The sequence below is a fragment of the Leptospira limi genome (genome assembly GCF_026151395.1).
In the GTDB taxonomy this organism is placed as follows: Bacteria; Spirochaetota; Leptospiria; order Leptospirales; family Leptospiraceae; genus Leptospira_A; species Leptospira_A limi.
Genome location: NZ_JAMQPV010000003.1, coordinates 57672 through 115342, shown reverse-complemented (window position 1 = coordinate 115342; position 57671 = coordinate 57672). Strand labels below are relative to the sequence as shown.

The 57671-nt window shown below is 38.0% G+C and carries 54 protein-coding genes (2 of these 54 cut by a window edge); 33 read left to right on the top strand and 21 right to left on the bottom strand.

Annotated elements, in window-relative coordinates:
* Positions 1-677, top strand: the final stretch of a protein-coding gene (locus tag ND812_RS15705; protein ID WP_265376314.1) for an HDOD domain-containing protein. It extends 844 nt beyond the left edge of the window; 677 of the gene's 1521 nt are visible here — the last part of the coding sequence; the start codon falls outside the window, past its left edge; the stop codon is at positions 675-677.
* 60 nt (positions 678-737) lie between these two features.
* On the opposite strand, the gene msrA is transcribed toward ND812_RS15705, so the two are convergent.
* The 4 genes from msrA to ND812_RS15685 form a co-directional block, all read right to left on the bottom strand.
* Positions 738-1430 (bottom strand): peptide-methionine (S)-S-oxide reductase MsrA, encoded by a 693-nt coding sequence (msrA, locus tag ND812_RS15700; protein WP_265376313.1) that lies wholly within the window; start codon positions 1428-1430, stop codon positions 738-740.
* Between the two features lie 65 nt (positions 1431-1495).
* Positions 1496-2098 carry a hypothetical protein gene (locus tag ND812_RS15695; RefSeq protein ID WP_322113704.1) on the bottom strand — a complete coding sequence of 201 codons (603 nt, stop codon included), beginning with the start codon at positions 2096-2098 and terminating at the stop codon, positions 1496-1498.
* Entirely contained in the window at positions 2067-2432 is a 366-nt protein-coding gene (locus ND812_RS15690; RefSeq protein ID WP_265376312.1) for a TSUP family transporter, read from the bottom strand. The genes ND812_RS15695 and ND812_RS15690 overlap by 32 nt, the downstream gene beginning before the upstream one ends.
* Positions 2429-3175: an MBL fold metallo-hydrolase gene (locus ND812_RS15685; RefSeq protein ID WP_265376311.1), complete on the bottom strand. Its 747-nt coding sequence runs from the start codon at positions 3173-3175 to the stop codon at positions 2429-2431. Before ND812_RS15685 ends, ND812_RS15690 begins: the two co-directional genes overlap by 4 nt.
* Positions 3176-3291: 116 nt before the next feature.
* Here ND812_RS15685 and ND812_RS15680 point away from each other — a divergent pair, with 116 nt between their 5' ends.
* Entirely contained in the window at positions 3292-3645 is a 354-nt protein-coding gene (locus ND812_RS15680; RefSeq protein WP_265357193.1) for a rhodanese-like domain-containing protein, read from the top strand.
* Positions 3646-3650: 5 nt separating this feature from the next.
* Here ND812_RS15680 and ND812_RS15675 read toward each other — a convergent pair whose 3' ends face one another.
* The 4 genes from ND812_RS15675 to ND812_RS15660 all read right to left on the bottom strand — a co-directional run bounded on the left by ND812_RS15675 (position 3651) and on the right by ND812_RS15660 (position 8285).
* Positions 3651-4853 (bottom strand): diguanylate cyclase, encoded by a 1203-nt coding sequence (locus tag ND812_RS15675; protein ID WP_265376310.1) that lies wholly within the window; start codon positions 4851-4853, stop codon positions 3651-3653.
* A gap of 112 nt (positions 4854-4965) precedes the next feature.
* Positions 4966-6546: a methyl-accepting chemotaxis protein gene (locus tag ND812_RS15670; RefSeq protein ID WP_265376309.1), complete on the bottom strand. Its 1581-nt coding sequence runs from the start codon at positions 6544-6546 to the stop codon at positions 4966-4968.
* Between the two features lie 242 nt (positions 6547-6788).
* Positions 6789-7628: an SGNH/GDSL hydrolase family protein gene (locus ND812_RS15665; RefSeq protein WP_265376308.1), complete on the bottom strand. Its 840-nt coding sequence runs from the start codon at positions 7626-7628 to the stop codon at positions 6789-6791.
* Positions 7629-7685: 57 nt separating this feature from the next.
* Entirely contained in the window at positions 7686-8285 is a 600-nt protein-coding gene (locus tag ND812_RS15660; RefSeq protein WP_265376307.1) for a TetR/AcrR family transcriptional regulator, read from the bottom strand.
* Between the two features lie 98 nt (positions 8286-8383).
* Here ND812_RS15660 and ND812_RS15655 point away from each other — a divergent pair, with 98 nt between their 5' ends.
* On the top strand, positions 8384-8854 hold the full coding sequence (locus ND812_RS15655) for a nuclear transport factor 2 family protein (RefSeq protein WP_265376306.1): 471 nt from the start codon (positions 8384-8386) through the stop codon (positions 8852-8854).
* Positions 8855-9069: 215 nt separating this feature from the next.
* Positions 9070-9507, top strand: coding sequence for a DUF2141 domain-containing protein (locus ND812_RS15650; RefSeq protein WP_265376305.1), 438 nt, complete (start codon positions 9070-9072; stop codon positions 9505-9507).
* A gap of 169 nt (positions 9508-9676) precedes the next feature.
* On the opposite strand, the gene ND812_RS18405 is transcribed toward ND812_RS15650, so the two are convergent.
* The 4 genes from ND812_RS18405 to ND812_RS15620 form a co-directional block, all read right to left on the bottom strand.
* Entirely contained in the window at positions 9677-12706 is a 3030-nt protein-coding gene (locus tag ND812_RS18405; protein WP_322113703.1) for a PAS domain-containing protein, read from the bottom strand.
* 120 nt (positions 12707-12826) lie between these two features.
* Positions 12827-14602: a glycoside hydrolase family 15 protein gene (locus tag ND812_RS15630; protein WP_265376304.1), complete on the bottom strand. Its 1776-nt coding sequence runs from the start codon at positions 14600-14602 to the stop codon at positions 12827-12829.
* Positions 14592-16778, bottom strand: coding sequence for a bifunctional alpha,alpha-trehalose-phosphate synthase (UDP-forming)/trehalose-phosphatase (locus tag ND812_RS15625; RefSeq protein ID WP_265376303.1), 2187 nt, complete (start codon positions 16776-16778; stop codon positions 14592-14594). Before ND812_RS15625 ends, ND812_RS15630 begins: the two co-directional genes overlap by 11 nt.
* A gap of 173 nt (positions 16779-16951) precedes the next feature.
* Entirely contained in the window at positions 16952-17680 is a 729-nt protein-coding gene (locus ND812_RS15620; protein WP_265376302.1) for a class I SAM-dependent methyltransferase, read from the bottom strand.
* 105 nt (positions 17681-17785) lie between these two features.
* Here ND812_RS15620 and ND812_RS15615 point away from each other — a divergent pair, with 105 nt between their 5' ends.
* From ND812_RS15615 to ND812_RS15540, 16 genes are all read left to right on the top strand, one after another.
* Complete coding sequence (locus ND812_RS15615; protein WP_265376301.1) at positions 17786-18655, top strand: DUF6544 family protein; 870 nt, start codon at positions 17786-17788, stop codon at positions 18653-18655.
* A 249-nt stretch (positions 18656-18904) separates the two neighbouring features.
* Positions 18905-19138 (top strand): hypothetical protein, encoded by a 234-nt coding sequence (locus tag ND812_RS15610; protein WP_100726990.1) that lies wholly within the window; start codon positions 18905-18907, stop codon positions 19136-19138.
* 2 nt (positions 19139-19140) lie between these two features.
* Entirely contained in the window at positions 19141-20040 is a 900-nt protein-coding gene (gene rpsB, locus ND812_RS15605; protein WP_265376300.1) for a 30S ribosomal protein S2, read from the top strand.
* Positions 20040-20636: a translation elongation factor Ts gene (gene tsf / locus ND812_RS15600; protein ID WP_100717690.1), complete on the top strand. Its 597-nt coding sequence runs from the start codon at positions 20040-20042 to the stop codon at positions 20634-20636. The genes rpsB and tsf overlap by 1 nt, the downstream gene beginning before the upstream one ends.
* Entirely contained in the window at positions 20626-21372 is a 747-nt protein-coding gene (pyrH, locus tag ND812_RS15595; RefSeq protein ID WP_265357207.1) for a UMP kinase, read from the top strand. The genes tsf and pyrH overlap by 11 nt, the downstream gene beginning before the upstream one ends.
* Positions 21362-21913 (top strand): ribosome recycling factor, encoded by a 552-nt coding sequence (frr, locus tag ND812_RS15590; protein WP_012389553.1) that lies wholly within the window; start codon positions 21362-21364, stop codon positions 21911-21913. The genes pyrH and frr overlap by 11 nt, the downstream gene beginning before the upstream one ends.
* A 6-nt stretch (positions 21914-21919) precedes the next feature.
* Entirely contained in the window at positions 21920-22633 is a 714-nt protein-coding gene (locus ND812_RS15585; protein ID WP_265376299.1) for an isoprenyl transferase, read from the top strand.
* Positions 22630-23541, top strand: coding sequence for a phosphatidate cytidylyltransferase (locus ND812_RS15580; RefSeq protein ID WP_265376298.1), 912 nt, complete (start codon positions 22630-22632; stop codon positions 23539-23541). Before ND812_RS15585 ends, ND812_RS15580 begins: the two co-directional genes overlap by 4 nt.
* 31 nt (positions 23542-23572) lie before the next feature.
* Complete coding sequence (gene dxr / locus ND812_RS15575; RefSeq protein ID WP_265376297.1) at positions 23573-24733, top strand: 1-deoxy-D-xylulose-5-phosphate reductoisomerase; 1161 nt, start codon at positions 23573-23575, stop codon at positions 24731-24733.
* On the top strand, positions 24730-26436 hold the full coding sequence (locus ND812_RS15570; protein ID WP_265376296.1) for a site-2 protease family protein: 1707 nt from the start codon (positions 24730-24732) through the stop codon (positions 26434-26436). The genes dxr and ND812_RS15570 overlap by 4 nt, the downstream gene beginning before the upstream one ends.
* 48 nt (positions 26437-26484) lie before the next feature.
* Complete coding sequence (locus ND812_RS15565) at positions 26485-28245, top strand: proline--tRNA ligase (protein WP_265376295.1); 1761 nt, start codon at positions 26485-26487, stop codon at positions 28243-28245.
* A 196-nt stretch (positions 28246-28441) separates the two neighbouring features.
* A complete protein-coding gene (gene trpB / locus ND812_RS15560) occupies positions 28442-29632 on the top strand; it encodes a tryptophan synthase subunit beta (protein ID WP_265376294.1) in 1191 nt (396 codons plus the stop codon).
* Positions 29629-30429, top strand: coding sequence for a tryptophan synthase subunit alpha (gene trpA / locus ND812_RS15555; protein ID WP_265376293.1), 801 nt, complete (start codon positions 29629-29631; stop codon positions 30427-30429). The genes trpB and trpA overlap by 4 nt, the downstream gene beginning before the upstream one ends.
* Before the next feature lie 90 nt (positions 30430-30519).
* Complete coding sequence (locus ND812_RS15550; protein ID WP_265376292.1) at positions 30520-32847, top strand: adenylate/guanylate cyclase domain-containing protein; 2328 nt, start codon at positions 30520-30522, stop codon at positions 32845-32847.
* A 7-nt stretch (positions 32848-32854) separates the two neighbouring features.
* On the top strand, positions 32855-34744 hold the full coding sequence (dxs, locus tag ND812_RS15545) for a 1-deoxy-D-xylulose-5-phosphate synthase (RefSeq protein WP_265376291.1): 1890 nt from the start codon (positions 32855-32857) through the stop codon (positions 34742-34744).
* A 64-nt stretch (positions 34745-34808) separates the two neighbouring features.
* Positions 34809-35294 carry a tetratricopeptide repeat protein gene (locus tag ND812_RS15540; RefSeq protein WP_100717701.1) on the top strand — a complete coding sequence of 162 codons (486 nt, stop codon included), beginning with the start codon at positions 34809-34811 and terminating at the stop codon, positions 35292-35294.
* On the opposite strand, the gene ND812_RS15535 is transcribed toward ND812_RS15540, so the two are convergent.
* Entirely contained in the window at positions 35291-35806 is a 516-nt protein-coding gene (locus ND812_RS15535) for a hypothetical protein (RefSeq protein ID WP_265376290.1), read from the bottom strand. The two genes, ND812_RS15540 and ND812_RS15535, sit on opposite strands and share 4 nt — an antisense overlap.
* Positions 35787-36191: a hypothetical protein gene (locus ND812_RS15530; RefSeq protein ID WP_265376289.1), complete on the bottom strand. Its 405-nt coding sequence runs from the start codon at positions 36189-36191 to the stop codon at positions 35787-35789. Before ND812_RS15530 ends, ND812_RS15535 begins: the two co-directional genes overlap by 20 nt.
* Before the next feature lie 83 nt (positions 36192-36274).
* On the opposite strand from ND812_RS15530, the gene ND812_RS15525 reads away from it, so the two are divergent.
* Entirely contained in the window at positions 36275-36961 is a 687-nt protein-coding gene (locus tag ND812_RS15525) for a hypothetical protein (RefSeq protein ID WP_135635932.1), read from the top strand.
* Here ND812_RS15525 and ND812_RS15520 read toward each other — a convergent pair whose 3' ends face one another.
* Positions 36962-37864 carry an NAD(P)/FAD-dependent oxidoreductase gene (locus ND812_RS15520; RefSeq protein WP_265376288.1) on the bottom strand — a complete coding sequence of 301 codons (903 nt, stop codon included), beginning with the start codon at positions 37862-37864 and terminating at the stop codon, positions 36962-36964. It lies immediately after the preceding gene.
* A gap of 38 nt (positions 37865-37902) precedes the next feature.
* On the bottom strand, positions 37903-40440 hold the full coding sequence (locus ND812_RS15515) for a cyclic nucleotide-binding domain-containing protein (RefSeq protein ID WP_265376287.1): 2538 nt from the start codon (positions 40438-40440) through the stop codon (positions 37903-37905).
* 87 nt (positions 40441-40527) lie between these two features.
* Between ND812_RS15515 and aroA the strand changes: the two genes are divergently transcribed.
* Positions 40528-41814: a 3-phosphoshikimate 1-carboxyvinyltransferase gene (gene aroA / locus ND812_RS15510; protein WP_265376286.1), complete on the top strand. Its 1287-nt coding sequence runs from the start codon at positions 40528-40530 to the stop codon at positions 41812-41814.
* Between the two features lie 59 nt (positions 41815-41873).
* Here aroA and ND812_RS15505 read toward each other — a convergent pair whose 3' ends face one another.
* Positions 41874-42518 (bottom strand): DUF6272 family protein, encoded by a 645-nt coding sequence (locus ND812_RS15505; protein ID WP_265376285.1) that lies wholly within the window; start codon positions 42516-42518, stop codon positions 41874-41876.
* Positions 42519-42776: 258 nt separating this feature from the next.
* On the opposite strand from ND812_RS15505, the gene ND812_RS15500 reads away from it, so the two are divergent.
* From ND812_RS15500 to ND812_RS15490, 3 genes are all read left to right on the top strand, one after another.
* The gene (locus ND812_RS15500; protein ID WP_265376284.1) at positions 42777-43910 is read left to right on the top strand and encodes a helix-turn-helix domain-containing protein; all 1134 of its coding nucleotides are present in this window, start codon (positions 42777-42779) and stop codon (positions 43908-43910) included.
* Between the two features lie 43 nt (positions 43911-43953).
* Positions 43954-44475, top strand: coding sequence for a hypothetical protein (locus ND812_RS15495; protein WP_265376283.1), 522 nt, complete (start codon positions 43954-43956; stop codon positions 44473-44475).
* A gap of 106 nt (positions 44476-44581) precedes the next feature.
* Positions 44582-46150 (top strand): hypothetical protein, encoded by a 1569-nt coding sequence (locus ND812_RS15490; RefSeq protein ID WP_265376282.1) that lies wholly within the window; start codon positions 44582-44584, stop codon positions 46148-46150.
* Here the strand turns inward: ND812_RS15490 and ND812_RS15485 are convergent.
* Positions 46142-47677: a histidine kinase dimerization/phosphoacceptor domain -containing protein gene (locus tag ND812_RS15485; protein ID WP_265376281.1), complete on the bottom strand. Its 1536-nt coding sequence runs from the start codon at positions 47675-47677 to the stop codon at positions 46142-46144. The two genes, ND812_RS15490 and ND812_RS15485, sit on opposite strands and share 9 nt — an antisense overlap.
* Positions 47678-47821: 144 nt before the next feature.
* On the opposite strand from ND812_RS15485, the gene cmk reads away from it, so the two are divergent.
* The 8 genes from cmk to ND812_RS15445 all read left to right on the top strand — a co-directional run bounded on the left by cmk (position 47822) and on the right by ND812_RS15445 (position 54373).
* Positions 47822-48574, top strand: coding sequence for a (d)CMP kinase (gene cmk, locus ND812_RS15480; protein ID WP_265376280.1), 753 nt, complete (start codon positions 47822-47824; stop codon positions 48572-48574).
* A gap of 20 nt (positions 48575-48594) precedes the next feature.
* On the top strand, positions 48595-50298 hold the full coding sequence (locus ND812_RS15475) for a 30S ribosomal protein S1 (RefSeq protein WP_265376279.1): 1704 nt from the start codon (positions 48595-48597) through the stop codon (positions 50296-50298).
* Positions 50299-50302: 4 nt separating this feature from the next.
* Positions 50303-51049 carry a tetratricopeptide repeat protein gene (locus ND812_RS15470; RefSeq protein WP_100726977.1) on the top strand — a complete coding sequence of 249 codons (747 nt, stop codon included), beginning with the start codon at positions 50303-50305 and terminating at the stop codon, positions 51047-51049.
* A 3-nt stretch (positions 51050-51052) separates the two neighbouring features.
* The gene (gene hisG / locus ND812_RS15465) at positions 51053-51667 is read left to right on the top strand and encodes an ATP phosphoribosyltransferase (RefSeq protein ID WP_100721702.1); all 615 of its coding nucleotides are present in this window, start codon (positions 51053-51055) and stop codon (positions 51665-51667) included.
* Between the two features lie 67 nt (positions 51668-51734).
* The gene (rpmF, locus tag ND812_RS15460) at positions 51735-51935 is read left to right on the top strand and encodes a 50S ribosomal protein L32 (RefSeq protein ID WP_015679024.1); all 201 of its coding nucleotides are present in this window, start codon (positions 51735-51737) and stop codon (positions 51933-51935) included.
* A gap of 5 nt (positions 51936-51940) precedes the next feature.
* The gene (gene plsX, locus ND812_RS15455; RefSeq protein ID WP_265376278.1) at positions 51941-52963 is read left to right on the top strand and encodes a phosphate acyltransferase PlsX; all 1023 of its coding nucleotides are present in this window, start codon (positions 51941-51943) and stop codon (positions 52961-52963) included.
* A 166-nt stretch (positions 52964-53129) separates the two neighbouring features.
* Positions 53130-53891: a 3-oxoacyl-ACP reductase FabG gene (gene fabG / locus ND812_RS15450; RefSeq protein WP_100727124.1), complete on the top strand. Its 762-nt coding sequence runs from the start codon at positions 53130-53132 to the stop codon at positions 53889-53891.
* 110 nt (positions 53892-54001) lie between these two features.
* Positions 54002-54373: a hypothetical protein gene (locus tag ND812_RS15445; RefSeq protein WP_265376277.1), complete on the top strand. Its 372-nt coding sequence runs from the start codon at positions 54002-54004 to the stop codon at positions 54371-54373.
* A 38-nt stretch (positions 54374-54411) separates the two neighbouring features.
* Here the strand turns inward: ND812_RS15445 and ND812_RS15440 are convergent, their stop codons facing one another.
* The 3 genes from ND812_RS15440 to ND812_RS15430 all read right to left on the bottom strand — a co-directional run.
* Entirely contained in the window at positions 54412-55530 is a 1119-nt protein-coding gene (locus ND812_RS15440) for a hypothetical protein (protein ID WP_265376276.1), read from the bottom strand.
* Positions 55531-55534: 4 nt separating this feature from the next.
* Positions 55535-57439: a DUF1538 domain-containing protein gene (locus ND812_RS15435; RefSeq protein ID WP_265376275.1), complete on the bottom strand. Its 1905-nt coding sequence runs from the start codon at positions 57437-57439 to the stop codon at positions 55535-55537.
* Positions 57440-57544: 105 nt separating this feature from the next.
* Positions 57545-57671, bottom strand: the end of a protein-coding gene (locus tag ND812_RS15430; RefSeq protein ID WP_265376274.1) for a sulfurtransferase. The gene runs 1457 nt beyond the window's last position; only the last 127 of its 1584 coding nucleotides appear in the window; its start codon lies off the right edge, out of view; its stop codon occupies positions 57545-57547.

Below are 57671 nucleotides of genomic sequence, written 5' to 3'. Positions count from 1 at the left end.
TATCAGCAAATATCTTAAAACTCTCCAATTCAGCTGCATTTAGAAGAGGAGGCAGGGTAGAAAGTTTAGATCGTGCCATTCAGTTAATTGGTTTAAAAGAATTGCAGACACTTTTGTATAGTTTGGCAACCAAGCAAATGTTAGAAGATAAGTTTCCGGCGTTTACAGCAATTTGGGAAAAATCAAATGAATCGGCATTTTATTGTAAGTCAATTGGCCAAAGGATGGAGTTAAACAAGTCAGACCTTAGTAATTTAATTGCGGCATCACTCCTACATGACATTGGTGAAATATTGTTATTATCATTTGACAAACACCACATGAACAAAATCAAAACGTTTTCAACTACGCGTGAAATTGCCTCAACAATTAGTATGGAAGAGTCGGCGATAGGGATCACTCACTCTAAATTAGGAGCAATGGTAGGTGAAAAATGGGGTTTCCCTATTCTTTATACAAAAGCCATGGAATTCCACCACCGACCACTTCTCGTAGATGATGTGTATATTGATATTATTTATCCAATTTACCTAAGTGATATGATGATTGCCATCAATGCAAAGGAAGCTAAGTCCTCTGAAATTCCTGCGGAGATTCTCAAGGTATGTAAGTTCCAATCAAAAGCAGAGTTTGATTCTTTTCGTACGAAAATTAAAGAACAATACTCAGCTGACTAAGTAGTAAAATTCTATAACTTAAACCACTTTCATTTTAAAAGAATTGTTCCTTACCGATTCCTATGGTAATGGATTGACTTTCGTGGTTTTTTGATAGGATTGGTATCTTTTTTCAAATTCATTATACCTCGGAATGGATACTGCCAAAACATACGATTGATTGGGATTGTTTTGAATAAAATCTTGGTGATAACCTTCAGCTCGATAGAAATGTTTTAACTTTTGAAATTCGGTAACAAAAATTCCTTTCCAAATGTTCTTTGCTTGGATTTCTTTTTGGATTTCCTTTGCTGTTTTGAATTCTTCATCATTGGAATAAAAGAGTATAGAACGGTATGAAGATCCAACATCAGGACCTTGTCTGTCTTTCGTTGTTGGATCATGTGAAAGAAAAAATACCCTACATAATTCCGCATAACTCACTTTAGTGGAATCATAAACGACAAGTACGGATTCAGCATGACCTGTTGTTTCTGTATTCACCGATTCGTATGTTGGGTTATCAGTGTGTCCACCTGCATAACCAGAAGTTACGTTGATGACTCCAGGAATGGATTCAAAAATATGTTCGGAACACCAGAAACAACCTTCCGCAAATACTGCAATTTTTTGGCCTGGTTTGGGCACCAGTGGCACTGACTCTACCTTCGAAGTTTCAGTGACTGGACCACAAAACAAATAAAATACAACGATAGCTAATATTGGAAAATAAGAGAGAGAATTTATGGATCGATTGGGAACTAGGAATGCCATATTCGTTAGATGGTTCCCAACGGAATTTGGTCGGAAAATCTTTTCAAATGAGGATTACTTGAGTCCTAGGGCGGTGTGACATCCTTTTCAGAAGGGAAATTGTCTTCGGAATTCGGATTTACCATGCCACTGCGGTAAATGAAAATTCGATTGTTCCCAGAAAACTGTGCCAAGGGTCTGTGAAATTTTTGTTTCAGATAATAACCTAAAAGTATAAGGCTTAAACAGAGGAAAAGAATCTTTTGGTCTTTGTCTATGGAATGGAGAAAATAAAAGGAACCAGCCAAAACGAATGATTGGCTTAGAAGCCAAATCGATGTTCGGTTTTTTAAAAAAGAAATCCAACCAATTTCTGCTACTTGGTTTCGTATACCCTGAACGAGGATTCCCAAAATCGGTATTCGAAGTAACACTCCCAAAAAGCCAATCACCACAATCAGAATTACGATGAGCCAAAGAGAAGTGAAAACCAAATTCCACCAAAAAAGAAACGTGATGGGCGGGATGAAAACTTCTGGAAAACTAATTCCATAAAAAAGAAATCGAATTAAAAACCAAAAAAGTGCAAAATAAAATCCGAACACCATTGAATGAAAAATAGATTCAAATGTTACTGCAACGATATTTTTCTCAATTTTATTTCGGGAAAAATACCATTTTAAGCCCAACGATCACAGTGAAGATTCCAAAAAAGCGAGAAAGGACATTTGTATCGATTTTTGAAGCCGCCCCAGCACCAAAGATACTTCCTAAAATGAATCCAACACTAATGAGAGCCGCTGCAAATAAATTTGTTTCTCCTCTCGTATAATAAATGTAAGCTGCTACGATTCCAATAGGTGGTACCATCGCAGCTAATGTTGTACCTTGTGCTAATTTTTGATTGAAGTCAAAAAAATAGACAAGTGCCGGAACGAGTAAAATACCACCGCCAATGCCAACGAGTCCTCCGAGGACTCCCGCACCAATTCCTAATAGTAAAAATAAGATTCCGACACTCATACTACTTTCCCACATGCACGATTTGCAGGCACTGCTTCGTGTATTTTTTTTGGTTCTGGCAAATTCAAATTGTCCATAATTGATTTAAATTCCTCTAATGATTTTTTTGCGATTCTCGGATTCCAATTTTTTTCCTCACCAATCGTTGTGGAAACAAAGCCTTTATAGTCATGTCCAGGAAATACAACGGTATCATTTGGTAGTTTGAATAATTTATTGGTAATCGAATTGTATAATTCTTCTGTGTTTCCGCCTTGGAAATCTGTTCGGCCACACCCTCTAACAAAGAGAGCATCTCCTGTAAAAACATATTTTCCATTGAGGAGTAAAGAGATCGAACAAGGGGTGTGACCTGGTGTGTGGATTATTTCTAGGTTGAGTTTCCCAATTTGTAACACATCTTTGTCTTTTAAAAAATGAGTCGCACATTCAGCACCAGATAAGTGGGGAGCATATGCTTCACAACCAGTTTTTTCCCGTAACTCACCTGCGGCCGTTATATGGTCTGCATGCATATGTGTATCGATGGTCGCAACCAATTGGTATCCCATCGATACTATATAATCTAAATCCCTGTCTAATTTCTCTAGTACTGGGTCGATGAGGACTGCTTGTTTCGTAGACTCGTCGAGTAATAAATAAGTCCAAGTCCCTGATTCTATATCATAAAGTGGTTTGATTTCGATCTCATTGTTCATGTCAGTAATCACCATCGTTCGATTATCCTCACTCCGATCATTCATTCAACTCCATTTTCCTTTCGGAGTTGGCCTTTGGGGGATAATACCATACCCCCTATGGTATATACTTTTTCTTGACTCAATCCGTGGCAACTAAAAAATGGAAAAAAGAGGTAATTATGAAAACATTTGTAATAGTGGGAGTGATCATTGGATTCCTCTTCGTTTTTGTAAAAAAAATTCAATCAAAAGGAGATAAACAAATGGTTCAAGAATGGATTCAGGAAGGGGCAGTGGTTGTTGATGTAAGGACTAAGTCTGAATTTGCAGAAGGTCATTTCCCAGGAGCCATCAACATACCCGTTGATGTATTGCCTATGGAATTAGGCACATTCAAAAACAAACAATCTAAAATCGTTGTTTATTGTCGATCTGGTGCAAGAAGTGAAAGGGCAAAACAAATATTATCGGCGAGTGGATTTTCCTCAGTCATCAATGCAGGTGGGTTATCGGACATGCCTAACTCCCGTTAACTAGTTTAAGAACCTACACCAATCGGGCTTTTTGCTTTAAATTGGTGTAGTGAATAAAGATCTGCCAATTTGTTTTGTGATTCGTTTGATAAATCGATAAATTCAGCACCTACACTGTAATTTTTTTCATCAATTTTTTGTTTACGAACTACTTTGATTTTTGCACTAATTTCATGTTTGGAATCGGATTCACGTAATAAAACTTGTATCGGTTCGTTTACTAGAAGATCATCTTCTGTCTCAAATGCAATTCCAGTGATTGAAATATTTTTAGAAATTGAACGAATGGTTCTATTTGGTAAAACACAAAACAATTCCAAGTTTGCTTCAAATCGTAGACTGCTTCTTTTTTCATTGGAAAAAACAACGATTTGATTTTTTCCTGAGTCTTTGGCTGTATACAAAGCTCTATCAGCAAAATCATACATATCTTCACATTGTTTTACTTTTTCAGGAAAAGAAACAAGCCCACCGCTTATGGTAACAGGTTTACCGCTGATTTGAATGGTTCTGCATGCTTCTAATAATTTTTCGGAAGCGATGAGTGCTTGTGATTCATTTGATTGAGGGAATATGATTGCGAATTCCTCACCACCAATACGACATGCGGTGTCTTCCATTCTTAAGCTTGTTGCAATTTTATTAGCAACTTGTTTTAGAATCTCATCGCCCATTACATGACCATATGTATCATTGATTTTTTTAAAATCGTCAATATCAATAACGAGTAAGGAAAGATTCTGATTGTATCGTGTGGATTGTTTGAATTCGCGAACCAGTGCTGTTTCAAAATGCCTACGATTGTATAACCTTGTCAGTTCATCCACCAAGATGAGTTTTTCAGTTTCAGCAAATAAACGTAGTTCGATGATTTTTGGATTTTTAATTTTATGGTTCTGATTGATAAAATAATCAAGTAGTGCAACTCGAAATCCAACAGGACGTTTTAAACAGTTTGAGAGTTTGTCTCGGTTTTCTAAAACTTCGTCCCAAATTTCTTTCGAATCCGATTCTGGAATGTCTAGAGAGGTTAACACTTTCAAAACAGCAGAATAAATTTGAGAATGGTCTTTATTTTGAAATTGGTTTTTTTGTAATTTTTGAATGAGTAATTCTTCATTGTATGGATCTTCTTCGAGAAGGTCCATTATCGTATCTTCGATACGTTGGCCATTCCTAGGCCTAAGAGATGTATGGGATTTGATCATTTCCGATTTCACTTCTGCGAGAAATTTATTGCCAATATCCCAAAAATCTAGAAGGATTCGAAGTTGTAAAGACAGGTTTTAGTTACGAACTGAATTCATCTCATCTAAATCCCTAAACGATATTCAATTGTTTTGCCTGTGTGTGGATTTCATTGATTTCTTCGTAGAGGAGTTCAACCGAATCGGCGAGTTTTTGAGTGGTTTCGTCGATGACAGAAATCGCACGGTTGATCTCTTTACTACCTGTCATTTGTTCCTGTGCAATGATTCCAATTTGTTCAGAAAGGACGTGAAGTTCGGAGAAGGTGTTTCTGAGTTCTAGGTTTAGCACTTCTTGTTCTGTCACATGTCCTTCTAGACCTAAAATTTCACTTTCAATTCGTAACAATTCATTATTTTGATTTTCCACTTGTGATTTTACTTCTTTGGAGAATCGAGTTCCTTCGTTAATTTTTAGACCAGCGTCCTTTACGATTTTTGCAATTGTTCCTGCATTGGACTGCGAACGTTCCGCTAATTTTGCCACTTCTTGTGCAACAACTGCGAATCCTCTACCATGTTCACCTGCACGTGCTGCTTCGATTGAAGCGTTTAGCGCCAGTAAGTTGGTTTGATCTGCAATTTCTGACATCATTTGGTTGATTTCTTCGACTTTCGAAAAGGCTTGGTTGAGTTCTGAATAGATGCCGTTTAATTCTTCTGAAGAAATTTTTACTTTTTTGCTATAATCAGCAGAAATACTGACATCCTTTGCAATTTGCATTGTTTTTGTTTTCACACTCTCACTTATATTTTGGAGAGATAAAAAGTTTTGATCCACAATTTTGACACGTGTGACTTGGTCTTCCACTAAGTTTGCAGAACTAATGGCAGATGAAGAAAGTTCTTCAACGGATGCAGAAATTTCTTCGACCGATGCTGCCTGGTTTTGCGATTGGTTGTGGAGTTCGTCAGACATAGATTGTAATTTGTCTACAGATAAGGCGAGAGTGTTTGCTGATTTTTCTAATTGATGTGATTTATTTGTGATGATTGATTGTTTGTATAAACTTTCTTTTAATTTTGCCTTTAGGTCATTTTGCATTTCTCTCATCAATGAAACAACGAATCGTAAACTAAAAATTACTCCAAAATAAAAAATCACTTTCTGAATTTCAGTGGTGACAATGATATGATTTGCTCGTAACATTTCTGGGAATGGTTTAGCGATAAATACTGCACCTAACACATGACTCAAATAAATCCCACCGAGATACAATCCCACAGATAAGATTCCAATGGTCATCACCAATTTTGTATCAAATAGGAAACTGGAGTAAATAGAAATAAAAATGAAAATGATGTAGAATATTCCTGAGCTTAATGTATTACTAGCATCTGCTTTTGTATAATTATTATAAATATCTAAATAAAAAAAACAAAAGATGATCATCAAATCGATAAAAACAACAGATGCCGCCATTCGTTTCGAAATTTCTTTTTCTTTTTTGAGTAAGTACCCTGGAATAATCGCATTGACTAAATAAATTAGGGATCCTATCAAATTGGGTAAAAAACTTTTAGTCGCATAATTGGATGCAACACCTAGAAGGAAGATAATACCTAACCCATATTTAGTAAAAACGATGAGTGAAACACCTTTTCGGAATAACGTTCTTTCAAATTTTTGTATTTCATCCGTTTCTATAGCCATGTTTCATCCTCAATGTAAGAGACGAAAATTATCTTAGAATTCTGAGATTCCTTTGATTGTAAGGGTGGAAAAGAAATTCTGCCTAGAAAGAAAAAATGAGGTGGACTGAAATGCTTCGTAGTTCTCCTGAAATTTGCAGAGAGGGCTTTCGTTTTTTAACAGATCCAAAAATGAATCCAGGGATTTCCGACACAAATCTCCTGGATTATGGGAATGTATGTATTAGTAAAATTTTATATTCCTTATATTCCTTTTGAAAACAAAGTTTCTAAAACCATTGATTCGACAACTTGGCCACCACGTTCATTCAAATGGATTGCATCAGTAAGATAGTAATATCCGTTAGATTCTCCTAAATCATTCCAAGAGTATGTAGTAGAATAATACTTAAAAATTGTCCAATACATGTTCCAAGTATTTTTGGCATAAGGTGTTTTAGAAAGATTCTGATCCGATAACAATCCAGTTGTTAAGGTTTCGTGGAGAGGTTTATAGATTACTTTTTGTTTTGTAGCGACTTCTTTTGTAAGTTCTGCAAAACGTTTGGATCTTAAAAATGGAATAGAATTCGGATCTTCGCCTAAAATTGGAGGAGAAAAAAGAATGATCTTTGCTTTAGTTTCACTTTGAATCCGTCGTACAATGGTAGTTATATTCTGAACAAAACTATCTTCAGTAACTGGTTCTTTTAAATTCCATAAACTTGCATACTGATCATATTCTTCTTTTGATAATGTTGCTTTTAAGTCATTGGTTCCAATCATGATAAAAACATTATCTGGTTGTAGTTTGATTACAGAATCCAATTGCTCAAGGATTTGCACCGTCAAACGACTGTTTATCCCTTCATTAACAACTAATGCATTTGCCAGTTTTGGATTCTTTCGGATTGATTCGACATAGTCATAACTCACTCGACCATGCGTAATGCTATCACCTAAAAATACAATTTTGGGTGATTTAGAAACATCTCCTTCTAATGTTCCTTTTAAATTATTAGAAGGTACCTTGGTTGCCTGGAAAACAACACATGATTGGAAGACAATTAAAGTGAATATTGAGACAAACTGATAACGTTTCATGCAAACGATGATACCTGAAAGATCCAAAATTAAAAAGAACAAAAAAACGTATCGGTGTTATTTCTTGAGTGTTTCTAAAAATAACTCTAACCATGGTTTTAGATCAGAAAAAATAGGTTTTTTGTGTTTTAGTAAGAGACGGAAGTACAAAGTTCCATAAAGAATGTCCATACAAACTTCTATGTCTTCTTCACTTAGTGGTTTGATCTGTTTCGTTTTGATTGCATTCTCAAAAAAAACTTTTGCGGCTAATCTTCTTGGTAATAAATATTCTTTCAGGACGGACTCAGAAAGTTCCTGATCTTGTTGTCCTGCTCCAATCAAAGTTGCGATCACTTTTCCAAATTTTCCATTAAATAAATTTGATAGGGATTCCATTTGATTGATGAGAGCTTTGTTAAATGGTTCATTTGTTGGGAATTCTAAAAAAGGTGAGATTAGATGAGATACAGAACTCATTGCTAATTTTGCTTTATTCGGCCATCTTCTGTATATGGTAGTTTTTGCAATACCTGTAGTGGCGACAATTTCATCCAAAGAAAAACCATAATACCCTTTTTTTGCTAACATTTCATAGGTAACTTTTAATACGATTGGTTCCAAATCTTCCGATCTTGGCCTACCTTGGGTTTTGGATGCATTTTTTTTCTGAACCATAGATAAATCTTTATAAAAAATGGATTGACGTCAATTCTATTTCGATACTATCAGTATTGATATACGATACTGATAGTATCGAAAGTAAAGGAGTCAGTATGAAACCTGTATTGTTGTTGGCAACATTGGTGTTGGGTAGTGTAGGGGTATTCGCTAAAACAAGTCGAAATTCCAGTGATAAGGTATTGGAAACGTTTTTTAACGAATTTGGTAAAGGGAATATGGCAGGAGTTATCGGTTGTTTTCATGAAAACGCTGTCATCACTGCGGTTCGTAGTGAAAGTCGAAACGATGGTCAGTTATATGGATCTTACCAAGGATTAAAAGGTGTGGAAGATTTTCTTTCCAATATGGGAAAAGAATTTGATACAAAACAATTCCAAGTAGAACACATTGTTGGGAAAGGGAATATCGCTTATGCTAGTGGATCTTTCTTTCATATCATCAAAAACACGGGTAAACCATTCCAAAGTGATTGGGCACTCAAGGTTGAATTAAAAGATGGAAAAATTATTTCCTATCACTTTTATGAGGATAGTGCTTCCTATCTTTTGGCTTCTAAAAAATAAGAATCTATGAATGACAATGCCAACCTCATAAATGTGAAGTGAAACCATTTTCGTGGTTGGTATTCTCTTGGCTAAGATGACTCTCTTCGCCCACATCAATGAAAATCCAATCCTTCGGTTTGAAAAAAATATAAAAAAAGTTTGACGGGAATTTGAACATAGCCCAAATGTTGACAATGTAAACAATGTTGTCACCGGCAACAAGGGGCGTTGGAATGGAGTTGGTCATCAAGATATTTGGGATATTTTTCTTTTTCCCTTTTTATTCATTATTCGCAGCTGATCTGGAAGTGGAGATACTCAATCGTAAATCCAATCAGTCAGTCATTCGCTGTGCTTTGTATGAAACAGAAAATGGATTTCTTTCAGATGAAAAACATGCAAGTTTTAAAATTGTAGGAGTGGAAACTAACAATCAGAAAACAATCTGCCATTTTAATGGGATCCCTGATAAACAGTATGCAGTTTCTGTGTTAGAAGATTTAAATCGAAATGGAAAAATGGACACAACCTTCATTGGTTTGCCAAGAGAACCTTGGGGAGTTTCAAAGAATCCACCTATGCATGCATTTGGACCACCTACATTCGATGAGGCAGTAGTGAATGTAAAATCAAAACTTTTGATCCAAATCAAATTGAATCATAAGGATTGAAGATGAATACCTATCAAATATATAATCATTTAGCTTTGGTTACAGGAGCAAGTTGCGGAATCAGAAAAGACTTTGTATATGAATTAGATAAAAATGGATTCTCTCCTATTTCTACCAAGGAATCTTAGTACCTTACGTATGAAACAAATCATAGGAAAAATGGTAAATTTTAGAAAGGGAGAGAAACTTTAAATATTGTTTTTCCAGGTATGGAGTCGACAGAAACCTGTCCATCGTGTTTAAAGAGCACTCGTCTTACAATGTCTAAGCCCAATCCACTTCCTTCACCTAACTCTTTTGTGGTGAAAAATGGTTCGAATATCCTATCTATTATTTCGTCTTTGATACCACAACCTGTATCTTCAATTAATACAGTAACACATTTGTTTCCATCTTTGTTTTCCGAATCCTTTTTTATTGTGATGGTAAGAGTCCCTTTGTATGTCATTGCTTGGATGGCATTGAAGATTAAATTTGTCCAAACTTGGATGAGATCATCCGGAAAACAACGAATCCATACTGGTGAATCGGGGTAGTTGCGAATCACTTCGATACCCGTTTTGATTTGGCTGTTATAAAGGATTAATACGGTTTCAATGTTTGATATTAAGTCAGTTTCAATTTTCTCCCCTTGTTTATCAAAATGTGAAAAGTTTTTTAGTGCATACAGGATTTTTGAAACTCGTTGGATAGATTCGAGAATTGAATTTAGATTTTGTGTTGTATGAATGTAATCCATACCAAAATTAAAAAAATCTAAAAAATCTTCTTCGTGGCATAAATGTTCGATCATGTATAAACATTTTTGAACTCCTAAATCAACAATTTCTTCTGCAACAAAATCAGGATCTTTACAACTTAATGAACCGAGTTTTTCTCGGATCAACTTTTTTTGTCTTCTTGCTTCTGATCCATGTAAATGGTTTCTTTTTAAAAAAGACTCAACCATCCAATTAAAATATATTTCACGTTTTTCTTTTGGCTTTGAAGATAATAATTGAATGATATTTTCTTGGTTGATCATCTGATTTTTAATGTTTTCTAAAATCAGTTGGCTTGATGCCTTTATGGCACCCATTGGATTGTTGATTTCGTGTGCGATTCCAGCTATGAGTTGGCCAAGTGATGCCATTTTTTCATTTAAGATCAATTGCGATTGTGTGATTTTTAGTTCTTCTAATGTTTTTTCTAATTCAAGTTTTTGAGTGATAATCAGATTATTTTTTTCTTGGATTTCCCGAAGTGCTTTTTTAATTGATTCTGCTTCATTAATCAATGTTAGGTCGATAAAAGACAAAATACATTTGCCTTCTTCTATTTCTTTTTTATTCACTTGGATAGGGATTAAGGTTCCGTCCTTTTTGATACCTTCTAATGAAAAACTTTTTTCTTTTTTCCCTAATCCATCCCAAAGAGGATCTGCTATGATATCTCTGATGGAGATTTTTTGGAATGAATCATATCCAAATAACTTTTTAAATGCAAGATTTGCATCTACGATCATGTCACCTTCTGTGATAATAATCGCTTCACTGGCAAAATTATAAAAATTTCGGAATCGTTCTTCTTTACTTTCTAATTTTGATTCAAATTCGAATTTTGCAGATACATTTTCTAAAACACCTACTTGTCTTGTCGATTTTGTAAGATCATTTCCGATGAATGTTCCTCTATCCTCTATTGGGATGTAAGTATTGTCTTTTCTCCTAAGACGATAGAATGCATGGTAAGGACTTTTGGTCCCAATTGAATCAGCTAATAATTCTTTGGTGAACATTCTGTCATCAGGATGGATGAGATTTAGCCAACCATTAATATCCAAATGATTGAATTCTTCGATTTCATATCCAAGTACAGATTTGATAGCTCCATCCCATGTGATTTTATCTTCATTAATATCATAATCATAGATGATAAGTCCTGTTTGGTTAGCAACTTTATGAAATCTTGCTTCATTTTCCAAAAGAGCGATTCTCTTTTTTCTCGTTTCATCAATGTTTTCAATGCTTCCTATGATGATGGGGCCATTTGTTGCTGATAAAATGAATTTTCCTTGTACCTTCACCCAGATATTGGGATTTCCTTTGATTTCTAATTCTAAATCAAAAGGAGAATGTTCGATCCTTGCCTTGGTTAAAGCTTGGTTTAACGTTTCTTGGCTTTCAATTGCAAAAAACTCGATTAATGAATGTATGGTGGGTAAAAAATGGTTTGGATTGACGTTTAGAAGATAGTACAAGTCAGGTGTCCAAAACATTTGATTCGATTCAATTGTCCATTCCCAAACACCAGATTTTGAAATCCTCCGAATCTCTTCGCCTAATTCGTTTTGTTTTTTTAGTTGTAATTCAATCTTTTTGGTTGAAGTGATATCCTGGGCAACACCCAATACTTCCGTAGGAATTCCATCTTTATTAAAAGAAAAATTGGTTTCCCAAACTCGAAACCAATGGATGTTCCCATTGTTGTCGAAAACACGGAAGTCTAACGCATATATATCGGTGTTTTTCTCTTCTAACATTTTTTTTGAATGTGCGTCTATGAGGTGAAGATCGTCAGGGTGTAGAATATTTTGGATTAGGTATTCATAGTTGAGGATAGGTTCGACTTCAAATCCTAAAAAACTTTCTATGCTATTGTTTAGGTATAAAAATTCATCCGTTGTCAGGTTTTGGATGTAAATGATGGCGGGAAGAGTTTTTGTAACTTTGGTGAGTAGTTTTTCTTTTTCTCCTAACTTTTTTTGTAGTTCAATGAGTTGGTCTTTTTTTTGGATGACTCCTCTTGCAATCCGTTTCCCATCTTCTGAAATGTAATTGTAGAGTTTGACTTCGCAATAAACTTCTTCACCGTCGCGATTTAAGTGAACCCAATCAAATTTTACATTTCCTTCTTTGAATCCTTCTTCTATATATGATTCTGCTAATATCGGAGAAGGTTGTCCATTTGGTTGGAACTTGGGGCTAATGTCTATGACAGATAAACTTAATAAATCATTTTTAGTAAAACCCAATATGTCTGTTAACTTAGCATTACAGTCGATGAATAATTGACTCTCCAAATCAAAAACAACAACGGCATCTTCATCTTGGTCAAAAAAAGTTTTATAGGTGGTTTGGTCTTTTTCTTTGAGAAGATTTTCTAAGTATGCAATTTTTTCTTTTGCCTCCTCTAAAGTGATGTCTTCGTTTTTTTTCATTGGGAAGCCGGGAACATTAGTATTAAATGAAATAAAAAAAATTCAACTTAAAAATATGAATTTGAAATTAGGTATGATCGAGTCTGATCAGAAAAATATGTTTTTCATTTTCCGAAAAAATTACCAAAATAAACTTTTAGTCCGTTTTGAAGCAATTTTATGTGCTGCATTCACAAGACCCACATGGCTATAGGTTTGTGGAAAATTTCCCCATTGGTTTCCCGAATTCGATTCAATGTCTTCGCTAAACAAACCAACATGATTGGAATGTTCACATACAAATTCAAATAACTGAATTGCTTCTTCCAGTCGATCCATACAAGCCAATGCTTCGATGTACCAAAACGTGCAGACTAAAAAAGTAGTTTCTGGTTTTCCGAAATCATCTTTATGGAGATAACGGTAGATAAATCCTTCTTTGGTTTTTAATTGTGATTCTATTGCTTTGATATGTGATTTCGCTTTCGCCGAATGTGGATCCAAATAACCTAAAGTGATGAGTTGTAATAAACTGGCATCTAAATCCTTTTTCCCTTGTGCCTGAGTATAACATCCAAGTTCTTCATTAAAACACAATTCGATATTGAATTCAGCCTCTTTCATCAATCGTTCAGCTTTTTCCAACAAGTTTTGTTTTTCTAGTTTGAGGGCGATTTCTTTTGCTGCTTTGGCACCAATCCAGTGAAACAAAAATGTATAACAATGTTTTTGTGAGAAATTTCGAAATTCCCATAGACCTGCATCTGGTTCTTGCATTGTGATATCAATTTGATCTAAAATTTTTTGAATCAAATTTAAATTATGAAATCTATTTTTTTCAGGAATCCTTTCATCTAAATACAAAGGCAGTAGTGATAAGAGGATTTGTCCATAAGCATCATTTTGTTTATGTGTATATGCTGAATTACCAATTCGAACTGGTTTGTTTCCTAAATACCCGTGTAAATCTAAAATTTTCTCTTCTAATAAATGTTCGCCAAATATACTATACAATGGCTGGAATCGGCCATCTTCCGTTGGTGTTAGGTTGCTGATATATTGTGAATACTTTTCTAATTCTTCGAATTGGCCAAGATTAGTTAACGCTAATAAAGTGTAAAAACCGTCTCGTAACCAACAAAATCGATAATCCCAATTTCTTCCTGAATTCGGCGATTCTGGTAAACTCGTAGTTGATGCGGCAATGATGGCACCTGTTTCTTGGAACTGGTGAAGTTTTAAACAGAGAGCTGAACGAATTTGCTGTTTTTGGGCGAAGTTTGGAATGGTACAATGTTTCACCCAGTTTTGCCAATAATGTTTGGTTTTTGTGAATTCTACTTCGACAAATTCGGAAAGGGAACTTTTGATTTCTCCTGATTCTAAAAGAGATACGTAAATAGGTTGATTGAGAATAAATTCTTTTTCTTTCAATATTTGATTTAAGGAAACATTGGATTGAATATAAACCTGGAATTCATTTGTTTCGTATACAATTTGTTCAGCGACTATTTTTGGTTCTATTGTTTGATTTCCGAAATCGTATGTAGGGTTTAATAGAATTTTAATCTTAACATCACCCGTCATTGGAACTATTTTTCGATATAAATTTCGCGGGCATCGGAGGGTTCCATTTTGATAGTATCTTGGTGCAAAATCGATCACTGCAAATGATCCCGATTCCGTATGGATTTCTGTTTTTAGTATATTTGTATTTTCTAAATAAACTTGAGAGTTCCTGGTTACTTTAGTGTTTGGCAGAATTTGAAAATTCCCACATTTTTCATCCATCAAATTTCCAAAAATAGGCGAGCTATCAAAGTAAGGCCAACACATCCAAACAATTTCAGCAGAAGAATTGATATGTGCGATAAAACTACCGTTCCCAATGATACCTGTATTATATTTATGTTGCATTTGATTCTACCGCTTGTAAGTGATTGATTAAACTTCCTATCCAAGAATGGACATCTTCTGTGTTATGAAACCTGTATTTAGCTATTGTTTCTGATTTACCAATTTTGACTGTAATTGCATTTTCTGGTATTTCGCGAAACATATCTTCATCCGTTGTATCATCGCCAAAAACAAAAGTTTCTTGTTCTATGTCAGGAAGAATTTTTCTCGCAGCTTTTCCCTTTCCAGTTCCGTATTCTCTCACTTCGATGATTTTATTGCCTCTTTGTACAAAAAAGCCACTGTTGGATGAGATTTGCGAGAGTTCATCTAACATCTCTCTTGCGGCATTGAGTCCAATGTCAGGATCTGCATTTCTAAAATGCCATACCAAAGAAAATTCTTTTTCTTCGGTAAAAGATCCTGGAACACGTTTGGTAAATTCATCTAAATGTGATTTTATTTCTTTTTTCCAATCCACATTGGAATAAAATAAAGAATTCCACTCGGTTAAATCCGGAGGTTTATGCCATGCTCCATGTTCGGCGATCAGATGTAAGGGCAAATCAGTGAAAATTGATTCTAGGAATTTTCGATCCCTGCCGCTAATAATGGCGATCGAGACGTTTGAAAATTTCGATAGTTGCAATATGGATTCTATAAGTTCTTTTGAAGGTATTGCTAAATGAGGTAAGGATTGGAATGGGACCAAAGTACCATCATAATCAAATAAAATGAATATGGGACGATTCGACTTTGGTAATAAAACATCTGATTTTGGAGAAATAGATTTGGTTTGGAAATTGAGATTTCGTTTGGCAGTCTCTTCCGTCTCGTAATAAATTTTATTCGCCCAATCCATGACCGAATTTTCCTTTAAGCGAGATATCATCACTTCGTTTCTTTTTAAAATTTCTGATTCTTCTATTTCAATGGCTTCTTTAATCGCATTTGCCATACCACTTACATCATTTGGATTGACGAGAATGGCTTCTGGTAATTCTGCCGAAGCACCTGCCATTTCACTTAAAACTAACATCCCATTTTTTTGAGAGACCAAAAACTCTTTCGCAACTAAATTCATGCCATCTCGGAAGGGAGTGACAAGCATCACATGTGTATTTTTATACAAAGGGACCAATTCTTCAAACGGGAAGCCTTTGTATTGGTATAAAATTGGTGTCCAATCTAATGTTCCAAAACTTCCATTAATAGCTCCCACCTTTTCATCGATGGCTCGTTTCATGGATTGGTAAGAGGATACATCGGTACGGGAAGGAACTAAAACCAATACGAGTTTACATCGTTTGATCCAATCTGGATTTTGTTTTAAAAATAATTCAAATGCATTTAATCGTTGTAAGACACCTTTTGTGTAATCAAGACGATCTACAGAAAGGATTTGTTTTAGGTTTTTGTGATTGGTATTGATTTGATTTGCGATTGAATCGCATTCTTTCGAGTTTGCATACTTGGAGAATTGTTCTACATTGATTCCCATCGGGAAGGCAGCTGTTTTTGTTAGATGGTTTTGGAAATAAATGATGCCTCGTTCGTTTTCAATTCCTAAACACCGTAGGAGTGATCTGAGAAAGTATTGTGTATAACTTTGTGTATGGAATCCGATGAGATCGGCTCCAAGTATTCCCTTTAAGATCTTGGTTCGAAATCTTTCTGGTAACAAACGAAATATTTCAAATGTAGGGAAGGGGATATGTAAGAAAAATGACATTAGGATATTCGGAAATTCGTTTCTTAGTATCCCGGGTAATAAAAATAAATGGTAGTCGTGAACCCAAACCCAATCCCCAGGTTGGTAAATTTCGCGAATCTTTTTTGCAAACTCTTCATTTGCTTCTTCATAGGAGTTAAAGGTTGAATCAGAAAATTCACAGTGTGCTGTGAAATAATGAAATAATGGCCAAATGGTTTTATTACAAAAACCATTGTAAAAAGAATCAGCTAACTTTTGTTTCAGAAAAACAGGTATGGTTCCGTGTTCATTATGCATTTGATTTGCATAATGATTTTGTTCTTTTTCGGATATAGATTTGCCAGGCCAGCCAACCCAAAGAACTTCATTGCCTTGCGATTTCCAGTGAGAAAGAAAACTAGAAAGTCCAGTAGCCAGTCCGCCTACATTGGGAGTTCCATCCCACTGGACTGGTAACCTGTTGGATACGAGGATCAGTCTCATGCATTCTATAGGATCAGGATAAAACTTGAAGGCAAGGGTTTTTCTATAAAAAAAAATCGAAAGACAATTATCTGCAACTCGATAAATTATAGTTTATAAGATTATTAGACTATAATAGAACCAATAAGTTCATATGAAAATAGAATTGAATGTGGAATTTAACATAAGCAGTTTTATTTTTTTGCCAAAATGGTGGTCATCCTTTGGTAGATCTCATCCCATACAATTTGGAATCCTATCACTTTTAAGAGAGAAAGGCATTCTTCTGTTGAGAGTTTTGTTTTGTAATAAGAACTGATTTTCATATGCCAAGATCCATTTGATTTTTCATACAGTTGGTCGGTGACTCGAAGTTTTTCTCCTTCATCATCTAAGATACAAGTGAGAATACGGTTATCATCTGCTTTGACTGGGATAAAACGTGAATTGCCTTGTAAGGGATTGGAATAATCGCGAAAGGAGAGGAGTAAATTTCCATTCGGAGCTAAGGTTTCATAACAGAGTTTCAAAAATTCTTGGATTTGGTTTTTGGAAGAAAGATGCGTTAATGTGTCTCCACAACACAAAAGAAAACTAGGATTTTGGTTTTTCCAATGTGTAACACTCATCATATCGGCATTGATTGTTTGGATGGGAAGGTTTTTCTTTTTTCTCGTCTCTTCTAATTCTTGTAATAACTGCAAATTAAAATCGATGGCGATGACTTCATATCCTAACCGAGCCAAGGCGATCGATTGTAATCCATTCCCTGCACCCAAGTCGATGGAAATTTCCTGGTTCTGAGGTGTTAATTTTTTTTGTTTCAAGTATTCTTGGAAGGCAAGGATTTTTGGTTCGAGGTCTCCAAGCATCCATGAATAAAAATTACCTAAATGATTGTCGTAGTGTTCTTTTGGTTCCATCATATCTTATCCATATATTTATTTATGAGAGATTTGGAAATATAAATTGAAATATTAGTTTTGTTATCTGGAAATATGGAATCATCTTATCTGAGGTTATCAATGATGGAAAAAAAATACTCTTCTCAAATTTATATTTGGATGGAACGATTCTTTTTTGGTTCCCTTTTGCTGTGTTTAAATTGTTGCCATCCATTACAAGACCAATTCCAAAAGGATGTGAATCATGAATTCGCAGAACAAAATATGGAAATCAAAGTTCTTACGGAGTTGGATCTTATCACATTGCCAAAGCCAGTTCAACGATACTTACGTTATACGAAAGCATTGGGGAAACCTGTGGCAATAAATTTTCGCCTAGTGTTTGATGAACTGATGTTTAAGACTCAGCAATCAGACCCAATGGTTGCTACATCTGAACAGTATAATTTTTTTGCACGGCCTTCTAGGCATTTTTACATGCGCGCTAGCATGAAAGGAATTCCATTTCGAGTTTACCATTCGTATACAAAAGAAAAAGCAACGATGAATGTGAAAATTTTGTCCCTATTTGGTGTCGTAGATGCAAAAGGGGAAGAATTGACAAAAGCAGAAACGGTTACATTTTTGAATGATCTCTGTTTATTTGCTCCATCAGCACTTATATATAAAAATATTTCTTGGGAAGAAATTGATCTTAAGTCGACTCGAATTTGGTTTCAGAATGGAAACTTTCGGGTCTCAGCAGTTTTGTATTTCAATGAACTTGGTGAACTAACGAACTTTATCTCTGAAGACAGATATGCCTTACAAGATGATGGAAGTTTCAGGAATATAAGGTGGTCCACACCTGTAAAAGAATACAAGGAATTCAATGGTGTGAAGTTGCCAACTTACGGGGAAGCCATCTGGCATTACCCAGAAGGGGACTTTGTGTACGGAAAGTTTTTTTTAAAGGGAATCGCGACAAATCTTAAATCCTCTCCCTTCCAGTGACCAAATCCGGTTCCATGCAAACGAATGACCCGCGGCAGGGATCGAAGTGGAAATCGAAGATTGGAACGAAGAGCCCGATCCTTCCCCCAATGGACTTAAGAGGGGAAACGAGTGGGAGCCGCCCCAGATGGCAAACCCACTTGGGATTTCAATCGTCATCCCCTTTTCGATACCCTGAAATTCCTTTCCCCTTGACAATCTGCCCAAATGCCAAATTCTGACAGGAAAGCTTGATAAAGGTGCTTTTGGATGAACAAAACCCAGATGGGGAACCTACTTTTGGTACTTTTTTTGGGACTGATGGCGGGAGCTGTGGCAGGAGTGGTCCTTGACCGACTGTTTGGCACAAATACTCTCTCTCGGTTTTTGTTCGAATCACCAGTATCGTTTGAGCTTTATATAATTAAAGTCGAGTTCCAGCTAACCCCTGCAAGTATCGTTGGTCTTGTAGCGTCTGGATATCTCGCACTAAAAAAGGGGTAAGTATGTCAGTAATTTCCATGAAAAGTCTGCTAGAAGCAGGCGTACACTTCGGTCACCAAACGCGTCGTTGGAACCCAAAAATGAGTCCTTATGTTTATACGGCTCGTAACGGGATCCACATCATCGACCTCCAAAAGACAGTTCAAAAAACAAAAGAAGCTTATGATGCTTTGAAAAAGTTAACTGGCCAAGGAAAAAAAGTTCTTTTTGTAGGGACTAAAAAACAAGCTCGCGGTGCCATCGAAAGAGCAGCACAAGCGTGCAGTATGTACTATGTATCTAATCGTTGGTTAGGTGGGCTTCTTACAAACTGGAACACAGTAAAGAAGTCAATTGCTCGTTTGAAACGACTTGAGCAAATGGAAGAGAACAACTCTTTCGAACAAGAAGCTCGTACAAAAAAAGAAGCACTTTCACTCAAACGAGAATTAGAAAAACTCCGCCAAACACTCGGTGGGATTAAGGATATGGCAGTTGTGCCAGAGATCCTTTTTGTAATTGATCCTAAAAAAGAAGAAATCGCAGTTAAAGAAGCAAAAAAACTTGGTTTAAAAGTGTTTGCTGTGATTGATACAAACTGTGATCCAGAGCCAATCGATTACCCAATTCCAGGTAACGATGATGCGATCCGTGCGATTTCCTTATTCCTTGATACTATGGCAAATGCTGTTCTTGAAGGAACAGGTGGCGAAGTCATCCAAACTAATTTTGCTGAAGATATGGACGCAGAACAACTTGCTCTTGAATACCAAGGTGAGTATGATGAGTCCGGAAAATTCATTATGGACGATGAACTTCCTCCAGTCGCAAAAGACATCCCTGTGGATGCAGAAGCAGCAAAAAAAGCAGCGGAAGTTGCAGCAACAACTGAAGCAAAACCAGAAGCAGAAGGAAAAGAGTAATGGCAGTTAGCTCCGAACAAATCAAAGACCTCCGCGAACGTACGGGCGCGGGGATGATGGACTGCAAAAAAGCCCTCGAAGAAAAGGGTGGCGATATTGAAAAAGCAGTCACTTATTTAAGAGAAAAAGGTTTAGCGAAAGCGGCAAAACGTGCAGGTCGCGAAACTGGTGAAGGAAAAATCATCGCATATGTTCACGGAACAGGAAAAACAGGAGTTCTCGTCGAACTTAACTGTGAAACTGATTTCGTTGCAAACAACGAAGCGTTTGAAGCTCTTGGAAAAGAGATCGCACTTCAAATCACTGCGATGAATCCTTTGTATGTAAACGAAGAATCCATTCCAAAATCTGAAATTGAGAACGAAATGAACGTCCAAAAAGCTCTTCTAGAAAAAGAAGGGAAAAAAGCGGATCAAATCGAAAAAATCCTTCCTGGTAAAATGAAAAAGTTCTACGAAGAGATTTGTCTCATCCACCAAAAATCAATTCGTGACAACTCCAAAACCATCAATGACCTTCTCCAAGAAGCCATTGCAAAATTTGGAGAGAACATTACTGTTGGTAGGTTCTCGAGGTTCCAAGTAGGTGGGAACTAGTCCGCGTTTCAAACGCATTCTCATTAAAATCTCCGGCGAGGCTCTCGCCGGTGAGGGTGAACTTGGTATTGATACCAACAAAACATTCTCACTCGCTGGACAAATCAAAGAAGTACATGACTTAGGTCTAGAAGTGGCTGTGGTTGTTGGCGGTGGGAATATGATCCGCGGCGAAACCTTAGCAAAGTCTGGAATGGACCGTGCCACTGCCGATTATATGGGTATGCTTGGTACCATCATGAATGGTCTCGCCTTACAAGATGCATGCGAAAAACAAGGGATGTTTACCCGAGTTCTTTCCGCCATCGAAATGAAATCCGTAGCAGAACCTTATATTCGAAGACGTGCCGTTCGCCATTTAGAAAAAAATCGTGTGATTATTTTTGCTGGTGGAACTGGAAACCCTTACTTTACTACAGACACAACTGCATCGTTACGAGCTGTGGAAGTGGGTTGCGAAGTGATTCTTAAGGCAACCAAAGTGGACGGTGTGTACACTGCGGATCCAAAAAAAGATCCAAACGCACAAAGGTATTTACAAGTTTCTTTCATGGAATCCATCAAACACCGGTTAAAGGTAATGGATTCAACAGCACTCAGTCTATGTATGGATAATAATATGCCAATCATAGTGTTTGATATTTTTAAAGCTGGTAATTTAAGAAAATTAATCGATGGGGAACCAATTGGTACATTGATTTCCAATTCAGAGGAAGTGATTCTAGATGGTAGATGAAATTATAAAATCCATGCAGTCCAAAATGGACAAAACAGTTGATGCTTTGAAAAAAGACTTTGGAACCATTCGTACGGGAAAAGCAAATCCGATGATGGTGGAAGATGTTCGAGTGGACTACTATGGTACACTCACTCCACTCAACCAACTCGGAAAAATTGCCTGCCCTGAGCCACGTGTGATTCTCATCACTCCTTTTGAAAAAGGAATGCTAAAAGACATTGAAAAAGCAATTTTTGCTGCAAGTCTTGGTCTCACACCAAATAACGACGGCTCTAGTATTCGTATCAATATCCCTGAACTAACAGGGGAAAGACGTAAAGAACTTGCGAAAGTGGTGAAACAAAAAGCAGAAGAGAAAAAAGTTGCGATTCGTAACATCCGCCGTGATGCCAATGATGAATTAAAAAAACACCAATCTGAAATGTCCCAAGATGAAGTCAAAGGCCACCAAGATAAAATCCAAAAAATTACGGATTCTTATATTGCAAAATTGGGAGATTTAGAAAAGGAAAAAGAAAAAGAGATCACTACTCTTTAATTTCCTATGAAGTTGAACTCAATCCCTTCCCACATTGCTGTCATCATGGACGGAAATGGCAGGTGGGCGGAAAACCAAGGGAAAAAAAGAACCGAAGGCCACAGAGAAGGGGCAAATGCAATTGATCGCCTTTTGGATGTGGCTTTGGAATACAAAATCCCAAACATCTCCCTCTATGCTTTCTCTACAGAAAACTGGAAACGTCCCATCACAGAAATCCAAGCCATCTTTGGCCTGTTAGTTGAGTTTATAGAAACTCGCCTTGATACCATTCATGCAAAGGGAATTCGCATCCACCACAGTGGGGCAAGGAACAAACTGTCCAAAACGGTTTTATCCAAAATTGACCATGCCATGGCCGTGACTAAAAAAAATAAAAAACTCACAGCTAACTTTTGTTTGAACTATGGTGGACACGAAGAGATTTTAAGTAATTTTTCGCGTGTGATGGCAGCACGGAAGGCCAAAAAAGAACCTTTGGACAAACCCATTTCCTCCAAAGAATTTGAAAAATATTTGTATACATCACCTTTGCCACCCGTAGATTTATTGATCAGAACTGCGGGAGAACAAAGGATTTCTAACTTTTTATTATGGCAAAGTGCATACGCAGAAATGTATTTTACGAGTACACTTTGGCCGGATTTTGGAAGGACCTCACTTGAGGAAGCTCTTCAGTTTTTTGATTCTCGAAAACGTAAATTTGGTGGTTTGTTATGAGTGAAACGACACTCCGTATTCTGTCTGCAATTGTATTGTCTTTTATCTATGTGTTTATGATCTTCCATAGCTCATGGTATTTCATCGAATTTTATCTCTTTGGTGTGGTGATGATTTACCTTGGACTGAAAGAGTTGTATGCCTTTTGCAAAACCGAAGAATCAAAACCATTTTTTGGAACGGGATTACTATTTTCCCTATTGATTTTTACTGTGTATTACATCCAATTTTTGGGATTACAATTTGAAGTGACACCTCCTGGATTTGTTTTGGAACTTTCAAAACTCTTCCGAGAAGGATTTCACCCTGTTCCTTTCTTACTCGTGGCTCTTTCCATCACAGTTTGGATATTGCAGATTCTGAAGCGTCCGTTAGATGGAGCTTTGTTTTCCGTAGGTGGAACCATTCTTGGTCCCATTTACATCGCCATCCCGATTGGTCATTTTTTACTCCTCCTTGCACTTCCGTTTGGAACTTATTACATCTTTCTTGTCTCTGTAATCACCTTTATGAGTGATGCGGGTGCGTATTTTGGTGGTCGTTGGTTTGGAAAACACCCAGCAGGTTTAAAAATTTCTCCGAAAAAAACTTGGGAAGGGTATGTGACTGGAAACCTAACGGCTGTCATTGGGGCACAAGTTCTCAATGTGGCTTGGGAACATTTTAGTGGTGTGAAATTGCCAGTAGGAATTGTGGAGACCATCATCCTGTCATTTGTGATTTCCGTGATTTCTGTGATGGGAGATTTGGCTGAGTCTGCGATGAAACGTGATGCGAAAATCAAAGATTCTGGAAGTCTCATCCCAGGTCACGGAGGGGTATTGGACTTGGCAGATGCCCTTTTGTTTACAGTGCCTGCGATCTATTATTATTTTCTCTTCAAAGGTTTCCTCGGATTCTCTGTCTGATCATTCGACTAAGGATCTGTCTAAGCAGTATATGGTAGGTGTCTCGGTATTAGGAATTTCAGGTTCTGTTGGCTCTTCCACGGTGAAGGTGCTTCGGCAATTCCGAGACCAATTTTCCTTACGTAGTTTTTCCGTTCATTCCAATTGGGAAACAGCGAAGACCCTCATTTCAGAATTTTCCCCCGAAGTGGTTTGTGTCACCGATCCCAAGTTAGTGGGTCAGTTTGGGGATAAATTTGGTTCTACAAACATTTTGTATGGAGACCATGCTCTTATTGACTTAGTCAAATTGCCATCAGTGGATGTGGTGGTTACTGCTGTGGTTGGGGCCAGGGGAGTCCTTCCTACCATTGCAGCCATTGAGGCTGGCAAAAAAATTGCCATCGCCAATAAAGAGACCCTTGTTACTTTTGGCCCACTCATCAATCGTTTGGTGGCAAAACACAATACACTCATGGTGCCAGTGGATTCCGAACACAATGCACTCTTCCAACTCATTGAAAGGGAAACTCGTTCCAATATCCGCGCGATTACGCTCACTGCATCGGGGGGGAGTTTTCGCACTCTCCCGATCGAAGAGTTGGAACATGTATCCGTGAAACAGGCGCTAAACCACCCGACTTGGTCCATGGGTCCGAAAATCACTGTGGACTCGGCAGGTCTGATCAACAAAGGTTTGGAAGTGATTGAAGCACATTTTCTCTTTGGGTTTTCGTATGACGAGATAGAGGTGGTGATCCATCCGCAGTCTCTCACTCACGGCATCATTGAAACGAGAGACGGCGCTTGTCTGCAATACACAAGCCACCCCGATATGGTCTATCCCATTGCTCATTCCTTATTTTATCCAAATCCAACTCCGCAAATGCTCATTGAACGAAAACCTTCCACTTGGAAAACTTTGGAATTTTTTCCACCGGATACCAAACGGTATCCTGGACTCACACTTGCCTACCAAGCAGGGAAAGCAGGGGGAGTGGCTCCTTGTATTTTTAATGCAGCCAACGAAGAAGCTGTGGCACTATTTTTAGAAGAAAAAATTTCTTTTACCTCAATTCCAACGCTCATTGAGTCTGCCTTAAACCAAGTCAAAAATGAATTTCCAGAAACCTTAGACGGGTATTTGGAAAAAGACAAAGAGACGCGTAATTTGATCCAATCTGAATTTTTAAAAGGGGGAGTGACTACATGATCGTATTAATACTCGGCGCTGTATTCATGTTAGCTGTATCGATTTTTATCCATGAATTGGGGCACCTCTTATGTGGGAAATTAGTGGGTGTGGAAGCACGTATCTTTTCGTTAGGTTATGGGAAAGGGATTTGGAAAAAAAGAATTGGCAAGACCATCTACCAAATCACTGCCATACCCATCGGTGGTTATGTTTTATTTCGTGGTGATGATTATAGCAAAAACAAAAAACCAAAACAAGGCGATTTACTTGCGACTCCACCTCTTCGTCGTATGGTGCCTGTGCTTGGTGGCCCATTCGCCAATCTAGTGTTAGGGTTTTTGTTGTTATTTATTTTAGAGCTTTCCGGAGATAGCCCCTCATCGAACCGCATCTTTATTGAAGACGCAAATAAGGTTTCAAGCCCTGCTTATAACGCTGGTCTTCGAACAGGTGACAAAATTCTCTCCATCAATGGAAAACCCACAGAAAGTTTTGAAGATATTTTTACCAATGTGAGTTTAACTTCTGGTGATCCGATCCAAGTGACTTACAAACGAGAATCGGAAACAAAGACAGTCGAAATTGTTCCCAATTTATATTCTGCCGGTGGCCATCCTACGATTGGTGTCATGCCATATGGAGAAAGAAGAGTGGTGGCTACCTTTACTTATGGGGAACAGATCAGCCACTTTATGGCCAATGTTTTAGATAAAGAAGATAAATCTTCCGTTTACTTCCAAGAAAAAATTGAAGAACGAAAAGAAGAAATTCCAGAAGAACTTCTGAAACAACATGAAATCGCAGAACGGGAAAAATCACTCAGACGCCGAGCCCTCTCTTTTTTGAAAGACGGAGATATGATTTTAACCGTTGCGGGAGTGGATGTTCATACCGTTCCTGAATTACAAACAGAACTTGGAAAACACCAAGGAAAAACCATACCTGTTGAAGTGGAACGAAAAACCTATCCACTTCTTACCCCTTGGGCAACAGAAAAAGTAACCATACAAATCCCTGTGTTAGGTGCCAATGTATATGAATTTTGGAATATCGAACATCCAAAATTCCCTGAATTAGGGATTCCTTATTTTCGATTGGATAGTTATGATGCGGAAATTGAAAATCGACTTTCGAATTTAAAAATTGAGAACCAATCCTTTGCAACGGCTGATGATTTTACTTCCTATTTGAAAACCAATGCGGGCAAAAAAGAGATTTGGATCGGCAATATGAAATACTTTGCTGATGTCAATTTGAAACCGATAGGACTTCTTGGTTTTCGAGCTTCGATGAAATTTGAAGCCGAAAAATTACAGAAGGAATCTACAGTTTATTCATCACTTGTCGGTGCAGGGAACAAAGTTTATGAAAACGTTTCTACTACCTTAAAAGGAATTGGGATGTTGTTTTCGGGAATGTTGTCTCCAAAAGAAAATTTGTCGGGTCCGATTGGGATTGTGCAGATTGCTGGGATCAGTTTGGAATATGGTTGGGTCACCTACCTAGACTTTGTTGCTAAAATTTCATTGGCGCTTATGGTGATGAACTTACTTCCGATTCCCATGGCTGACGGCGGACACATTGTACTCTATGCTTATGAAGCAATTACGGGAAGACCGCTCCCAAGAAAAGCAATTGAAGCGATCTTTCGATTAGGATTTTTCTTTCTCATCGGGCTTGGGGTCTATGTTTCCTTCAATGATGTGATGCGTATTTTTTAAAACCAAACTTTGTATTGTTAGATTGTTAATCAAAAAGAGAAAAATGAAATGAAAGCTAGTTCCTATTTAATTCCAACTGCGAAAGAAGACCCACAAGATGCAGTGGTTGCGTCTCATAAATTGATGATGCGAGCGGGCCTTATCCGTAAGTCTGCAGCAGGTCTGTATTCCTATTTACCACTTGGGTTACGTGTGCTTCGTAAGATTGAAGGCATCGTGAGAAAAGAAATGGACGGAGCAGGAGCTTTGGAATTCCAACTTCCCATCTTAACACCGAGTGAAATTTGGAAAGAATCAGGTCGTTGGGACAAAATGGGAAAAGAGATGTTTCGTTTGAAAGATCGCCATGACAACGAAAGTTGCCTGGGTCCTACACATGAAGAATCATTTTGTGTGCTTGTAAAACCGATGGTTCGTTCCTACAAAGACCTTCCGATCAATGTCTACCAAATCCATACTAAGTTCCGAGATGAAATTCGCCCAAGGTTTGGAGTGATTCGTTCTCGTGAGTTTACCATGAAGGATGCGTATTCCTTTCATTTAGATGATGAATCCTTGGACAAAACTTACCAAACGATGCGTAAAACCTATCGTAGGATTTTTGCAGGCATGGGACTTTCGACAATTCCTGTACAAGCAGACTCAGGGAATATGGGTGGTTCCGCATCGGAAGAATTTATGGTCGTGTCACCGATTGGTGAAGAGACACTTACAATTTGTCCTTCTTGCCATTATTCAGGAAATATTGAAAAAACTCCTGTGATTGCAAGTAAGAACGCAGCCAAACAAGCATTTAATGGTAACGGGAAACTTTCTACTCCAGCGAAAAAATCCATCGCAGAAGTTGCAGAGTTTTTAAACACAAAAGAAGAGAATCTTTTGAAAGCTGTGGCACTCGTTGCCGATGGACAATATGTCCTCGTCTTTTTAGAAGGGGATAGAGAACTAAACGAAAATAAATTAAAAAACCATTTGGGTTGTAATGAACTAAGGCCGATGGGTCCAGCGGAAATGGAAAAACTAGGCCTTGTTCCTGGATTTATTGGACCAGGTTTTCCAAAATCAGAATCACTTAAAATTTACATTGATGCCTTACTCGATTGGAATTTTGCCTATATTGCTGGTGCAAATGAAATTGACCTCCACATAGCGGGTATTCAACTCTCTACTTTTTTCAAAGAAGAGGAAGTGACAAAGATCGATGTCTCCCAAGCAAAAGTAGGTGACCCTTGTCCTTCATGCGGAACTGGCTTAACGGCAGAGAAGGGGATCGAAGTTGGTCATATTTTTAAATTAGGCCAAAAATATTCCAAAGCTTTTGACCTCACAGTTCTTAATGACAAAGGAAAGGCCACAACTACGACTATGGGTTGTTATGGGATTGGTGTGAACCGATGTATGGCAACAGTGATCGAACAATGCAATGATGACAAAGGAATTTTTTGGCCAATTTCAATCGCACCGTTTACGGTTTGTTTGGTGAGTATAGCCAAAAATCCTGATGATATCGCAAAAATTGAATCCATCTACAAGTCACTTGTTGCCGCTGGCATTGAAGTGTTGTGGGATGACCGTGACCTTGGTCCCGGATTCAAATTTAAAGATTCTGAACTCATTGGATTCCCCATCCGAATCACATTAGGAAAAGGGTTTTTGGAGAAAAATGAGATCACCATTCTTGATCGTAAGTCCATGGTGGAAGAGACCATTCCTTTTACGACAAACGAAGATTTAGTCACAAACATACAGAAAAAAATCGCCACCCTCGAGGAATCCATCCAAAAGGATGTAACTCTTGCGGGAACATGAACTTTTCCCAAGAATTTTTTTGAGGATCTAAGGATTTAATCGATTAAAAACGGCCTTTGTGATAAACAGAGGTCATTGGGTGGCGGGTGGATAACCCCACCCAGTTCGATACGGGCGGGGATCTCTACTAAAAAATCCCCCACCTCCCCCAAAAGAAGCAGTTTTCATATTCACCTAGGCATCTATCTTAGGATATATGGGCAAAAACCAACCTGGATATTTTGGAGAATTTGGCGGTCGATACGCACCAGAAATTCTAACAGAAGCTCTTGAAGAGCTTGAATCCACCTATCACAAGTTAAAGAAAAGTAAAAAATTCAAAAAAGAATTAGAATTTTACTTAAGCAACTATGTCGGAAGACCTAGTCCTTTAACTTTTGCAGAACGTCTCACCAAACATTGGGGAGGTGCACGTATCTGGTTAAAAAGAGAAGATCTAAATCATACTGGTGCTCATAAAATTAATAATGCCATCGGACAAGCGTTAATTGCAAAATTCATGGGCAAAAAACGAATCATTGCAGAAACTGGTGCAGGCCAACATGGCCTTGCTACGGCTACAGTCGGTGCTATGTTTGGCATGGAAACTGTTGTTTATATGGGAGCAGTTGATGTCGAAAGACAAAACCTGAATGCCAAAAAAATTGAGATGTTAGGTGCTAAAATATTACCAGTGACAGCTGGGGAAGCCACTCTCAAAGAGGCAACAAGTGAGGCCATGCGTGATTGGGCTCTCAATGTTTCAACAACTCATTATATTGTTGGATCTGCCATCGGACCTCATCCATTCCCAACGATCGTACGTGATTTACAAGCTGTAATTGGAAAAGAAGCAAGGTCGCAGTTTAAAAAACAAAACCATAAACTCCCTCATGCCATTGTCGCTTGTGTGGGTGGTGGTTCCAATGCGATTGGTATGTTTCATGCATTTTTGAAAGACAAACATGTTGCTATCTATGGAGCAGAAGCAGGTGGACTTGGTCCAAAACCTGGTGAACATTCTGCCACTTTAACCTATGGTAAAACTGGATTTTTACATGGAACAAAAACTCTCATCATCCAAGATGAAGCAGGTCAAATTGTACCCGCACATTCTGTATCTGCAGGTTTAGATTATCCCGGTGTTGGTCCAGAACATGCGTTTTTGTCGCAAACAAAACGAGTGGATTATCGAATGGTTACCGACGAACAAGCGCTAGATTGCTTTTTAGAGGTGACAAGGATTGAAGGAATCATTCCTGCACTCGAAACAGCTCATGCATTCCATGTAGCAAGAGACGTTGCAAAAGATTTAGGAAAAAAGAAAGATCTGATCATTTGTCTATCTGGTCGTGGTGATAAGGATGTTACAGAAGTACTTCGTTTGTTAGGTGAAAAGAGTAAATGAGTAAAATAAAAGATCTTTTTGAAAGTGGAAAAATTAAATCTGCGTTTATTCCGTATTTTACGCTTGGAGACCCAAATTATAATGATTCCATCGAATTTGGTAAAACAATTTTAGACAATGGTGCTGATATTTTAGAATTAGGGATTCCGTTTTCTGATCCAGTCGCAGATGGTCCTGTGATCCAAAGAGCTGTTGCAAGATCATTGAAAAACAAGTTTTCTTTTTCTGAAATCTTTCGAGTGACGAAAGAAATTCACTTACACAAAAAAGATGTACCACTTGTTTACTTAACTTACTTCAACCCAATCTTTCACTGCGGGATCGAAGATTTTTTGAACCAAGCAAAAGATTCTGGGGTTGTTGGCCTTGTGATCCCTGATTTACCTTTTGATACCAAAGAAAGTGAAGTTTTATTCCAAGAACTAAGAAAAAGAGATATGGATCTCATCCATTTGGTCACACCAGCTTCGACTAAAAAACGAATTGAAGCATTGAAAAAAACATCTACAGGTTTTATTTACTATGTTACTTCCTTTGGTGTGACTGGCGAACGCCGCGAGTTCTCAGTTGATTTGAAAGAAAGGATTCGGTTTCTAAAAGAAACCATCCAATTGCCAATTTGTGCCGGATTTGGTATTTCCACACCAGACCAAGCTGGTCAAATTTCTGGCTATGCGGATGGAATCATCATCGGATCTGCCATCCAAAGGATCATTGAAGAAAATGGACATGAATTTCCCAAAGCAAAACAAGCTTTGGCGGAATACATTGCCAAGATTCGGGTTGCCATTCCCTAAATTTTTTTCCCAAATCACTCAAAAACATTTGAGTCTCTTTAAAAAATCCGAGAAAATGGTCGGAAATTCCTAAACGAATAAAGAGGCTCTATGTCCGACAAAGAATCAAAATCGCTTTCGATTTTGGATTACCTCAGCATTGCTGTTGCCACCCTTGGGTCACTCGGTGTGATCGTATCTGTTGTCATGACAGGATGGGTATATGAATATTCCTTCCTGATTGGTGGGATGCTTTTACTCCTCACTTCTTCCTATTTTGTTTACAAAATCATTGAAAAAGTTTCCAAAGACAAACAAAAGTCAGGTGCCATCTGGTTGTCCTATGTAATTGCCATCTTTATGTATACGATGGTCAATACCTTCCAACCTCTCAAAGAGTTAGAAGAAAATTCCGTTTCGTTTCGTTTTCAATTTTTACGGGGGTCCAATACAAAAACAGAAAGTGAAGGCGATACAGGTCGAATTGAATACATTCAATACAATCCTCCTGCAAAAGCAAGAAAGGATATCAACATCATTGGTATCACAACTGAATCACTTGAAAAGTTACAAGGTACTTGGCCACTTCCTTGGAGTTATTACGCTGATATCATCGAAACATTTAAAGACTCAAACAACATTCTTATGTTCGATATTTTCTTCGTGGATTATAAACCCGGCCAAACAGAAGAGATGGTCACTGCATTGCAAAAAAATCGCAATGTTTTATTTGACTACCCTATGGAAGTCAGCGCGGAATCCAAAGAAGCGGTTCTCAATCTTGAAAAACGGATTGATATCTTACGTAAGTTTCAATTAAAGAATGTCATCGATGAAAATGATGGAGGGATTTCCTGGGTAAAATTTCCACAACCTCCTATCGAACCAATTGGTGAATTATCAGCTGGTCTCGGTTTTGCGAACGTTAAAAAAGATGAATCTGGTTTGAACCGCAAAATGCCTCTTGTGGTGAAAGTTTATAATTCAGGACGAGATAGAGAAACAGAATACTTCCCATCCATTGACTTACTCATTGTTTGCCAATACTATGGTATCAATATACAAAATGATGTAGAAGTCAACATGGGACATTATGTTAAACTGAAAAATATCCCAAATAAAATCATCCGTGAATTCAATGTCAAAGCTCGTAAGTTTGAAGAACGTGATGTAATGCACATTCCAAACGAAAAAAGAGAAGTGGTGATTCCCATTGATTGGGAAGGGCAAATGGAAATCAATTATGTGGGAGGAAGGTATTCTTTCAAACAAAATGAAATTTTCGAAGTCACAAATGATTGGAATCCAGAATTACTCGAGGCAAACCAAATTAACAATAAAATTTTCCTAGTTGCGATGTACTATGCAACTGGTCGTGGAGCGTCAAAAGACTCCCACTTATCTCCGTTTGGTGATATGTCCGGAATTGAACACCACGCTCATGCAGTGAATACAATCTTAAACCAGGACTTTTTGTCTACAATGCCAAACTGGGGAATCTTTTTGATTTATGTTGGGCTTGGTGTGATGATTGGATTTTTGCAACCACGTGTTAAAACTCACATTGGTTTTGCCATAATGTTAACGCAGTTGTTATTGTATGTAATCGCTGCCCTTTATATTTTCCAAACTTTCAATCTCATCACAGTATTACCTTCTGTTACCATTGAACAGATAGTTGTTTTTGTTGCCATCATTGGATTTAGAATTTTAACGGAAGAAGAAAACGTAAAATACATTCGTCAAACCTTCTCCAAATTCGTATCCAAAGACGTTGTGGATGAACTCCTCAAACACCCTGACAATTTAGCTCTTGGTGGATCCAAACGAGAAATCACAATCTTTTTCTCTGACGTTCGAGGGTTCACAACAATCTCTGAACAATTGGGTCCAGAAGATTTGGTGAAGTTACTCAATGAGTATCTTTCTGCGATGACGGAACTCATCATTGAATATAAGGGAACCATCGATAAATACATGGGAGATGCGATCATGGCTTTCTGGGGTGCTCCAGTGCCATTGGAAGACCATGCATATTACGCTTGTGTGGCAGCCCTTGCTCAGCTCGACTACTTAAAAGTGCTGCAACAAAAATGGGCAGAACGAAATGTCCCTGTGATCGACATCGGTTGTGGTCTTAATTCAGGCCCTGCAGTTGTGGGCAATATGGGATCATCTCATAGGATGGAATACACTTGTATGGGTGATACAATCAACTTAGGATCCCGTTTGGAAGGTTCTAATAAAATGTACACCACAAATATCATCATCTCGGAATACACCTATGAAAAAGTGAAGGACCGAGTTGTGACAAGAGAACTTGATTTGGTGCGTGTAAAAGGAAAAACCCAACCTGTTCGGATTTACGAATTGCTTGGAATCACAAACCCAGAAGATATGGAGAAAATGAAGCGGCCTCTCCAAAAGGCGGCAACATGAAGTTTCAATGCCATCGTACCCATATCTCGACAAAATCAATTTCCCAGAAGACCTTAGAAACCTAAAGGAAACAGACCTCCCTGCCGTCTGCCATGACGTCAGGGAATACATCATCGACACCCTCTCTGACGTGGGAGGGCATTTTGCTAGTAACCTCGGGGTGGTGGAACTCACAGTTGCTCTCCACTACGTCTTCCAAACTCCCAAAGACAAAATCATCTGGGATGTTGGCCACCAAACCTACCCTCATAAAATCCTCACTGGACGAAAAAAAGAACTGCCCACTGTCCGCAAATGGTTAGGCCTCTCTGGATTTCCGAAACGTGAAGAATCCGAATACGATTTATACAATACTGGACATGCAGGTACATCCATTTCCCAAGCTTTAGGTGAAGCATGTGCACGTGATCTCATGGGTGAGAATTACAAAGTTGCCGCAGTCATTGGTGATGCATCAATTGCAACAGGTATGGCACTCGAAGCCATGAACCATGGTGGTCATATCAAACCGAATATGCTTGTCATCCTAAATGACAATTATATGTCCATTTCCAAAAATGTTGGTTCTATTTCCAATTATCTCAATCGTATCATATCGTCTCAGGTTTATAATAAGGGCAAAACTGCATTTTATGGTTTTTTAAAATGGATTCCTTTGATTGGCCCAGCCTTACAAGCATTAGCTCATAATATGGAAACTTCGTTTAAACATTTTATGATGCGTCCCGGTGGACTTTTTGAAGACCTTGGGTTCACTTATTTTGGTCCCATCGATGGTCATGATGTGAACCGAGTGGTTCAGATGTTACAAAACCTTTCCAAAATCCAAGGACCAATCCTCCTCCATGTTCTCACACAAAAAGGGAAAGGATACAAACCTGCAGAAGCCGATCCGATCAAATACCATGGTGTGACACCATTTAACAAAGAGTCTGGTAAAATGGCATCTGCAGACGCCAATAAAATTGGACTCTCCAAAATCGTCGGAAAAACTCTCATTGATTTAACGAACAAGGACAAACGAATTGCAGTGATTACACCTGCAATGATTGAAGGTTCCGGGTTACGTGATTATCAGGAAACCTATCCCAATCATACTTTTGATGTAGGTATCGCCGAACAACACTCAGTCGCATTTGCGGGAGCGATGACAAATGGTGGTGCGATTCCCTTTATGTGCATTTATTCTACGTTTTTAACGAGAGCAATGGACCAATTGGTGGAAGATGTATCTCTCATGAACCTACCTGTCCGTTTTGTCATCGATCGTGCTGGTATCGTAGGACCTGACGGCGAAACCCACCAAGGTTTGTCTGATCTAGGGTATTTAGCAGGCCTACCCAATATGGACATTATGGTCCCAAGTTCAGCACAGGACATCATAGATAGCCTTCATTTTATGAAAGACTATACAGAACATCCGATCGCGATTCGTTTTCCAAAAGACAACGGCGACTTACGTGAGTTAAAGTTCGATTCACCAAACCAAGTCACGAAAGGGAAAGCAAGGCTTGTATCTGAAGGTAAAGATTTACTTATATTATCTCTTGGATTTATGTTACCCATTGCCAAACAAGTAGCAGAGATCCTCAAATCAAAAGGGATCACCACTACAGTTGTCGATCTTTTTTGGTTACGCCCTTATGACTCGGACTTGGTCAACAAATGCATCGAATCGACCAAACAATTTGTAATTTTGGACGAAAGTTACCTCCACGCGGGTGCATCTGGTTATCTTTTGAACGAAATTCCAAATCATCTTATTGGTAAGTTCTTGAAAACATTTGCCCTTCCTTTGGAACCAATCCACCACGGGGAAAGAAACCAAATTTTAGAGCATTACCGATTGACTGCGTCTCAAATCGCTGATGATTTATTGCAAAGTTTGCAAAAATAAAAAATAAGTTTTCAAGGAGATTTTTAAGGTTTCCGAAAATGAAAGAAAACAGGTGAGGATCTCTTTGTCTTCAAGTTCTTTCCAACTTTCTTTAGATTTAGCAAAAGACCATTTTAAAATCGGTGATTTAGACCGTGCCGAATTCCACCTTCGTTCCAGTTTAGAATTGGAAGAATCAGAGGAAGCCTATTTTTATTTGGGACTTGTCCAAAACGCTCTTGGATCCTGGAGTGATGCATTGGCTTCCTATTACAAAGCCGTGAGTTTGGACCATGAATATGGAAATCCATGTAACGAAATCGGTGTTTTACTCCTACGTATGGGTAATGACAAAGAAGCCGTGTATTGGTTAAAAAAATCAGTACGATGTGAACGAAACGATGCACCTCACATCTCCTATTTTAACTTAGCAACTTTGTATAAACTTTGGAACCGTCCAGAAAGATCCTTACAATACTTACACAAAGCTCTTTCATTAAAAAAAGATTTTTTAGAAGCAAATGAACTTTGGCGTGAATTAAAAGCGGACGAAGAAGCTCCTTCCAATTAACTGTAGTCATTGGGGAGGGGGACCGTTACCTCTCCCTCATACATTGGAATTTGCATTTTAACCCCTTTCCAATCCAAATAAGTAAATCCATCTTCCTCAATCAACAGATCTGATAGTTCTTTTGCAGCATTCCATGTGAATCGGTATTTGATCCGATCCTCAATTGACCTGAGTCCCAAGATTCCACCGTCCTTTGTTTCATAAATTTCGAATGCACCAAATGGATAACTCCTACCATCATCGGTGAGGAATAGAATTTCATCTTCTAAAACTTCTACGTGTAAGACATGGCAAGGGAAACCATCAATTTTGATATACCCATGTTCTGAAAGTTCACCAAAGGTATTTTCAATGTAGACACCTTTTTCATTTCCATGGAGGTTATTGCGAAAGTAGGTAAGGATTTCTTCTTTATCAATGGGGTTTCCGCGAAAAATCCATTCGTCGGCTGGTGAGATATAGATTTCAGAATCAAATTTTCTTGGCATATGATTATCGATACCGGAAGGCATACCCTTTCCAATAAGGTAAGTTAGATTGTTGGAGGTAGGAGTGAGTCGTCCTTCCTTTTTGGTCCATTGTTTGTACGGAAACCGTATCAATTGAAGTTTGGTTCTTTTCTGTCATCCACACACCATCAATTTTACGAGCATACATCTCTTTTTTAAGCCTTGGTTCATACTCTTCCCAAGTTAAGTCTTCTGTATTCCGAATGATGACTTCTCCCACGATTTTAAAGAGTTTTTTGGGCCTTTCTCTTAGGATTTCCACATCTTGCCAGGAAGATACCTTATAACGATGATCATTTGGACGAAAATCAGGTTCTGGGATAAAATCCACGGAAGAACATCCAAAAAACACGACTAGGATTAGGATTGGGTAAAAATTGAACCGCATTTTATACCTTAGACAAAAATATGCTATACATTGGTAGAATTGCCATAGGATAAGCAATACAAAGATTTAGGCACCAAGCTTTCATGGAAGAAACAGACATCGGGAAACGCAAACGGGAAAACGTACTCAAAATTGGTTACTCTACCTTAGATGAAATTGAGGAAAAAGTAAAGGCCTTTCGAGTTATGAACCAAAATGCCGTGAAAAAGCGGTATCTCATCACCCGAGACCCCATTTTAGACCCACAGGGAAAGGTGTTACTGGCTAAGGCACAGGAAATTGATGTTTCTGCGGCTAAACTGCTCAGAAGGCACTTCAAAGGTGCTGATATGTTCAAAGTGTTCCAACCAGATGAGGGTCTTGTGATCATTTCTGATATGTCTACCATGGAAGGAGTTTCCTTTTCCATGGACATCGTAACCCAAATTATGAACTTGGGTGGTGGTGCTTATGAAGGTTTTATTGACCGAGTGGATAGTTTTGAAGACTTCATTGGTCTTCTCAAAAAAAACCTATTCCCTCGTATGATCATCGTGGGATATTTGCCAAAAGAAAAAATCCAAACCGAAATCATCAACTTCGTGAAAGTAAAACGTTTGGACAATTACCTACGAGCATTGGAACTTACCCATACCGTTTTTAAACCAACCGCTTATTTTCCTAAAATCAAACAAGTGAACATCTCACAAGAAGATCCAAAATCATGGGGACGATTTGTGGTAGAGATCGTCCGCGAATACACAAGACCTTATTTTGTCGAAGAAGTCTAATTAAGACAAAATCATAGCACGATTTAACATGGTACCTGCAATGTTTCCTGAATGGACAGCATGTGCCACTGATCGGAAGATAGACGCCATATCACCAACTGCATAAACTCCAGGAACATTCGTTTCATAAAAATTGGAAACTTCCAAGTGGCCACTTGGTAACATTTTGCAACCTAAGGATTCTGGTAATGCAGTATGTTGTACCATTTGGACACGCGCATAAAGAGCATCGAGCGAAATTTCCTTACCTGATACAAACTGAATTGATGTTAGTTGGCCTTCCTTATGGATCAGTGTTTTGACTTTTTCTGTAATGAAACCGATTCCTTCTTTTTCTAGTTTGATTTCTTCTTCCTTCGAAAATTGAATCGGACCATTTGTATAAACTTTTAATTCTTTAGTCCAATGTTTTAGAAATTTAGCATGTTCGAATACGCCGTTTTCATTCATACATAAACCTGTTGTTTTACCTACAAATTCATATCCATGACAATAAGGACAGTGAAGGATTGATTTGCCCCAAGATTCTGCAAAACCAGGTATCTCGGGTAATACATCTTTGAGTCCAGTGGCAAAAATAATTTTTTCTGTTTGGATCTCTGGAATCCCGTCTCCTATTAATAAAAACCCTTTTTCCGATTTTCCGATGGATTTTACTTCACCAAACATTGAATGGAAATTGGGATACTTCGATAAGTCGAAAATAGTTTTTTCGCGTATCAACTTTGGATTCGATCCATCATGTGTGATGAAGTTATGCGAAGCAGTTGTATTTTGGTTACAAGGTTTCCCAGAGTCAATGACCACTATGTTTCTTAAGGAGCGGACAAGGGATAGAGCAGCTGAGAGTCCAGAAAAACTCCCCCCGATAATGGCTATGCCAAAGGTTTGATAGGATTCCATAAATGCAATCATGTTGCATTTATGGAATCCGGCAAGGATTAAACTTCGTAGAAAGTTAAATTTTCATACAGTTCTTTTGGTAAGTTACCACTGGAATCCATGTACTTTTTGTACTTGTTTTCAAATTCTTTGTGCTGGCGTGTACGGATATTTTTGAAGCGGTTATGGAGTTCTGCATACGCAGGTTGTGATGATATTTTTTCCCGTATGTTTTTATGAAACGGAATATGACGGTAAAAAATAGAACGTACCACTCGGTTGACACGTTGTACTCCTTCCGCTTCATACCGGATCCATAAAGAATAATCATAGGCAAATTTATCACGGTCAGTTCGGAACCGTTTGAACTCAGATGAAATTTTTTCTTTGAGTTCAGGAGAAAGGTCCTTACTTTTTTTATAAAACTGCACATAATCGGTGTAATCTGCGGTGATCGATGGAATCCCTACGTTATTCCAGTCTGGTCCAAGGATATTTTTACAAAGTTCCCAACGGAAGGCAGCAATAGCTTCCAACATAAAGGTTTTGAGATCACCTGTTACAAAATGTGGGATACAAATCCTACCTCTTGATTCCTTTGATCCTGCTCCACGGAAAATGGAAAGGTCTTGCCACATCATGATTTTGGGACCAATGGAAGGAACGAGGATAAAATCAGGAATGATTGACCTTTGGATAAACTCGTTTTTGATTCCAATATCTTCGTTTCGGTAAATGACCTCACGATTGAAGGCAGTATAATCAATGCCTAAAATGTATTGTAGTGCTTTTTCTACATCATCTTTGGAAACAAAACATTTTTCCAAAGGAATGGTGATGTGGTATTTTGTGAGAATTGGGAAGTGACTTGCAATGTTTCCTGATGTCAAACGCACGTTTGGTTCATACATGGAAGAAATTTCAGAACCCAGTCTTGCATCCCCAGTATCATAATCGGGTGGTATGTCTTTTTCGGATTTGATCCCAGAGTCTTTGAGATCCATTTTTAATTTTTCGAAAAATGTTTGTCCCAGTTCGTCAACAGAAGTAGGAACTTCCCGTGAATAAATTTTTTCTAACCAATCAGTACCGTGATGGATCGGAGCACTTGGATTCCCACCCGGTTGGTACAATCTACCGACAAGTTCTACGATATGACCGTCGTCGAGTAAGGTTTCGTCAAAGTATCCATAACGTAACATGAGTTCAACGGCTTTTGGAGCCTGCTTGCCTGATTGTAACCATTTTGTGAAAGATTTCTTATACACATCCCAATATGTTTTGGCAATGGTCCTTCTAATTTTACGATTGTCTGGTTCTGGATCGAGTGGGTTTTTGAAGGACTTCAGTTTTACCATTAAGGTTGAAAACTCTTTGACTGCTTCTGGGTCTGCTTGTGAATAGTTTAGGATTTGGCTTGCAGAGTTGAGAAGTTCCACTTTTAAAGCTTTGGTATCAATTCCTGCTCGGATTGGATCTCCACCTTGTGCAATGGCCTCCTCTTTGTTTTTCTGTGCATTCAGTTCATGTCCATACTTAGCAGTAAGTTCCGATTGTTTGGATTCGAGTTTGTCTAAACTATTGCCAACACTTGCATAATTAGTTCCAAAAATTTGTTTGTATTCATCAAGAAGTGATTTGGATTTTTTTAATGCCCACTCAGTAATGGGAAGTAACACAGTCGAAGGAATTGTAGAATAACCAGTATTAAATAAATCTAATGTTAGATTAAACTTTTCGAGTAGTGCATTTTCTCCGACAAACATAGAATTCATCATTTCTGATAAATCATAAGTTTCTTTACTTAGGAGTTCGAATAACTCGCGGTATGTTTTTACATAACTTTCAGCAGCACTTTGTAAAAGAGTTGGATCGGCTTCAAACAAGGCTTGTGAAATTTTGGGATTCACAGATAAAATTTTACGAATAAAATGGAATTCTGCATCATTCCATTCGATGGATTCACTATAATCTTTTTCAAAAAATTCGCCGTGGTCTTCTTCTAAAAAGTTGATAGTTGGTTTGTCTGGTAACATCCCACCGTGTTCTTGGAAACCTGCTAAATTGTTTCGGATGAGTTTCATCACAGGGTCAATGATGTTTTCATCTCGAGTGATCATCGCTCCCGGCGTAACATCAGAAAAGATAGATGGATTTAAAATATAATAAACGGCACCCAAATTATCCATCGTTTGTTCAAACTTGGAGGAGAGTCCTTTGATGGATAATACCCGTTTGTAAAGTTCGCCGATTTCTTTGAGAAGGGTTCGAACTGCCATAACGCCAACAGATACTTTCGTAGTGAGAGTTTTTTTGGCATTTGGTTGGTTCATGACATATGTGGATATAACACATGAAGTTTTCGCACGAATGGTATAAGGATAAGGTGTTCCTTCGAGTAAGGCAAAGATGCCTGGTGTTAAATTGGCTCCTTCCAAACTGTACAAAACAATGCTTGTGTCGCCGAGTGTGGTCTCAACTCGTACCGAACCCTCATGGAGGATGTTCATGGAAGTTGAGGCCTTACCTCCGATGAAAAGGACTTCACCTGGATTGACTGGGATCTTTTGGTTATTTTTACTGGTATCTAGAGGCATTTGGTTGTTCGTAAAGGAAACTTAGGTTTCCGACAAACGCTAATAAAGAAGCGCCAAATTGCAAAATACTTTTTAGAAAAATACAACATGTTGCAGCCACAATTCAAATTAAATGCGAAAAAAGAAATTTATGTCCCAGGTGATAAGTCGATCTCTCATCGGTCTGTGCTTTTTTGCGCCCTCTCCCAAGGGAAATCCGAAATCCATGGCTTTTTAGAAGGGGAAGACCCACTTCATACCTTACATTGTTTTGAATCAATGGGACTTTCTGTCTCATCCCTCGGAAAAGGAAGTTATACAGTCGTAAGCCCTGGCAAAGAGAATCTCAAGTCTCCCCAGGGGGTTTTGGATTTTGGAAATGCCGGAACTGGGATTCGTCTCTCTGCAGGATTACTGGCAGGTCTCCCACAAATCCAAGCGACCCTCACAGGAGATGCCTCTCTTTGCAAACGGCCCATGGCTAGGATCATGAACCCATTAAAAGAGATGGGATCTGACATTGTTTCCGTTGGAGGAAACGACAGAGCACCACTCCGCATCCAGGGAAGACAATTAAAAGATTATTCCTACCAAAGTCCCATTGCCTCGGCACAAATTAAAAGTGCCCTTGTCCTTGCAGCTTTGTCATCTGGCATTTCAATTGATTACAAAGAATCGGAAGTATCAAGAGACCATACAGAAAATATGATTCGTTTTCTTGGCGGAAACATCATCCACCATTCTCCCATTCACTTTACCGTAAAACCTCCCTATTTTTTTGAAGGGGCCAAGTATGTGATCCCAGGTGATATTTCAAGTGCTGCATTTTTCATTGTATTTGGTTTGTGTGGGGGAGGGAGTGAACCTCTTCTCATCAAAAACATCGGACTCAATCCTTCTCGGATAGGAATCATCACAGTTTTACAAAATATGGGTGGTAAAATTGAAATTGTCGCCAAACGAGTCGAATGTGGAGAAGAGATTGGTGACTTACTCATTTTCCCATCAAAACTCAAACGTACAGTGATTACCGAAGATTTGATTCCTTCCATCATTGATGAAATTCCCATTTTAACCGTTGCGGGACTTTTTTCTGAAGGTGGATTTCAAATTTCTCATGCAGAAGAACTGAGAGCTAAAGAATCAGATCGTATTCATTCTATGGTTTCCAATTTGGAAAAACTAGGGATTCAGGTGAAAGAAGTAAAGGATGGATATGAGTTTGGTGAAGTAAGTTCGATTCAAAAAACAAAAATTGAAACCTTTATGGACCACCGTATTGCAATGAGTTTTGCAATCCTTTCCAAACTTGCCGGCGTGGAACTCACTTTTGATGATACAAGTTGGGTCGACACAAGTTTCCCTGGATTTTTTGAGATCTTAAAATCCATGTGATATCGGTCACATGTAAGAAACTTGTATCATCTTGTTGTTACCGTAACAAACAATTATCCTTAGAGAGTTTCAGTTTCAGAAATGAAAAGATGAGCTCTCATTGTGATTTCAAATTCATTCCCTTCTAGTTTTGTAAACTCATACGCGAGAGGGAGTTGGTAATCCTTAAGCAAACGTAATAATCCCAAACCAAAATTAGGAATCCCTTTATGATGTGCTTCGAGAGCCTCGAAGTATAAATCATTGATATCATGGGATTGGATTGTCTGAATTTTATTTTCAAAAATTGCCTTCATCCATGGAGTGATTTTATTTTTCACTTCAATCCTTAATTGGTTTCCCAAGTCCTTAATCTCAATTTGGATTTTACTCTCTTCTTTGTCCGAATATTTTGCAGCATTTTCAACTAGTTCATTGATCACCGTTGAAATCGTATTTTTATCAAGTTGTTTTGATTCGAAAGAGTGAAAGTAAAATTGAGAGATGAAATTGGACAAAACGTCACAACGTTTCCAGTAAAATGCCATGTCAGCTACAGAAACTGAAATGGAAAGTTGGCTATGGTAATAAATGTTTCCTTGTAATAATAGATTTTTCTCATCATTTGTCTGATTAGAATTCGATGGAGAACTCAAATGGATGGGTGAAAAATCGGTAACAACGTTAGTTTGAAACATTGGATTGGGTAAACAAACAAATGACATAGAGCACCTCTTTATGCTCTAAGGATATAACAATCCAAACAAACTGTCGTCAAAGTGGATCAATTCATACTTGTATATTACGCCATTTCGATCGAATCGGACAAAATGTGTCGAACCTTTGCCTTATCTTTTTTTCAATTTCTAGAGAAAAGCAATCTCACTCTTCGAAAAAAGGGTTAGTCATAACACGTGGCTCTCTTGCATCTTGAGTCTAAAGGTCACAATTTCAGAAATGAAACCGAACCAGTTGGTAATTGAATGGATTTATTTTTTCAGACACATTTTGAATCACTGAACTTTTTTCTATTGTTTTCAACCTTACTTGCCTCGCTTTACGCAGTAGGGGAATTTTTTAGTTATCATAAAAATCGAAAACAAATTTTACTAGGGATTATCTTTTTAGGAACCAGTTACCATTTATTCAATTTATACCTAGTTTCCTCTGGGCATATTCGTTCTTTTTATCCATTGTATCTCACCAATTTACCCATGATTGCATGTTTAGGTGTTTTATTAGATGAATATTTTCTCATTGTATTGGAAGGAAAATTTCGTTCTTTCAGACGATTGTCGTTTCGCCTCGTACCCATCTTGTTATCTTTTCTTTTGATCATTGGATGGAATGTTTGGAACCATAACGATGATTTGGCAAGGGTAAGTCGTGGAGAAAACCCATACTTAGAAAGGCCAATCACATTGGTTCTTGTTACCATTTTGATTTATTTATGGTGTATGATTCGTATTGTTTGGCGTATTTCTAAAAAAATTCGCTGGAGTACGTTTCGTAAAAACTACACGCTACGTATCGGAACTACAATTGTCAGTTTTTGTTTTGCGTTATCATTGTATGGACTCAATACAATCGCCACCGGGGATCACACATCTTTCCAAATTTCAGGGCTTGCTATTGGAATTTTTTTGTGCATTTTATATGTGATTCGCCAGAGTTTTCCCGATTTCTTTTTGGAAGTTCGTAAGATTGTAGAAGATGAAAAAAAAGCAAAGATCTCTCAAATTTCAAAATTAGATCACAATCTCATCCGCGATAATCTAAAACAATTATTTGAAATTGAAATGATTTACCGTGATGAAACACTGAACCTTCGTGATTTAGCAGAAAAAATGGGGCTAAGTTCACACCAACTTTCTGAGTTTCTGAATTCAGAGATGAAAAAAAGTTTTTATCAGTTCACAAATTCATACAGAATCAACGAAGCCAAAGACAGAATTCAAAAAGAACCCGAAAGATCTCTGCTTGCCATTGCCTATGATGTTGGTTTTGGATCCAAATCTACCTTTAATGAAGCCTTCAAAAAGGAAACTGGAACCACACCAAGAGAATACAGGGAAAAAATTCTAAAAAAACATCCTATTCGATCCAGTCGGACGTAGTTTTCCGCCCAATCCGATCCAGTCAGACGATTTGGAAAACCAAATGCCGTATGATGGAGTCAAGTTTGTGAGAGTGAGTGAGAAACTTCTCTCAAAACAAATTTGTTATAAGGACAAAACCATGAAAAAGAAAATTAGTTTAATGATAGCGATCGTGTTTGCTTCCCAAGCGATGTTTGCTTCCCAAGCGATGTTTGCATCCCCAGCAAACCAAATGAATGTAAAAGAAGCAGCAAAAACTTTAGTAAGCAATGGTATGACCAACAAAGAAGCTCACGAATACTTAAAGGCACATATCACTCCAAGTGAATTTGTAAGAATCAAAAGAGCGATTAAAAATGCTGAATTCGCAGGAACACTAGACCAAGATTTGGACAACATTGTTTCTTCCATTCAATTGAAAGAAGCAACTGGTAACTACTTACACGGAAACAACTTCAAAATTATGGAGAATGTTGTAGCATCTGTTACTGTTGTCGCAATCGTTGGAATCCTGGTACATGCTGGTGGTTTTGGAACTGTTGTGACTGGCGGGATGTATGACTCTGTAGGACTTGGAATCTAATCGATTCTAATTATCTTTCCCCAATCAATCAAATCTTGCTTTTCCAAATGAATCCAATGGAAAAGCGAGATTCTTTTTAATCAGTTTTATCTTTCGGAGGAAATCCATGATTTTGAATCAAATGAAGAAACGATTTTTTGGTATCTCTTCGATCTTCTTACTGTTTTTGACAACAAACATCGTTGGTATATCCCAAGTGGAAGATCAGGTTTTGGATTGGGATCAACTTCAGAAACAATTTGTTCCTAAGAAAATAAAAAGAGAAGAACTAAATCTTAAGTCAACATCACATTATGTTTTAGAAAACTTTTCCATTCATTCCCAGTTCGAAAAAGATCCAATTCTTTTGGAACAAGTATATGGAAATCGTAAATTACTCACATTGGGTTACCAACTCCAAAAAATTGAATCTAGATTTCATCAGATTTATAAACAAGCTGGATTCAGAAACGGTATAACAACTCCAAAAGAGAAAATCATCATCCGAGTCGATGCTCCTTTTGTCTATTCTCCATTATTGTACTATGATCCCAATGTCAAACTAAAGAACACTGCACTCACAATTCCTCCTTCGGAAAAACAAGGGCAGTGGAATAATGAAATGTGGTTTGCACCCAAATGGGATTTTCCAATTGTAGATCGATTTGTTTTTGATAGGATCATCGATACTGCTGCTTGTCCTGATGCTATATACCATGAATATACTCACCTCATCACTGGAAAATATTTAGGAAACAATGCTATTGGTCGTTCTCTTGCGGAAGGGATTTCTGATTATTATGCAGCTTCCATGATTGACTATCCCGAGTTGTATTCACATAAAACCTGCGAAGGAGTGAAACGACAATTACTTGTTAGTTCCTTTCGTTTGGATCGTGAAATCGGGTTTTATGATACCAATATGGAAAGTGATTTTAAAAAGAATTTTACATTCATCCCTTCCCTTTTGTGGAAATATCGATCAGTTGTGGGCAAAGAAATGGCAGATCTTACGATTTTCCAAGCCATTACAAAAACAAATGTTGGGGATCGTTTTTTCCCTGAATTTACAAACACCTTATCAAACTCATTGTATCTAGAATCAAAAAAACAATTTGGTGAGGAAAGAGCCAAAGAATTAGTGAACCAAGTTGAAACAGAAATTTGGATTCCGAGAGGAGTGTTTACGAATTTTGGAATTCAGAAATCTTTGTTTTCGCTTTTACCAAAAAAGAATCTTCGACTAACCAATGCAGATCCAAAAACATCTGAATTCTGTCAGAATCAAAATGAATTCGAATTTTTTTGGCAAGATGTGAATGTCAATGATCCTACTTTGCGTTTTTATTGGAAATGTGACCAAGTAAAACTACCAATGATAATCCAATTTGACCAAACAAACACACGCAATTATTTGGTTTCAAAGGATTTGCATTCACTTAATGGTAAAATGAAGTTTGCAAGCCCTAATGCCTGTAATCCGGAAGTGAAACGGTCAGGAATGGATGAAAAATTATACTTACAAATTTGTAATTATGCAAAGGATAATTATTTCTATTGGAAAACAATGGAAAAAGAGATGAGATTGTCATGGGGTGATCCATCGGATTCTTTAGAGAAAAGGCAGTTTGTATTAGAATTTGCTTATTTAGGGAATGTCAAAAATAAATTTAAATACCAATTCGAATCAAATTGATTTTAACTTTTGGAGTGGAAATTTGAATTTATACTCAGTACGTTTGTCACCATTAAACGAAAGTTCACCGTTGATTTGTTTTGTTAACATGGTGACCAAACTGAGACCAAAACCTTGGTTTTCGGCATTGGCAACTTGAAAATTAAATCCATTCCCATTATCGCCTATGAACAAATAAAAATAATCGCCTTCCTGCCATACTTTGATTTGAATTTCAAGTTTGTTTGCCGTATTCCTGGAATATTTCAAACTGTTGGTTAATAATTCGTTTGTGATGATCCCTATCGCACGAAGTTGGTCTGAAGTTATTTTGAGATTAGCTATATTTAAGTTTAATTGCACGGGATAAGGGAATAAGGAAATGATTTCGTTCGTTAGTGGTTCTAAGTAATCCTTCAATTGTAATTCAGTGTTATCCTTTTCTGTATAAAGTTTATCATATAAAACAGACATGGTTTTGATTCGGCTTGTCGCTTCTTTCAAGGAAGTTTTGACAGCTTCGTTTTCATTGGAGTTAGCTTGTAAATCCAATAAATTGTTCAAAATAGTCATATTGTTTTTGATACGGTGGTGAACTTCACGTAGTATCATTTCTTTTTCCGAAAGCAGTGCATTTACTTTTTCTTCTGCAATTTTGCGTTCTGTTACATCATGAACGATAGAAAACAAAACAGTGCGATTGTCAGATTTGATTGGTGTTGAAAAAATCTCTACTTGTTTGATTTTGCCATTTGCTAATTTGTGTGAAAACGAAAAAAAACTTTTGTTTTCGTTAAGTGCCGACATCCTTTCTGTTTTTAAATCATCATGATTGAGCATGTTAATGAAATCAATATTCATTTTTGAAAGTGCTTCATGTGGATAACCGTAAAATAAGACTGCTGATTCATTTGCATCGATGATGTCACCTGTTAGCGGATCAATGATTAGGATCACCGATGAATTTTTTTCAAAGAAGTCACGGAATCGTTTTTCACTTTCCAAAAGTTTTGTGGATGTGATTGATTTTTCAATGGCGATACTCACTAAATCAGCAGTTTCTGAAATGATAAAAATATCAAACTCAGTGGGGCTAACAACTTCTCGGTGGTACATAGCAAATGTTCCCACAACTTCATCGGTGTGAGACCGAATGGGTTCTGACCAACAAGAGTAAAGTCCTACACTCAGTGCAATGTCCTTGTAATTTTTCCAAAGTGGACTTTTGCTGATATCTTCTACAATGATTCGTTTTCCTGTGTAAGCTGCCGTACCACAAGACCCAACTTCAGGGCCAATCAAAACCCCTTCAATGGCATCGTTATAAATTTTGGGAAGAGAAGGGGCGGCACCGATTTTAATTTTTGAATTTTCAATGAGAATAATGGTACAAATGAGAGAAGGGTTCAGTGTCTCGATCCCTGCGACAATTTCGTTTAGAATTTTTTGTAAGGGTGAATTTTTGACGATTTTTTCCAGAACGCCACTCCGGAAACTTTCAAAGTCAGCGATACGTTCTGGATCCAGATTACGATTTCGAACTTTCACGAAAACTCCACCTTTTGCCCCTGATCCTTCTGACGAAAAAAAACATGTCAATCTTAATACGTATACTCTTGGTTAGCCTATGTTTTGGCAAAAGAATTCCTCTAGACGAAAACAAATCCATTCTTAGAATTTGCCTATCTACTTATGAGTTTACAATCTATCGAAAATGTAATCGCAATTGATGGGCCAGCTGGTTCCGGAAAAAGTACTCTTGCTCGAATGATCGCCACCAAATTGGGATACCATTACTTAGATTCAGGGGCATTTTACCGTGCGCTAACCTTTGCTATTTGGGAAAAATTCCAAACGACTGGTGAGGATGAATCCAAATTTCCGTTTTACACCGAAAAACTTGCTGATGCTTCCCTTTTAGAAAAGGACGAGGCAGAATTTGGTTTCTCCGTATCCAAAATCCCCGTACATTGTGAACTCTCATCCCAAGGCGAGAACATCATGTTCCTCGGAGAGAAGGACATAAGCCATGAAATCCGTGACCCAGAGATCACAAAAAAAATCCGTTACATTGCGCCAAGGCGTGCTTTTCGGGAAATCTTAAACCGCCATATCCGGGAATTTGCCAGAACTCACAAACTCGTGATGGATGGTCGGGACATAGGGACAGAAGTTTTCCCGAAGTCCAAATTTAAATTTTTTCTCACTGCCTCTGTGGAAGTCAGGGCCAAACGCCGATACGATGAATTAGTTGCTAAGGGCTTCAAAGCCGACCTAAATCACATCAAAGAGGAAATTGTGGCTAGGGACGAAAGTGACACCACCCGTACTGTGGCTCCGCTGAAACAAGCTTCGGACGCAATCCTGATTGACACGAGCACCCTCGACACAGAAACTGTCCTAAATACTATCCTGTCCAAGGTTTCACCCTCTGGGCAAATCTAAGTTTTGTATCCCGGTAACCATTGAATTCAACCAACCCATCCTCCCCCAAAAATGAGACCACTTCCTTCGGCGAATTATTAGAGAAGTGGGAATCGCAGTCACAAGCACAAGAACAAGAGAACTCCGCAGGAAAAGGCACCCTGATTGAAGGGACTGTAGTCGATGTCATCGGTGACACTGTTTTCCTTGATATTGGAGAAAAATTAGAAGCTCGTGTTTCTCGTGAAGACTTCTCTGAAACGCCAAAACGTGGTGAGAAAGTCAGTGCGATCATCAAAAAGCGGGTCGACGGGTATTGTGTCCTCTCCAAAAAGGAAGCGGACCAAAGAGTTGGTTGGGAAACCATCAAAGATGCAAGCCAAAACGGATACCCACTTTCGGGCAAAATTGTCGGTGAAGTGAAAAACAAAGGTTACCTCGTAGAAAGTGAAGGAATCCAATTATTCCTACCAGCTTCTCACGTAGGGGTTCGTTTTAAAGAATCCACTGAAGGTGGAAAAGAGTTTTCATTCAAAATCATCGAACTCAATGAAAAAACGAGAACTGGTGTTGTGTCTCGTAAAACCCTTCTCGACGAAATCAACGGCGAAAAGTGGGAAGAACTCCTTGGTAAAGTAAAAGTGGGAGACAAGGTAACTGGAAAGGTTGTGAAAATCGCCAATTTTGGTGTTTTCCTTTCTGTTTATGATGTAGTTGGTCTTCTCCGCCAAAACGATATCTCTTATAAAAAATTTGCTCCTTTCAAACAATACTTCAACATCGGTGCAGAAGTAGAAGTGATTGTCCTTGAAATTGATAAGGAAAACAATAAACTTTCCCTTGGCATCAAACAGTTGTATGAAGATCCATGGGCTTGGGCGAAAAAAGAACTCGAAAAAGGTATGGTTGTAAGAGGAATCGTTACTTCTCTTACCAACTTCGGAGCTTTCGTAGAACTCAAAGAAGGTTTAGAAGGACTCATCCATACAACTGAACTTTCTTGGGCTAAAAAACCACCACATCCAAAAGATGTTTTGAAAAAAGGCCAAGAAGTTGACTCTGAAATTTTAGACATTGATTTCGAAGCAAGACGTTTGTCTCTCGGACTCAAACAACTCCTTCCTAACCCTTGGGAAGCTCTTTCTGCGAACGTTCGTGCAGGGAATGTTCTCGAAGGTAAAATCACAGGGATCACAAAATACGGTGCTTTCGTTGAAGTAGAAAGTGGAATCGAAGGACTCATTCATATCTCTGATATCACTTGGGATGAAAAAGAAAAGAACCCACTAAACCTCCTTAAAAAAGGCCAATCGGTTCAATACAAAATCCTAGATGTGAACTTAGATGCACAACGCATTAGCTGTGGATTAAAACAACTTTCTGAACACCCATACGAAGCACTTCGCAAAAAATACCCACCAGGTACTCTTGTAGAAGGTCGTGTGAAATCGATCGTTAGCTTTGGAGTGTTTGTGGAAGTAGAACCTGGTGGTTACGAAGGCCTTGTTCACATATCTGAAATCCCAGATGGTCGTAACATTAAGTTAGAAGACCTTTACAAAGTAGGTGATTCTGTTCGCACTGTTGTAGTTAAAATTGAACCTAACAACAAGAAGATTTCCCTCTCTATCAAAGACTTTGATAAAGCTGTAGAAAGAGAAGAGATGGCTAAATACATGAAGGAAGACAACCAACCTTCACGTGAATCCATCGGATCTTTTATGAATTTAAACCAAAACCGTTAGGTCCATGGATAAGTTTCATAAGAAGAACATCATCGAACAAAAAAAACAAGCCGAACTCATCGAAAAGGATGAGTTCGCTGATTTTGAAGGTTCAAAAGCGGAACTTGTTTTTTTAAAGTTCACTCATTTTTTATCTAAAAATCGTAAGTCTGTTTTTATCAGTCTTGCATCGGCTATCATTGTGTTAGCTGGTGTCATTGGCTTTTTTGAATACAGACAATATCTTTTTGAAAAAGAAACGGTTACCTTAGAAGACCTTAAGCTCACACACCAAAAAGCAAATGTTAGTTTGGATGCACAAATCCAAAGTTTAGAAGTATTTTTACAAAACCAAAGTACCGGTAGAATGGAACTTCGAGTTTGGAAAGACCTCTCTAAATTGTATGCTGAGAAAGGTGAGTTTGGGAAAGCAGCTTCTTACTTAGAAGATGCGGCAAAAAAAATCGACACTCCTAAAGAAATCAAAGCACTCTATTTCTATATTGCTGGTAATTACCGGGAACGGGAAAAAAACAACGCAAAGTCTTTAGAAAATTATAAAATCGCTGCAACCGTAGTAGAACCTGCTCGTGAACTCAATGGGTTTAAAGCATGGTCTTATTACCAAGCAGGTAGATTGTCGTATCTAACTGGAGACAAACAAGGGGCAAAACAATTCCTAGAAAAAGCACTCAAACTTGATGGTGCAGAATCTGGCGAAGATGTAAAACTCCTTGCAAGTTATTTACTCCTTAAACTCGGGAAAAACTAACCTATGTTAACTTTGGCTCTCCCGAAAGGTAGGCTTGCCGAAGAAACTGCTCTTCTTTTGAAATCCAAAGGATGGCTAAAAAACTTGCCATCTGAGGGTTCTAAAGAACTCACCTACGTCTCTGAAGACAAAAGAATCCGTCTATTATTTGTTAGATCACAAGATGTCTGCACCTATGTGGAAGAAGCCGCAGCGGATGCTGGGATTGTTGGTTGGGACATACTAAGGGAAGGTGGTTTTGACTTAATTGCACCTGTGGATCTCAAATTAGGTGCCTGTAGGTTATCTCTTGCTTCCTTCCCCGATTTTGATCTTTTTGCCAAACGTTCCAAAGTGCGAGTAGCAACCAAATACCCGAACCTCACTCGCGAATATTTTTTTTCCAAAGGCATTTCCTGCGAAATCATCAAACTTTATGGGTCGATTGAACTTGCTCCCATTGTAGGACTTTCCGATTGTATCGTCGACCTAGTTTCCACTGGGGGAACCTTAAAAGCCAATGGACTGAAAGAATTTGAGTCGATTTTGTATAGTACAGCCCGTTTGGTCAGCAATCGTTCCTCTTTTTATCACAAACATGCCGAATTACGGTCTCTTATCGAGAGCCTAGAAAATTAAAATATTGTTTTCACATCGGATTTCCAAAACATAGTAAAAACCAGTTATAATTCCATAGAGGATAGCCATGGCAGTCCCAAAGAGACGTAAATCAAAATCGAAAGTTAGAACAAAAAGAGCCCATCACGCGATTGGCAAACCTAACTTAAACCCGTGTTCCAATTGTGGATCATTTGTTCTTTCCCACCGTGTATGCCCTTATTGCGGTTTTTATAAGGGTAAACTCGTAGTCGCTCAAAAAGTTAAAAAAACGACCGAAGATAACTAACCGTCATGTGGGTCGCCGTGGACGCGATGAGCGGAGATTACGGCCCTGAAGGTATCGTCGAGGGCGCGGTACTGGCAGTACGAGAATTCGGACTGTCTGTCTCGCTCGTTGGCGATGAACAAGAGTTACTTGATATCCTGTTAAAATTCGATTATGACACTGAAAAAATCCGTGTCATACATTCTACTGAGATCATCGGTATGAATGATTCTCCATCCATAGCAGTCCGCGCTATGGAGGATTCTTCCGTAGTAAAAGCAGTTCGTTTAGTAGCAGACAAAGAATGTATCGGTGTGTTTTCTCCTGGAAACACTGGCGCTACTATGGCCGCTGCATTATTACACCTCGGTCGCCTACCTGGCGTTTTACGACCACCCATTGCCGCTCACATTCCTAGAGAGGAAGGTCCCCCCGTACTTCTGTTAGACGCTGGTGCGAATGTTGACTGCAAACCAGAATACCTAGCACAATTTGCCGTTATGGGTGAAATTTATGCAAAGGAACTGTTTGGTATCAAAAATCCTAAAGTCGGAATCCTATCAAATGGGGAAGAAGATAAAAAAGGAAATACTGTTTCTGTCAAAACCTTTGATCTCTTAAAAAAAATTCCCTTTAACTTTGTCGGTAATGTAGAAGGCCGTGATTTGTATGGCAGTGGAAGAGAAGTAGATGTTGTCGTATGTGATGGTTTTATTGGAAACATAGTCTTAAAAGCCACTGAAGGCCTTGCAAAATCGATATTTAATGTTTTACGAAATTCTATTAGACAATCAAGTCTTGCCCAAACGGGTGCACTTCTTTTAAAATCCACATTTACTGCTGTGAAAAAAAGATTAGATTACGCAGAATATGGCGGCGCACTTCTGTTAGGTGTAGAAGGGATTTGTATGATTGGACATGGTTCTTCCAATGCACTTGCTGTAAAAAATGCAGTGAGAGTGATCTCTGAGTGCGCCAAACATGGAATCAACGAAAGGATACGTGAACGATTGGGAGAATACAAAAATATTTTAGGGGATTCTCACTAAATCGATAGAAGAAATTTAATTGAATCGAGAGTTTTGAATGCGTATGTAGATACACCTTGAAGCAAACGTTAGTTGGATTGACGATGAGGTTTTGAAAGCATTTGTTTTCATTTATTTGATTTGTTTAGTAAATTGTTTAGGAATTAGAAAAAAAGAGGAACAAAAAATGATCAGTTTATCAGGGAAAACAGCCATTGTAACAGGTGGTGCAAGAGGAATCGGAAAGGCAACTTGTTTGAAACTTGCATCTCTAGGTGCAAACATCGTTGTCGCAGATATGAACCCAGAAGCAACCAATGCAACTGCGGAAGAACTCAAATCCAAAGGTTACAAGGCGATTGCTGTCGTTGCCAACGTATCTGTGGAAGAAGATGCTCAAAAACTAATTGATACAGCAAAAAAAGAATTTGGATCTGTTGACATCCTTGTGAATAACGCTGGTATCACTCGTGATACTCTCCTTATGAGAATGAAAAAAGAGCAGTGGGATGCGGTGATTGCTGTAAACCTAACTGGGACTTATCTCTGTACACAAGCAGCGATCAAAGTGATGATGAAACAAGAAAATGGTGGATCCATCATTAACTTATCTTCTATCTCTGGCGAAAACGGAAACATTGGACAAACAAATTACTCTGCTTCCAAAGCAGGTGTGATTGGATTTACAAAAGCTGTGGCTCTTGAGATGGCATCTAGAAAAGTTCGTTGTAACGCGATTGCTCCAGGATTTATTGCAACGGAAATGACGGAAGCGATTCCAGAAAACATCAGACATGGTATGGTACAAGCAATTCCATTAAAACGTGCTGGTCTTCCTGAAGACATCGCAAATGGCATTGCCTTCCTTGCTTCCGATGCATCTTCCTTTATCACAGGTCATATCCTTGATATCAATGGTGGTGGATTTTTGCCTGGTGGCGGTCACTAAAAAGAAGGATTTTTTCCATCCACTTGGGGTTCCTTACATCTCAAGTGGAGTCATTTCTCATCAACTTTCGGACCAATTTCACTTTATTTCACCTATAGAAAGGGGAAATAATGCGAACAGACCAAAAACTTTACCAAATTCTAGAAAAAGCCCATATTGATACGAAAATCGCAGTTGAAATCCAAGATTGGATCGTTGATACTATTGAAGAGAAACGAGACCAAGGGTTCACCAATATGCAAGAAACAAAGATTCTTCCTATGTACCAAGAAGTGAGAACTGGCTTTGATTCCATTCGTTACGAACTGAACCTTCGTTTCGAATCCATGCAATCGACTATGGACGCCCGATTTGAATCCATTGATAAAAGGTTGGATTCCATCAACTTTACCATTCGAATTTTGGGAATCCCTATCGTGGGGGCAACCATTGGTGGATTAGGTGTGATTTTTTTGCAAATTTATGAACGATTGTTCGGCTAAACCATCAGATTCCGAATGGAAATCGTTTGATTGACTTCCTACTTTTTGTTCGACTTTTTCGATTGGTAAGAGAAGGCTCTTGGGATTTCCATAGTATACGCGATCCCTTCAAATTTTTCATCAAAAAATTCTAATTCATTTAATACTTCAATGACTTCGGGTAAGTTTTTTTTAGGGATGAGTAAATTCGCAACTTCCCTTGCAGGAGTAAATATACTTTCTGAATTTCCTGTATGTGCCATACGTTTCAGTGAAATTGTAGAACTTGTGACTCCCACTTTTCGCAGAGCACTTGTTACAAATTCCATCGATTCTTCTTTACAATTCAAAACAAGGTTTACTCCCTCAAAATAGTTTCTATGTCTAAGAGAAATTCTAAATTGATTCGATTTTTTTCTCCATTCCATATTCCCGTATAACTGATCCAATGCGGAAATAATTTGGTCCATACTCGCGGCTTGTTTTGGGCCTTCTAAACTCACCTTTGTATTGAGTAATCCATGACCAACAGGGAATTCAAAAATAAACCCCCTGCCAGGTAAATCCAATCGACCAACTTCAATCATAAAATCTAAAACATGTTCGATATCGGAAGAGTGTACGATGAGTTTAAGGATTTCCTTTTCTTTTGGAATTGTAATCCGAAGTAATCCCAATCGGTCTCGTAACCCAGTTCCTGTACCATAACTGATAGTAGGAACAGCAATCCCATTTTGTAAAACCAACCTAGCGATCGGTTCTGCAGATCCTCTTGGTAAAACACAAAAAATTCCAGTTAGCCCAGTGAATCCAATTGGTTTTTTAATTTCTTGTGAAGTATGAATGTAAAAATGATGGTTGGCCGAAATGAGGTCGATGGATTCGGAATAAACACTTCCATGACCAGGTATATTTAATTCAGCAGCATCACGTATCATTGAGATAAGAAAATTTTCAGCACTTTCTTCGCAGATGATTTCTATAATCGAAACTGGCATATCAATGATGGCATGATTTTGGTAAAAATCAAAAAACCATAATCCTCGTTTAGCGAGAACAGGGTATCTACCAGGTTCAATTTGATAGTATAAGACACCTTGGTTTTTTAGTGTTGTGACAACTGATTCTGTTAAATCTCTGTGTACAATTGTTGTGATTCGTGAAGTTTTACGTTTCATGATCTTATTTTGTTTTTGATTCTGAATCATTTAAGGAAAGTTTGCGGGAATTTTCTACGATGATGCCCATAATGAGTACTGATAAAATCGGAAAAGCAGAAGCACATGCTAAAATACCGAATCCATCAACTGTTCCCAATTGATTTCCAATTCCTAGGCCCATTGCAATGATAAGAGGGACTGTGATAGGGCCAGTTGTAACACCTGCACTATCCCAAGCAATTTCGATAAATTCTGATTTACTAACAGTATTTAATATTAATAAAAAAATATAGATTGGAACTAAAATCCAAATCAGTGGGATTTCCAATACAATTTTTAATATACCTGTTAATGTACCAAAACCAACACCAATCGCAACGGATTGGATGAGTAAAGATTTTCGAAAGGTTCCTACGGTTGTTTCTTCCACAGCATTTCCTAACGCTGATAAAGCAGGTTCGGCCAAGGTTGCACTATATCCCAATACAAAAGCAAATGCTAATACAATGACATAACCAAGAAGGTTGTCTTCTTTTCCAAAAATAGGTCCATGAATAGGGATGTATTCATAAACCTTGTTAGTTGGGTTCCAATTTTCTTCGTGGTATGGAATTCCGGAATATAATTTTCTCTCTTTTAAATAAAAGAATTTTTCCTCTTTTCCTTCTTCATTCACTGCCGTGTATACAGATTTTGGATTAAAATTTTTGATGAATTTGATGGAGTCAGTAAGTTCAATTGAACGGAATGTGGAAGGAAGTTTCCCTCCTACTTGGTCTCCCAATTGATTCAATCCAAACATGATCCCAAAATTAAAAATAGTAAGTCCTAAAATCGAAAACACAATTCCAAGTTGTACTTCTTCGGGGTAAGCAATTTTTTCTTTGAGGATAAAGTATAAAAACAAAATCAAAAATATGGACAATGGTAGAATTGCGCGCAGTGCCAATCGGAATGCATTCGCCACTTTAGTTGGAAATTCTTTGGCTGTTGTACTTTGTTTGGATTGAGATTGATTTACTGTTTTTTGTCTTTGGAATTGATTCGCTTTATTTCCTAATAAAAAATTGGATTGTTCTGAATGGATTCCTTGTTTGAAAAATTCCATTTCGGTCATCGGTTTTGGTACTTTGTTCGAAAAATAAATCCCAACCAAAAACACAGCTAAAATTGGGAATAGGGATGCTAAGGTCACAACACCATAGGCACTACTTTGTTCATTTTTTTCAGATACCTTGGAGATTCCGATTCCCAATGCGACAACAAGTGGTACAGTTACAGGGCCTGTTGTAACAGCACCCGAATCCCAAGCAAGACCAGAAATATGTTGTAAGTTTTCATCAAAATAAGCGTAAATACTGACAGCTAACAAAAGTAAAATGGAAGGCACTAAGATTTTCGAAAGTGAAAATCCATATAAAAACCGAAACATTCCAATCACTACAGAGATACCAACTCCAATGGCGATGGAAAAATATAAAGTGTCTGAACCTCCATTGAGGAGATAATAGAGTAAAGGTGCATCCCAAGGTGCAACTTTACTTCCACATGCTTTTAAAATGGCAATCGCTGGTTCTGCTAATGTTGCCCCCATTCCCAGAAGGACAGAAAAAATCATAATGCTAAACATACCTAATTTTTGAGGTAATTTTAATCCCAAGGCTTCTCCAAGGGGCATCAGTCCTAAAAATAATCCTTCGAGAAAAAAAGTAAGACCTAAGATGACTGCACAAATTCCAATCGTGATGATCCCTGCTTCTTTGATTGGGATTCTTAAGACCAATAATTGGAAAACGGAAAGGTACAAAACAATCCAAATAACAGATTTAAATTGATTCCAAATTTTTTTTTGGAGGTAAGGTAGTATTAAAGCGAGTGCTTCTCGAAAACCAATATGTATTGCTTCTTCTTTTTCATTCCTTGCCATAAAGACAAACTGTCAGACAAAAACATTTTTGAAAAGGGAATTTAAGCGAGAAAAGAATGTCTCTTGGTGTGAACCAAGAGACGAAAGTGTAAACTGGGAAAAATTTTAATACTTGTAAGCTTTATCTTCTTGGATGAATTTTTTTGATGTGGTGGCTTGTAAATTCACTGGAGCCGGTTTGACTCTACTGATCGCACTTCCAACATTTCCAGAATTTGAAATTTGTGGATTG

Excerpts from the sequence above, each read along its gene's own strand:
- msrA (WP_265376313.1), bottom strand. The coding sequence starts at position 1,430 with ATGGCATTCCTAGTTCCCAATCGATCCATAAATTCTCTCTCTTATTTT.
- ND812_RS15690 (WP_265376312.1), bottom strand. The coding sequence starts at position 2,432 with ATGAGTGTCGGAATCTTATTTTTACTATTAGGAATTGGTGCGGGAGTC.
- ND812_RS15685 (WP_265376311.1), bottom strand. The coding sequence starts at position 3,175 with ATGAATGATCGGAGTGAGGATAATCGAACGATGGTGATTACTGACATG.
- ND812_RS15680 (WP_265357193.1), top strand. The coding sequence starts at position 3,292 with ATGAAAACATTTGTAATAGTGGGAGTGATCATTGGATTCCTCTTCGTT.
- ND812_RS15675 (WP_265376310.1), bottom strand. The coding sequence starts at position 4,853 with ATGATCAAATCCCATACATCTCTTAGGCCTAGGAATGGCCAACGTATC.
- ND812_RS15670 (WP_265376309.1), bottom strand. The coding sequence starts at position 6,546 with ATGGCTATAGAAACGGATGAAATACAAAAATTTGAAAGAACGTTATTC.
- ND812_RS15665 (WP_265376308.1), bottom strand. The coding sequence starts at position 7,628 with ATGAAACGTTATCAGTTTGTCTCAATATTCACTTTAATTGTCTTCCAA.
- ND812_RS15660 (WP_265376307.1), bottom strand. The coding sequence starts at position 8,285 with ATGGTTCAGAAAAAAAATGCATCCAAAACCCAAGGTAGGCCAAGATCG.
- ND812_RS15655 (WP_265376306.1), top strand. The coding sequence starts at position 8,384 with ATGAAACCTGTATTGTTGTTGGCAACATTGGTGTTGGGTAGTGTAGGG.
- ND812_RS15650 (WP_265376305.1), top strand. The coding sequence starts at position 9,070 with ATGGAGTTGGTCATCAAGATATTTGGGATATTTTTCTTTTTCCCTTTT.
- ND812_RS18405 (WP_322113703.1), bottom strand. The coding sequence starts at position 12,706 with ATGAAAAAAAACGAAGACATCACTTTAGAGGAGGCAAAAGAAAAAATT.
- ND812_RS15630 (WP_265376304.1), bottom strand. The coding sequence starts at position 14,602 with ATGCAACATAAATATAATACAGGTATCATTGGGAACGGTAGTTTTATC.
- ND812_RS15625 (WP_265376303.1), bottom strand. The coding sequence starts at position 16,778 with ATGAGACTGATCCTCGTATCCAACAGGTTACCAGTCCAGTGGGATGGA.
- ND812_RS15620 (WP_265376302.1), bottom strand. The coding sequence starts at position 17,680 with ATGGAACCAAAAGAACACTACGACAATCATTTAGGTAATTTTTATTCA.
- ND812_RS15615 (WP_265376301.1), top strand. The coding sequence starts at position 17,786 with ATGGAAAAAAAATACTCTTCTCAAATTTATATTTGGATGGAACGATTC.
- ND812_RS15610 (WP_100726990.1), top strand. The coding sequence starts at position 18,905 with ATGAACAAAACCCAGATGGGGAACCTACTTTTGGTACTTTTTTTGGGA.
- rpsB (WP_265376300.1), top strand. The coding sequence starts at position 19,141 with ATGTCAGTAATTTCCATGAAAAGTCTGCTAGAAGCAGGCGTACACTTC.
- tsf (WP_100717690.1), top strand. The coding sequence starts at position 20,040 with ATGGCAGTTAGCTCCGAACAAATCAAAGACCTCCGCGAACGTACGGGC.
- frr (WP_012389553.1), top strand. The coding sequence starts at position 21,362 with ATGGTAGATGAAATTATAAAATCCATGCAGTCCAAAATGGACAAAACA.
- ND812_RS15585 (WP_265376299.1), top strand. The coding sequence starts at position 21,920 with ATGAAGTTGAACTCAATCCCTTCCCACATTGCTGTCATCATGGACGGA.
- ND812_RS15580 (WP_265376298.1), top strand. The coding sequence starts at position 22,630 with ATGAGTGAAACGACACTCCGTATTCTGTCTGCAATTGTATTGTCTTTT.
- dxr (WP_265376297.1), top strand. The coding sequence starts at position 23,573 with ATGGTAGGTGTCTCGGTATTAGGAATTTCAGGTTCTGTTGGCTCTTCC.
- ND812_RS15570 (WP_265376296.1), top strand. The coding sequence starts at position 24,730 with ATGATCGTATTAATACTCGGCGCTGTATTCATGTTAGCTGTATCGATT.
- ND812_RS15565 (WP_265376295.1), top strand. The coding sequence starts at position 26,485 with ATGAAAGCTAGTTCCTATTTAATTCCAACTGCGAAAGAAGACCCACAA.
- trpB (WP_265376294.1), top strand. The coding sequence starts at position 28,442 with ATGGGCAAAAACCAACCTGGATATTTTGGAGAATTTGGCGGTCGATAC.
- trpA (WP_265376293.1), top strand. The coding sequence starts at position 29,629 with ATGAGTAAAATAAAAGATCTTTTTGAAAGTGGAAAAATTAAATCTGCG.
- ND812_RS15550 (WP_265376292.1), top strand. The coding sequence starts at position 30,520 with ATGTCCGACAAAGAATCAAAATCGCTTTCGATTTTGGATTACCTCAGC.
- dxs (WP_265376291.1), top strand. The coding sequence starts at position 32,855 with ATGCCATCGTACCCATATCTCGACAAAATCAATTTCCCAGAAGACCTT.
- ND812_RS15535 (WP_265376290.1), bottom strand. The coding sequence starts at position 35,806 with ATGCCTTCCGGTATCGATAATCATATGCCAAGAAAATTTGATTCTGAA.
- ND812_RS15530 (WP_265376289.1), bottom strand. The coding sequence starts at position 36,191 with ATGCGGTTCAATTTTTACCCAATCCTAATCCTAGTCGTGTTTTTTGGA.
- ND812_RS15525 (WP_135635932.1), top strand. The coding sequence starts at position 36,275 with ATGGAAGAAACAGACATCGGGAAACGCAAACGGGAAAACGTACTCAAA.
- ND812_RS15520 (WP_265376288.1), bottom strand. The coding sequence starts at position 37,864 with ATGGAATCCTATCAAACCTTTGGCATAGCCATTATCGGGGGGAGTTTT.
- ND812_RS15515 (WP_265376287.1), bottom strand. The coding sequence starts at position 40,440 with ATGCCTCTAGATACCAGTAAAAATAACCAAAAGATCCCAGTCAATCCA.
- aroA (WP_265376286.1), top strand. The coding sequence starts at position 40,528 with ATGTTGCAGCCACAATTCAAATTAAATGCGAAAAAAGAAATTTATGTC.
- ND812_RS15505 (WP_265376285.1), bottom strand. The coding sequence starts at position 42,518 with ATGTCATTTGTTTGTTTACCCAATCCAATGTTTCAAACTAACGTTGTT.
- ND812_RS15500 (WP_265376284.1), top strand. The coding sequence starts at position 42,777 with ATGGATTTATTTTTTCAGACACATTTTGAATCACTGAACTTTTTTCTA.
- ND812_RS15495 (WP_265376283.1), top strand. The coding sequence starts at position 43,954 with ATGCCGTATGATGGAGTCAAGTTTGTGAGAGTGAGTGAGAAACTTCTC.
- ND812_RS15490 (WP_265376282.1), top strand. The coding sequence starts at position 44,582 with ATGATTTTGAATCAAATGAAGAAACGATTTTTTGGTATCTCTTCGATC.
- cmk (WP_265376280.1), top strand. The coding sequence starts at position 47,822 with ATGAGTTTACAATCTATCGAAAATGTAATCGCAATTGATGGGCCAGCT.
- ND812_RS15470 (WP_100726977.1), top strand. The coding sequence starts at position 50,303 with ATGGATAAGTTTCATAAGAAGAACATCATCGAACAAAAAAAACAAGCC.
- hisG (WP_100721702.1), top strand. The coding sequence starts at position 51,053 with ATGTTAACTTTGGCTCTCCCGAAAGGTAGGCTTGCCGAAGAAACTGCT.
- rpmF (WP_015679024.1), top strand. The coding sequence starts at position 51,735 with ATGGCAGTCCCAAAGAGACGTAAATCAAAATCGAAAGTTAGAACAAAA.
- plsX (WP_265376278.1), top strand. The coding sequence starts at position 51,941 with ATGTGGGTCGCCGTGGACGCGATGAGCGGAGATTACGGCCCTGAAGGT.
- fabG (WP_100727124.1), top strand. The coding sequence starts at position 53,130 with ATGATCAGTTTATCAGGGAAAACAGCCATTGTAACAGGTGGTGCAAGA.
- ND812_RS15445 (WP_265376277.1), top strand. The coding sequence starts at position 54,002 with ATGCGAACAGACCAAAAACTTTACCAAATTCTAGAAAAAGCCCATATT.
- ND812_RS15440 (WP_265376276.1), bottom strand. The coding sequence starts at position 55,530 with ATGAAACGTAAAACTTCACGAATCACAACAATTGTACACAGAGATTTA.
- ND812_RS15435 (WP_265376275.1), bottom strand. The coding sequence starts at position 57,439 with ATGGCAAGGAATGAAAAAGAAGAAGCAATACATATTGGTTTTCGAGAA.